This is a genomic window from Bradyrhizobium sp. UFLA05-89 (assembly GCF_059803475.1).
Window position 1 is genome coordinate 1 of the sequence record NZ_JBANBA010000050.1, and the last position, 57,671, is coordinate 57,671.

The following is a 57,671-nucleotide window of genomic DNA, read 5'->3' on the forward strand; positions in this document are numbered from 1 at the left end:
GAATTGCGGCGAGCGCGGCTGGATCACCGATCACACCGGCTATCGCTATGACCCGATCGATCCGCTGTCCGAAAAGCCGTGGCCGGCTATGCCGCCGATATTCCGAGACCTGGCGAAACGCGCGGCCGAGGAGAGAGGTTTTCCCGACTTCGCGCCCGATGCGTGCCTCGTCAATCTCTACGAGCCCGGCACGCGACTGTCGCTGCATCAGGACAAGGACGAGCTGGATCTCTCAGCACCGATCGTGTCGGTCTCGCTCGGCCTTCCCGCGATCTTCCTGTTCGGCGGCATGGCGCGCAGCGACAAGCCGCGCCGCTTTCGGCTGGTGCACGGCGACGTCGTGGTGTGGGGCGGGCCCTCGCGGCTCGCTTATCATGGCGTCGCGCCGCTCGCCGATGGCGAGCATGCGCTGCTCGGCCGCCAACGGATCAACCTGACCTTCCGCAAGACGCGATGAAGCCGCGGCTCAAGGCTTCGGCGGATGAATGAACGCCCAGGGGCTGACTTCCGAGTCGCGCGGCACTTCGATCGACAGGAGATACGGCCCGCCATGGGCGAGCGCCTTCTCCAGTGCGGCCTTGAAATGATCCGGTGAGGTCACGCGCGCAGCCGCGACACCAAAGGACTCCGCGAGCTTGACGAAATCCGGATTGACGAGATCGGAAGCCACCACACGGCCGTCAAATCGCTCGCGCTGGTCGCGGCGCACGTTGCCATAGGCGTTGTTGTTGAACACCAAAGTCACCACGGCGATGTTGAACTGTACGGCGGTGGCAAGCTCCTGGACACCGAACATGAAGCCGCCGTCGCCGGTGATCGCCACGACCGGTTTGTCGGGATTGGCGACCTTGGCCCCCAACGCAGTGGGGAAGCCGGAGCCGAGCGTGCCCTGATAGCCCGAGGTGATGAAAGTGCGCGGCTCGTAGATCGGAAAGCCGTACCAGGAGGCGAAGCCGACCTGCGATAATTCGTCGGTGACAACAGCGTTTGCCGGCAACACGTCGCGCAGGATGTTGAGATACGCCATCTGCGGCTGGATGCGCTGGATCTCCGCTTGGGCGGACGCGGTCGCCTCGCGGATCGCCGCGCGCCGGCCACTGGTCTTGCTGTAGCCCGCCTTGCGGACGGCGGCTGCAAGATCGGCGGTCGCGGCCTTGGCATCGGCAACAACCGGCGCGTCCGCGGAAAAGCGTCGCATCTCAACCGGGTCGATATCGATCCGGATGCACTTCAATCCGTCCGGACGATACGGCCAGCGCGACATGGTGGGCAGCTCGAGCCGCGTGCCGATGCCGATCATGAGATCAGTGTTCGGCCACAGCTTGTAGGCGGCCGCCATGGTGAGCCCAAGCTCGTGAGCATTGGAGACGATGCCGCGACCGCTGCGAAAGGCGACGACGGGGGCGTCGATCATCTCGGCGAGTTCGAGGATCTCTTCGCGCGCGTCGATCGCGCCGCTGCCGACGAAGATCATCGGTGCCTTCGCGGCCTTGATCAGGCTAGCGGCCTGTTTCACGGCGTCTGGATCGGGCTGCGGTGGAGGCAAGAGCGCCAACACCTGCGCAGCCGCCGTGTGGGCGCGCTGCGTGAAGACGTCCCAAGGCATCTCGACCGAGGCGGGGCCGCGACGTCCCGACAGCATCTCCTGAAATGCACGCGCGACCACCGTCGGCGCGTTGGCCGCCGCTTCGATCCTGTCAGCCCATTTCACATAGCTGCGCAGGGTCGCGAGCTGATCCGGCATTTCATGCAGGTGCCCGCGGCCCTTGCCGAGAAAGGCTGTCGGCACCTGGCCGGTGACGCAGAGCACCGGCTCGTTGCAGCCAAAGGCGGTCAGAAGCGCGGCGCTCGCATTGAGCACGCCGGGGCCGGGCACCACGCTGAACACGCCGGGCTTGCCGCTCGCGCGCGCGTAGCCGAACGCCATGTAACCGCAGGCCTGCTCGTGCCGCGCGCCGATCACCTTGAGCTGCGCCTGGTGGAAGGCGTCGAACAGTCCGTAGACCTGCGCGCCGGGCAGGCCGAACACGGTGTCGACGCCATGGGCGACGAGGCCGCTTACGATCGCTTCGCCGCCGGTGAGGGTAGCCATGGTTGTCTTCCAATCCAGATGTCAGGCTTCGTCGACGACGCCGTTGCGCAACAGGCCGATGCCGTCGGCTTCGACTTCGATGACATCACCGGGCTTGAGATAGCGCGGCGGATCGAAGCGTGCTCCGGCGCCGGTCGGCGTGCCCGTGACGATGATGTCGCCGGGAACGAGCGTTGCGAAGGTCGAGATGTAGTTGATGAGATAGCGGAACGGGAAGATCAGCCGGCTGGTAGAGTCGTCCTGCCGGAGCTCACCGTTGACGCGTGTGGTCAACCGTACATCCGCAAGCTGTGATTCCTGCTTGTAGGGCACCAGCCACGGGCCGAGGCTACCGCTGGAATCGAAATTCTTGCCCTGCGTGACGTTGAATTTTGCGTGCCGCAGCCAGTCGCGTACTGAGCCCTCGTTGCAGAGAGTGATGGCCGCAATGTGGTCGAGTGCGGTGCTTTCCGGAATGTGCCGGCCGGCCTTGCCGATCACGAGCACGATCTCGCCTTCATAGTCGAGCTGCGCGGACGCGCGCGGGCGCACCAACGGCGTCTCGTGGCCGACGAAGGAGCGCGGCGAGCGCATGAACATGCTCGGATATTTCGGCGCGTCCTGGCCATCCCTGTACTCGGCGTTGCGGTCGGGATAGTTGACGCCGATGCAGATGATCTTTTCCGGCGCAGGCACCGGCGGCAGCCATGTGATGTCGGCGAGCGCGTGATCCGGCGTAAGGGCGGCAGCGTCTTCTGCAAAGCTTACCAGCTTGCCGACTGCGATCACCTCGCGCAGTGTCGGATAGTCCTTGGCGTGGCGCGTGGAGAGATCAACGATGCCGCCGTCGACGACGACACCGTATTTGGTCGCACCCTTGACGGAGTAAGTGGCGAGGCGAGGGGCTGTCATCACTCAATCCGCCACCAGCACGTCGGCCACGAATTTCGGCTCGCGTACGGCCTGGCCCGTGAACGGCGAGCCCTGCTCGAACCATGAGCGCGGGGCGGGCGCGCCCCACAGCGTCTGCCGGCGCGGATCGCGCAGCGACCAGCGCAGCGGCTCGTGGTCGTGATCGCCGGTGAAATAATCGCTGGTGTAAAGCTCGAGACGATGACCGTCGGGATCGCGGACATAGAGGAAGAACGCGTTCGAGATACCGTGGCGTCCGGGACCGCGCTCGATGTTCTTCACAAAGCCCTGCGAGGCCATCACGTCGCAGAGATGGATGATGTTCATCGCCGTCGGCGTCCAGTAGGCGAAATGATGCAGGCGCGGGCCCTTGCCGTTGGTGATGGCGAAGTCGTGGACGTTGCCCTTGCGATGCATCCAGGCGGCGGCGATGCGGCCGTTCGGCCCATCCTCCTCGGCATATTCGGTGAGACGGAAGCCGAGCCGCGCGTAGAAGTCGACCGTGTCCTGCACTTCGGCGGCGAAGACGTTGAAGTGATCGAGCCGCTGCGGGTGGCATCCCCGGTAGAGATCGTAGCGGCGCAAGAGATGAGGCCGCTTCTCCATCGAGGCGTAGAGCTCGATCTGGAAGCCGAAAGGATCGGTGAATTGCAGCGTGCGAGCCTGGAAGGGCTGGTCGACGAATGCGTGCTTGAGACCGTTCTCGGTGAGGAACGCAGCCGCCTTGTCCAGATCCTTTTCGTTGCCGACCTTGAAGCCGAGGCGGTTGCAGGCCGGCACGGCGGCCTTGCGTAGCACCAGCGAATGGTGCTGATGCTCCTCGGCGCCGCGCAGGTACACGACGCTGTCGTCGGCATCCTCGACATGCAGCCCGACGGTGGTCTCGTAAAATTCGCGGCTAAGCTTCAGATCGGTCACGTCGAGCACGGCGTGGCTCGAACGGATGATGTTGAAGGGCGGCTCGAAGACGTGTTGCGGTGCCGGCATTGCGTTTCCCCTCTCTAGGCCCGTCATTCCGGGGCGGTCCGTCAGGACCGAACCCGGAATCTCGAGGTTCCCCGATGCGCAATTGCGCATCTGTGGTTCGACGCTTCGCGTCGTCCCGGGACGACTGCTTCCCTAAATTCCCAGTTTCTGAATCTTGTGCGTGCCCCGCGCGAGCGAGACGTGCTTGGTTTCCATGTAGAAGTCGAACGAATAGTCGCCGCCGTCGCGGCCGATCCCCGACGCCTTCATGCCGCCGAACGGCGTCGGCAGATGGCGGACATTCTCCGAGTTCAGCCAGATCATGCCGGCTTCGAGCGCATCGGCGACACGCAGCGCGCGGCCCATGTCGTTGGTCCAGACGTAGCCGGTGAGGCCATAGCGGATGTCGTTGGCGATCTCGATCGCGTCGGTCTCGTCGCTGAAGGGCAGCACGGTGAGGAACGGGCCAAACACTTCCTCCTGCGCGACACGCATCTTGCTGTGCGCGCCGGTCACCAGCGTCGGCTGCACGTAGTGCCCTCCGCCGGGGCCGTCATGGACCTTGCCGCCAGCGGCAATGACCGCGCCGTCCTCGCGGGCGACGTCGAAATAGGAGCAGACCTTTGCAAGATGCCGCTCGTGGATCAGCGGTCCGATCTCGGTCGCGGGATCGAGAGGGTGGCCAACCCTGATCGCCTTCACGCGCGCGGTGAGCTTCTCGACGAATTTTTCGGCAATGCTCGCCTGGATCAAAAGCCGGCTGGAGGAGGTGCAGCGCTCGCCGTTGAGCGAGTAGATCATGAACACGACCGCATCGAGCGCGCGGTCGAGGTCGGCGTCGTCGAACACGATCACCGGGTTCTTGCCGCCGAGCTCGAAATGCACGCGCTTCAGCGTTGGCGCGCCCTGCTTCATGATCGCCGAGCCGGTCGCGCTCTCACCGACGAAGCCGATCGCCTTGATCGCGGGATGCTCCGTCAGCGCCTTGCCGGCCTCTTCGCCAAATCCGTGCACGGTGTTGAGCACGCCATCGGGGATGCCGGCCTGCTTGGCGAGCTTGGCGAGGAGATCGGCGGTGACGGGCGACCATTCCGCCGGCTTGTGCACCACCGTGCAGCCGGCCGCGAGCGCTGGGGCGATCTTCCAGGTCGAGAGCATGAACGGCGTGTTCCACGGCGTGATCACGCCCACAGGGCCGATCGGCACACGCGTGGAGACGTTCCAGTGCTCCTCGCTCGGCGTATTCAGGCCGTCGCGCGCCTCAGCGCATTTGTCGGCGAAGAAACGAAAATTCTCGGCGGCGCGGATCGCGGCTTTCGCCATGAAGCGATAGGCCTGGCCGGTGTCGATGCATTCGAGCACGGCGATGTCGTCGGCGTTGTCCTCGATCGCGTCGGCCACCCGATGCAGCAGCTTGCGTCGCATCGCAGGTCCCATGTCGCGCCAGGACTTGAAGGCAGTCGCGGCGGCGGTCGCGGCACGGTCGATATCCTCGGCATTGCCGCGCGCGACGCTTGCGAGCGTCGCGCCGTCGACCGGAGACTTCGTCTCGAAGGTCTCGCCGGAGATCGAGGCGACGGTCTTGCCGTCGATCATGTGGCCGATGCCGTCGGCACGCAATCTCTTCAGCAGCGGCGCGACGCGCTCGCGGTTGGCCTGGAAGACGTCGGCTTTCGGCGTGGGCTTATCCATGGGTGGCCTCCGCTTTCAGGGCATCGTGGATGTTGTTGCGCTTCCAGCTCGTCTCCTTGTCGTTGATCTGCATGTCGAACGACAGGGCGAACTTCGAGCTTGCGAAGACGGGATCGAGATGCCTGGAGAGGGCCTGGAAGACGTGCTCGCCGGCTTTCTTGCGGGTGGCGAGATCGCGGCCTTCGCCGATGCGCAGCACCATGTCGAGAAAGGCAAGGTCCTTGCCTCCGTCAGCGATCGCGTAGTGCTCGCATTTGATCGCGCGGACGCGGATGCCGCCGAGCGGGAAGATGCCGGTCTCGACCGCCGCCTTGCGCACGACCTCGCACAGCGCGCTCACGTCGACGCGGTCATCGAGATTGGCCGAATATTCGATGGTGAAATGCGGCATGGCGGTTTCGCTCCCTGTGCTTCTTGTTTGTCAGGCGAAGTAGCAGCTCACCGAGCCGTAGGCACCATAGTCGGCTTGAATTGTGTCGCCCTTGCGGGTCTCGATCGGGCGGATGAAAGAGCCGGCGAGCACGACCTGTCCCGGCTCGAGCGCAAGACCGAGCGGCGCGATCTTGTTGGCGAGCCAGGCGACCGCGGTTGCGGGATGATTGAGCACGCCGGCGGCAAGGCCGGTCTCCTCGAGCTGGCCGTTCTTGAAGCACAGCGCGCCGATCCAGCGCAGGTCGGCCTCCAAGGGGCGGATCGGGCGGCCGCCGAGTACGATGCCGGCGTTGGCCGCATTGTCGGCGATAGTATCGAAGATTTTTCGTGTCGCCTTGGTCTTGGGATCGACGCGTTCGATCCGCGTGTCCAGAATCTCGAGCGCGGGCACCACGAAGTCGGTGGCGTTGAGCACGTCGAACATCGTGCAGTCTGGACCTGAAAGCCGCTTGCTCATGATGAAGGCGAGTTCGGCCTCGATGCGCGTCGCGATGAAGCGGTCGGTCGGCACCAGTCCGCCATCGGCGAAGAACATGTCGTCGAGAAGCACGCCGGAATCCGGCTCGTCGATGTTGAGCGCGCTCTGCATCGCCTTCGAGGTGAGGCCGATCTTGTGGCCTTTGACGAGGCGGCCCTCGCCGAGCTTGATGTCGACCCAGGCTTTCTGAATCGCGTAAGCATCGGTGATGGTGATGGCGGGATAGTCCTGCGAGAGCTGCCTGACCTGCGTGCGCGTCTTCTCCGCCTGGTGCAGACGCCTCGCGCAGCTCAGAATATCGTCGTTGGAAAGCGCCATTTGTGATCTTACAAATCGTGGTGCCGAGAGATACTTAACATGTTAAATGAATTCGTCAAACCGTATTCTGGTTTGCTGCAGTGCAAACGTTTTGAGATTGAGGGCGGAGCATCATCGTGAAGAAGAAACCGGCTGATCCAGCGAACGGAGGCGCGCCTGCCGCCCGGCATGTACCGATGCGCGAGTTTTCGCGTTCGCTGCCGATGTCGCTGCTGAGGGCGCGCGAGGCGGTGATGCGGCAGTTCCGCCCTTCGCTGCGCCAGCATGGTCTCACCGAGCAACAATGGCGCATCCTGCGCGCGCTTGCGGCCATCGACGCGGTCGAGGTCACGGAACTCGCGCGCACGGCGTTTCTTCTCGGGCCCAGCCTGTCGCGCATCCTGCGCGATCTCGAAGGCCGCCATCTGATCGAGCGAAAGACGGCGAAAGAGGATCAGCGCCGCAGCATGGTGTCGATCTCCGAGAAGGGTGTGAAGTTGATGGCGGTCGTGGCGCCGACGTCGGAAGCGATTTATGCCGAGATCACGCGACGCTTTGGCGCCCGCAAGCTCGCTGAGCTTCAGGAGATGCTGGGCGAACTCGAGCAGAGCCTTGCAGGACTTGGAAGTGCCGACGAGGCAATAGCCGAGGAGTGAAACCAGATATGCGCGCGGCAGCGGCAAGAACGATGGACATGGCCGGTTTTTTTCGCTCAAAGTGCCGCCCAAGCCGATCCGCCCAAAATCGGCGCCGGGACCGGATGATGCCGCATCTGCAACCAGCTCATCCGGCAGGGAACAAGAAGGTAGAGGCAAATAGACTCGTTATGGTCACCATTCAGGTTGAGAAGCTGATCGACTTCGTCACGGAGGTGTTTTCGCACGCGGAGTCCTCGCCGGAAGAAGCCAGACGCATCGCGACGTATCTGACCACCGCCAATCTCACCGGCCATGACAGCCACGGCGTGATCCGCGTGCCCGTCTATATCCGCTGGAAGAAGACGGGGAACGTAATCCCGAACCAGAATGCGGAAGTGGTGCTCGATACGCCCTCGCTTGCGGTGGTCGACGGCAAGTTCGGCTACGGCCAGACGGTTGCACCGCAGGCGGTGAGGATCGGCATCGAGAAGTGCAGGAAGGCGGGCCTCGCCGCGGTCGCCCTGCGCAATGCCGGCCATATCGGCCGCGTCGGCGATTGGGCCGAGATGGCTGCGGCCAAGGGACTGGTCTCGGTCTATTTCGTCAACGCCGCCGGCTCGCTGCTGGTCGCGCCGTTCGGCGGCGTTCAGAAGCGGCTGTCGACCGCGCCCTACTGCGTCGGCATTCCGCGCGAGGGCCAGGATCCGATCGTGCTGGACTTTGCAACGTCGATCGTTGCCGAAGGCAAGGTGCTGGTCGCAAGCCGTGGCGGCAAGAATCTGCCAAAGGGCGCGCTGGTGGATTCCGACGGCGCGCTGAGCGAGGACCCTGTTGTGCTCTATGGGCCATACACGCCCGACGGGCCGCGCGACCACACTCAGGGAACGGGCGCGATTCGCGCCTTTGGCGAGCACAAGGGCTCGGGCCTTGCGTTCATTTGCGAACTGCTCGGCGGCGCGCTGACCGGAACCGGCGCTACCTCGGGCGGCCGCCGCTTCGCCAATGGCATGCTGGCGTTCTTCGTCGATCCCAAAGTGGTCGACACGTCAGATGTTTTCGACGCCGAAGTGTCGCGCTACGTCGACTTCATCCGGGCCACCAAGCCGATGACCGGCGTCGAGCAGGTGCTGATCCCCGGCGACCCCGAAAGAAAAACCCGGGCCGAGCGCATCCGGAACGGCGTGCCCTTGCCGGATGACACCTGGGCAGCGATAGTGAATACCGCCCGCGATGTCGGTGTCAGCGAGACCAGTATTCAGAGGGCGACGAGCTAATTCACTTTCGACATTGCGAGGAGCCCGCGACAAGATTGCGTAGCTATTTTGCGCTGGAGCGACGAAGCAATCCAGAGTGTTGCCGCGGAGAGATTCTGGATTGCTTCGCTTCGCTCGCAATGACGGCGAGGAAGAGCCAACAGGGAAGGAAGGAAACGTGGCGAATAAAGTCAAGGAAATCTGGAAGTCGGGCAGGGCCGTCGTCAATGCGTGGCTTGCGATCCCCTCCGGCTTCTCGGCCGAAGTGATCGCGCAATGCGGCTTCGACAGCGTCACCGTCGACATGCAGCATGGGGTGCAGGACTATCTGTCGATGGTTCAGTGCTTCCAGGCGATGGACAAGCATCCCGTGACGCCGATGGTGCGTGTGCCCTGGAACGAGCCCGGCATCATCGGCAAGGTACTTGATGGCGGCGCCTATGGCGTCATCTGCCCGATGGTCAACACGCCGCAGGAGGCCAGGAACCTCGTTTCCTATGCAAAGTATCCGCCGAAGGGCGTACGCTCCAACGGGCCGATCCGTGCCGGCATGTACGGCACTGCTGGCACGTACCAGAAGACGGCGAACGACGAGACCGTATTGCTGCCGATGATGGAGACCAGGACCGCGGTCGAGAACATGGAGGCGATCCTCGATGTCGAGGGCATCGACGGCGTCTATATCGGCCCGTCCGACCTCGGCTTCTCCTACGGGCTCGAACCGAAGCTGGACCGCAGCGAGCCGGAGATTCTTGCGATCTACGAAAAGATCATCAAGGAATGCGGCAAGCGTGGCCTCAACGCAGGCATCCATTGCAGCGGCGCGGAAGGTGCCGCACGCGCGATCAACATGGGCTTCAAGCTGGTGACGTTGTCGAACGAGGTCGGTCTGATGTCGACCTATGCCAGGATGCAGGTGAACCAGACCCGGAAGGATTCCGGCGGCAAGGCTTAAATGCTTGGCGAATGGCGAATGGGGAGTAGCGAATAGCGCTGCTTCCTTTCGCTACTCGCCATTCCCTATTCGCTACACGCCTCCGAAGGAGAAACGATCATGACCCCAGCCCCCGTCATCCGCCTGCATCCTGATGATGGCGTGGTGATCGCGCGTGCGAGCCTGCCGCCTGGAACGGTGGTGGCTGACGGTGTGACGGCGGTCGACCGCATCCCGTCGGGGCACAAGGTCGCGATCAAGCCGATTGCTGTGGGCGAGCCGGTCAGGCGCTACGGCCAGATCATCGGCTTTGCCACCGCGCCGATCGCGCCCGGCCAGCACGTGCACACGCAGAATTGCGGCATGGGCGATTTTGCCAAGGACTATGCCTATTGCGCCGACGTCAAGCCGACGCCGAATTTCGATCTGCCGGCGACCTTCGAGGGCATCCGCCGCCCCGACGGCCGCGTCGCTACGCGCAACTATATCGGCATCCTGACCTCGGTGAATTGCAGCGCGCATGTCGCTGGCCTCGTCGCCGACGTCTTCAAGAAAAATCCTTTCACCGGCGAAAATCCGCTGGCCGAATTCCCCAACGTCGACGGCGTCGTCGCGCTGACGCACAAGACCGGCTGCGGCATGACGCAGAACGAGCCGCTGGCGCTGCTCCGCCGCACGCTCGGCGGCTACGCGCGGCACGTCAATTTCTCCCACGTGATCGTGCTCGGCCTTGGCTGTGAGGTGAACCAGATCGGCGGCCTGATGGAGGAGCAGAAGCTCGCCGGCCGCCTGCGCGCGATGGACATCCAGGAGGTCGGCGGCACCCGCAAGACGGTCGAGGCCGGCGTTGCCTTCGTGCGCGAGGCGCTCGCGGACGCCAACAACGTAAAACGCGAAGCGGTGCCGGCGAGCGAACTGACCGTGGCGCTGCAATGTGGCGGCTCGGACGGCTATTCCGGCGTGTCAGCCAATCCCGCGCTCGGCGCGGCCAGCGATCTCATCGTGCGTCACGGTGGCACCGTGATCCTGTCGGAGACGCCGGAGACCTACGGCGCCGAACATCTGCTCACGCGCCGCGCGGTCAGCCGCGAGGTCGGCGAAAAGCTCGTCGATCTCATGCGCTGGTGGGAAGAGTATACCGAGCGCGAAGGCGCCGAGATGAACGCCAATCCGAGCCCCGGCAACAAGGCCGGCGGCCTCACCACGATTCTCGAGAAGTCACTCGGCGCGATGGCCAAGGCCGGCACCACCAATCTCGTCGACGTGCTGCGCTATGCCGAGCCGGTGACGAAGAAGGGCTTTGTGTTCATGGATACGCCCGGCTACGACCCGGTTGCGGCAACGGGTCAGGTCGCAGGCGGCGCCAATCTCGTTTGCTTCACGACCGGCCGTGGCAGCGTGTTCGGCTGCAAGCCCGCGCCGTCGATCAAGCTTGCGACCAACACGCCCATGTACAAGCGCATGGAAGAGGACATGGACGTCAATTGCGGGACCGTCCTCGAAGGCTCCGAGACGGTCGAAGAGTGCGGCCAGCGCATCTTCGATCTCATCTTGAAGACGGCCTCGGGCCAGCCGACCAAGAGCGAGAGCTTTGATTTCGGCGGCGCCGAGTTCGCGCCGTGGGTGATTGGCGCCACGATGTAACGTCACCGGGTAGCCCGGATTTCGCTTCGGTCCATCCGGGCAACGGGGGGACTATGGCGGATACTTCCTAGGCACGCGCTGCCCGTTGTTAGTGCTTGATCGCGATGACATCAGGTGTTCTGCTCAAAAAAGCTGCTGGAGCACCGCATCCGTGTCGATCTACGTCGCATTACACCACGTCACGCACTACAAATACGACCGTCCGATCGATCTCGGCCCGCAGACCATCCGCTTGCGGCCGGCGCCACACACGCGAACGCCGATCCTGAGCTATTCGCTCAAGGTCACCCCGCCCAATCACTTCGTGAACTGGCAGCAGGACCCGCAAGGCAACTGGCTGGCGCGCTACGTCTTTCCGGAGAAGACGACGGAGCTCAAGATCGAGGTCGATTTCACGGCGCAGATGACCGTGGTCAACCCGTTCGACTTCTTCGTCGAACCCTATGCCGACAGCTTTCCGTTTCAGTACCCCCAGGATCTCAGGACCGAGCTTGCGCCTTATCTCGAGACCAACACGCCGGGTCCGCTGTTTGCCGAATATCTTGCGTCGATCCCGCGCGAGGCCAGCAACACCGTCAACTTCCTGGTCGAGCTCAATCGCAAGCTCCAGGAGCGGGTGCGCTACATCATCCGCATGGAGCCGGGGGTGCAGACGCCCGAGGAAACGCTCAGCTCCGGTGCCGGCTCGTGCCGTGACTCCGCCTGGCTCCTGATCCAGTCGCTGCGCCATCTTGGCCTCGCCGCGCGCTTCGTCTCCGGCTATCTGATCCAGATCCGTCCCGACATCGATCCGATCGAGGGGCCGCCCGAGGTGGAGAATGACTTTACGGACCTGCACGCCTGGGCGGAGGTTTATCTTCCGGGTGCGGGCTGGATCGGCTTTGACGCAACGTCCGGCATGCTGGCGGGCGAGGGGCACATTCCCGTAGCCGCAACGCCGCATTACCGTTCGGCCGCGCCGATCTCCGGCAGCGCCGGCTTCGCCGAGGTCGAGTTCGCCTTCGAGATGAGCGTGAGGCGAATCCGCGAAGCGCCTCGCATCACAAAGCCTTTTTCCGATGAAGCCTGGTCGCGGCTCAATGAGCTCGGCGAACAGGTCGACGGCGATCTCGCCGCGCAGGACGTGCGGCTCACCATGGGCGGCGAGCCGACCTTCGTGTCGGTCGACGATCTCGAAGCGCCGGAGTGGAACACCGAGGCCGTCGGCCCGACCAAGCGTGCCCTCGCTGACGATCTGATCCGTCGCCTGCGCACGCGCTTCGCGCCGGGCGGCCTTTTGCATTACGGCCAGGGCAAATGGTATCCGGGCGAAAGCCTGCCGCGCTGGGCCTTTGGCCTTTACTGGCGCAAGGACGGTGTGCCGATCTGGAAGAACGCAGACCTGATCGCCAGGATCGATAATCCCCGCCGCGCCGAGGTGAGGGACGCCGAAGCCTTCATGGAGGGTACGGCGGCGCGGCTCGGGCTCGATCCCGGCTACATCATGCCGGCCTATGAGGATCCCGCCTACTGGCTCCAGAAGGAGGCCGACCTTCCCGTCAATGTCGATCCTTCCGACTCCAAGCTGTCCGATCCCGAGGCGCGGGCGCGGATGGCGCGGGTGTTCGATCAGGGCCTCGGCACGCCGCGCGGCTTCGTGCTGCCGGTGCAGCGCTGGAATGCGCCGCCACGCTGGCGCAGCGAACGCTGGGGTCTGCGGCGGAGCCATCTGTTCCTGACTCCGGGGGACTCGCCCTTGGGCTTGCGGCTGCCGATGGGCTCGCTCGGCTACGTCCCGCCCAATCAATACCCGTACATCATCGAGCAGGACCCGATGGAGGTGCGCAAGCAGCTGCCGGTGTTCAGCCGTATGCCGCGGCCGCCATCGCCGCCGCGGGTCGCGCCCGACTATCTCAATACGACGGTCCCGGTGCGCACCGCTATGGCGCTCGAAATCCGAGATGGCGTGCTCTGCGCCTTCATGCCGCCGGTCGAGCGGATCGAGGATTACCTCGAGCTGATCGCGGCGCTCGAAGCCACCGCCGAGGAGATGCAGCTTCCAGTCCATGTCGAGGGCTATCCGCCGCCATTCGATTCGCGCATCGACGTCATCAAGGTGACGCCCGACCCTGGCGTGATCGAGATCAACATCCAGCCGGCGAAGAGCTGGCGCGAGGCGGTCGACATCACCTCCGGCCTTTATGAGGACGCCGCGAAGGTGCGGCTCGGTGCCAACCGCTTCCTTGTCGATGGTCGCCACACCGGCACCGGCGGCGGCAATCACGTTGTGGTCGGCGGCTCGAGCCCGCAGGACTCGCCGTTCCTGCGCCGTCCCGACCTGTTGAAGAGCCTGGTGCTTTACTGGCAGCGCCATCCGTCGCTGTCTTACTTCTTCTCCGGTCTGTTCATCGGCCCGACCAGCCAGGCGCCGCGCATCGACGAGGCGCGCCATGACAGTATCTACGAGCTCGAGATCGCGCTCTCGCACGTGCCGCCGCCGGGCTATCAGACGCCGCTGTGGCTAGTGGACCGGCTGTTCCGGCATCTGCTCGTCGACATCACCGGCAACACCCATCGCGCCGAGATCTGCATCGACAAGCTCTATTCACCGGAGGGGCCGACGGGGCGGCTTGGCCTGGTCGAATTCCGCGCGCTCGAAATGCCCCCCGATCCGCGGATGTCGCTGGCCCAGCAGCTCCTGGTGCGCGCGCTGATCGCAAAACTGTGGCGCGAGCCGCAGGCCGGCAGGTTCGTGCGTTGGGGCACGGCGCTGCATGACCGCTTCATGCTGCCTCACTTCATCTGGGAGGATTTCGTTGACGTGCTTTCTGAGTTGAAGCAATCGGGCTATCCCTTTGAGCCGGAATGGTATCTGGCCCAACTCGAATTCCGCTTCCCCGCCTTTGGCCGGGTCCATCATGGCGGCGTGACGCTGGAATTGCGGCAGGCGCTGGAGCCCTGGCATGTGCTCGGTGAAGAGGGCTCGGCTGGTGGCACCGTGCGCTATGTTGATAGTTCGGTTGAGCGGCTTCAGGTGAAGGCGGAAGGCTTCATCGAGGGCCGCCATGTCGTGACCTGCAACGGCCGCCGCCTGCCGATGACCCCAACCGGCCGCTCCGCGGAAGCCGTCGCCGGCGTCCGCTTCAAGGCATGGCAGCCGGCCTCCGGCCTGCACCCGACCATCCCGGTCCATGCGCCACTGACCTTCGACCTCATCGACACCTGGAACGGCCGCTCGCTCGGCGGCTGCGTCTATCACGTTGCCCATCCCGGAGGGCGCAGCTACGACACCAAGCCGGTCAACACCTACGAGGCCGAGGCGCGGCGGCTGGCGCGCTTCCAGGACCACGGTCATACGCCGGGTCCCAGCCAGCCGCCGCCGGAGGAACGCACAATTGAGTTTCCGCTGACCCTCGACTTGCGCACGCCGCTCCTGCATTGAGTATGGTGATGGGGCAGGGAGTGGTGCATGGGCGAAGGCGCGACCGACGGAGAAGGCCAGGCGGGCAGGCGCCTCAGCCGGCGCCGCGTCGCGCAATGGGTCCGCGACTATAGCCGGCTGCCCGGCATCCCCGACGAATTCCTCGGCCCCGACGGCGCCCCGCGCGCCGTCTGGAGCCGTTTCTTCGATGCCTTCGGTGCGCTGGCGCCCGACGAGATCGAGCGGCGCTTTGCCATGGCCGACCGCCATTTGCGCGAGGCCGGTGTCACCTATCGCGCGCCCGGCGACAGCGCCGACCGGCCGTGGTCGCTCAGCCATCTGCCGCTTCTGATCGACGAGGCCGATTGGCAGCAGCTCTCGGCCGGTATCAGGCAGCGCGCCCAGCTCCTCGAGCTCGTGCTGCGGGACATCTATGGCGAGGGACGGCTGGTCGCCGAGGGCGCGCTGCCTGCCGCTGCGATCGCAGGCAGCACCGAATATCTCCGGCCCGTCTGCGGCGTGGCGCCGCCCGGCGGGCGGTACCTGTCGATCTATGCCGCCGACGTCGGCCGTGGACCCGACGGGCGCTGGTGGGTGCTCGGCGACCGCACGCAGGCGCCGTCGGGGGCGGGCTATGCGCTGGAAAACCGCCTCGTGCTGTCGCGGGCCTTTGCCGATCTCTACAAGTCGATGAACGTGCCGCGCGTCGCGCCGTTCTTCGAGGCGTTTCGCGACTCGCTTCGCGCCAGCGCCGATCGCGACGAGCCGCGCATCGGTGTACTCACGCCCGGCAGCTTCAGCGAGACCTACTTCGAGCACGCGACGCTGGCGCGCTATCTCGGCTTCCTGTTGGTCGAGGGTGACGATCTCGCAGTCAGCGACAACCGCATCCACATCCGCACCGTCGCAGGCCTCAAGCGGCTCGACGTGCTCCTGCGGCGGGTCGATTCCAATTCGCTCGATCCGCTCGAGCTCGACGCATCCTCGCGGTTAGGCGTGCCCGGGCTGATCGACGTGTTGCGCAAGGATGGCGTCGTCGTCGCCAACATGCCTGGCTCCGGCGTGCTGGAGGCGAGGGCGCTGCTTGGCTTCCTGCCGGCATTGAGCCGTCGCCTGCTCGGCGAGGACTTGAAGATGCCGCATATCGCCACCTGGTGGTGCGGCCAGCGCTCGGCGCGTGAGGAGGTTTTGGCACGGCTCGACGAGGTCGCGATCGAGGGCGCCTATCGCCGCGGCGTTCCCGGCTTCCACGGCACGGGTCCGGTGCTTGCAAGTGAACTCGACGCCTCCGAGCGCCAGCGCCTGATCGACGCGATCGGCGGGCGCGGCATGGATTATGTCGGCCAGGAGGTGGTGCGGCTGTCGACGATGCCCGTGTGGGAGCAGGGCCAGCTCACCCCGCGCCCCTTCGTGCTGCGTGTTTTCGCCGCCGCCACGCCCGACGGCTGGACCATCATGCCCGGCGGCTTCTGCCGCATTGCCGAGCAGGCGGACGCCCGCGCCGTGTCGATGGGCGATGGGGCGCGCGCCGCCGACGTCTGGGTCGTCTCGGAGAAGCAGGTCTCCACCGCGACGCTGCTGCCCCCGACCGACAAGGTGCGGATCCGCCGCATCGCCGGCGTGCTGCCGAGCCGTGCCGCTGACAATTTGTTCTGGCTCGGCCGCTATCTCGAACGCGCCGAGGCCACGCTGCGGCTGGTGCGCGCACTCGGCTCGCCGATGCGCGGGCCCAACAACAAGGGCGCATCGACCGCGATGCAGTCGGCCGAGCGCATCCAGCGCATCCTCGTCGCCTGGGGCGCAATCTCGCAAGCTTCGCGCACGGCGCCCGGACGAATTGCGGCCGAAGCACTGCAAAGCCCCGACCGTTTCGGCTCGGCGCTGTCGCTGGTGCGCGCGGCGCAACTCACGGCAACCGGTCTGCGTGAGCGGTTGTCGCCCGACGCCTGGCAGGTCATCACCGAGATGACCGACCGGCTCGCCTACGAGGTCGAGGACGACGACAGCGTGCTCAGCGCCGCTGAGCTCACCCTGCAGGAACTCGCGAGCTTCGCCGGCCTTGCGCAGGAAAACATGAATCGCGCTGCCGGCTGGCGCTTCCTCGACATGGGCCGCCGCGCCGAGCGTGCCATCAATACCACGCGCTTTGCGCGGCAGTTCGCCTATGACGAGGCCGGCGACGAGGACCTCGACGTGCTGCTGACGCTGGTCGATTGTCAGATCACCTATCGCTCGCGCTATCTGCTGGCGCCGCTGCTCGCGCCGGTACGCGATCTCGCGGTGCTGGACGCCTACAATCCGCGCTCGGTTGCCTTCCAGGTCGCAAGCCTGAACGAGCACATCGCAGCGCTGCCGAGCCTGAAGGAATACGGCCTGATCGAGAAGCCGCAACGACTTGCAGTCGCCGTGCAGGCGATGCTCGCCACGGCCGAGGCCGAGAAGCTTGAGGTCAAGACGCTGTTCTCGCTTGAGCAGGACCTGCTCAACCTCGCGGAAGCGATCGGGTTGCATTACTTCCCGCATGGCCCCAACGCCAGCCGGCCGGAAAAGCTGACGGGGCTTGCGTGATCTACGACATACGTCACGTCACGACCTATTCCTACGAGAGTCCGGTCAGCTTCGCCCGCTGCACGCTGCGGCTGAAGCCGAAGAGCGGCGATGGGCAGGAGCTGATCTCGCACCACGTCGAGATCCGGCCGCGGCCTGCGGACCGCCATGCCCGGCGCGATTTCTTCGGCACGTTGACCGAGAGCGTTGTGATCGAAGTTTCGCATCGCAATCTGCGCATCGATTCACGCTCCCGCGTATCGGTATCGCGAACGCCACCGGCGCGTGATGCCTTGAGCCCGCCCTGGGAAGGCATCCGCGATCTTGCCTTCGAGGCGACGAGCCTCGGGCCGTCGTCGCCGGTCGGCTACGTCTTCGCGAGCCCCCTGGTGCCGGTGCTGCGTCCCGTCAGCGCCTATGCTGCGATGAGCTTTGCGCCTGGCGCCGGCATCCTCGCTGGCGCCGTCGATCTGATGCATCGCATCCGCAGCGAATTTCGCTACGATCCGAAGGCGACGGTCATCTCGACGCCGCTCAACGAGGTCTTCGACAAACGCCACGGCGTCTGCCAGGACTTTGCCCATGTGATGATCGCAGGCCTTCGCGGGCTCGGGCTGCCGGCGGCCTATGTCAGCGGTTATTTGCGCACCATCCCGCCGCCCGGTCAGCCACGCTTGCAAGGCGCCGATGCTACGCACGCCTGGGTGTCGCTGTGGTGCGGGCCTGAGCTCGGCTGGGTCGATTTCGATCCGACCAACGATCTCCTGGTCGCGAACGATCACATCGTGCTCGCAATGGGGCGCGACTTCTCCGACGTCTCGCCGGTCGACGGCATCATTGTCGGCTCGCCGAAGCAGAAGCTCGGCGTCGCCGTGGACGTGCTTTTGGTCGAGTAGGCGAGCTCTGTGGATAGGTATTCCCTTGTCATTCCCCGCGAAGCGGGGAATCCAGTAGCGGCTTCTCCGTATTCGTGACGGCCTCTGGGATACTGGATCGCCAGCTTTCGCGGGCGATGACACCGAGCAAATGGCGAGCGGCTTCCACGCCCAAAAGGTCCAATTCCGTTTCCAACAATTTTGTTTCTCGATGTTTCTCGGGCGTGTCCGGCCGCTCATCATTAATGCGCTGGTAACAGGCAGCTGCGACATTTTGGCTCACCACCATCGTTAACGAAGCGGTAACCGATGTTCGAGGCCGTTGTGTTGCTGACGGAAGCTGCCGAGGAGGTGGCTTTGTCGCGGATATTGAGGAGCCACCGGCAAGACCTGACGATTAGGCCGGTGACCGGGATCAACGAGCTCAGGAGTCTGGAGCCATCGCTTCTTCAGCAAGCCCGGCTGATCGCCTTTGCGTCCAACACCATCGTGCCCGCCGACCTGCTCGCAAGTCTCGGCTATGGCGCCTACAATTTCCATCCGGGGCCGCCGACCTATCCCGGCTGGGCGCCGACGCATTTCGCGCTCTATGACCGCGCGACCGAGTTCGGCGTGACCTTTCACGCCATGGCCGAGCGCGTCGATACCGGCATGATCCTCGACGTCACCTCGTTTCCCATTCCGGAAAACACTGGCGTCAGCGGTCTCTGCGAGCTGACTTACGTGCAGCTCTTGAAGCTGTTCGCGGAATGGGCCGATCGATTGGCCCGCCAGCCTTTGCTTCCGACGCCGCACCCGGCGATCCAATGGAGCGGTCGAAGAAACTCGCGGCGTAGTTACAAGGCCATCTGCGACATTCCGCTGGATATCAGCAGGGACGAGCTGTGGCGCCGGATGCGCATCTTCGGTGCCAATCACGACGGCATCGCGCCGACCGTCAATTTGCACGGCGTGACCTTCACGGCGACGTTTCCGGCTGAAAGCGTATGAGCGCAGCGACTTCTCTCTTGCCGCAGGTTCCGACCGGACCGAGCGCCGCAGACCTGCTGCGTGCGGGACGCGAGCATTACAAGCGCGGTGAGCTGAAGGACGCGATCGCGATCTTCAGGGGCGGTCTTGCGCTGGCGGCCATGATGTCGATCGGTACGGCCACCGACGTTGCGGCTGACCTTCACGCCGCGCTGGCCAACGCCTTCATGCTCTGCGACGATCTCGATTCCGCGGCCGAGAATTACAGGGCGGCCTTACGGCTTGCGCCGCATCTCGTCGCCTGCTGGTGCAACCTCGGCAACGTGTATCTGAGGATCGGCATGGCGCAGCAGGCCATTGCGCTCTATCTCGAAGCGCTGCGGCTGAGCCCGGCGCATCGTCCGTCGCGGACCAATTTGGTGCAGGCGCTCGTCGCGACCAGGCAATACTTGCTTGCGCAAGTCCTGCTAGGCGAACTCATCCAGGAAACGCCTGACGACGCGGACCTTCACGCCGAGCTTGGCAAGGTCTGCTTCGAGCTGAAGCAGGTCGAGGCCGCGATCGCGCATTTCGAGCAGGCCGCCGCGCTCGCATCGGAGCGGGCCGACAATCTCTACTGGATCGGCGCCATCCAGCAGGCGATCGGCGAGAGCGAGGCTGCGGAGATCGCCTATGAGCGAGCCGTCCGGCTTCACCCGGTGCTGCGCAGACCCGCGACGCGGTCGCCGGCCAGCTTCCGCGTGCTCGCTCTGTTCGCGCCCTTCGTCGGCAACACGCCGGTCGCGTATCTGTTTCGGGATTGCGCCTACCAGGCCGACATTCTCTCGCTGTCGCCCTCGACCCGGCCGGATCTCGCGACGCTCGCGCGTGAGGTCGACGTCGTCGTCAACCTCGTATGCGACGCTGATCAGGGCAAGGCCGTCCTTCCGCTCGCCGATGAGATTGCCGGGCGCCTCGGTAAGCCGGTCGTCAACGAACCCGAAAAGGTCTTGCGGACGACACGCGATACGACCTCGGTTGCGCTTGCCGGTATTCCCTGCTGTCGCGTGCCGCGCACGCTGCGCATCGCAGCCGGTCACGTGCATCCGCCCGCTGGAAATGAGCTGACGTTTCCGTTGCTGGCAAGGCCGGCGGGGACCCATGGCGGGGACTTCTTCGCAAGATTCGAGGATCCCGATACTCTGACGGCGTTCCTCGCCGAACGCGTGAGTGAGGATCGCTATCTGATCGAGCCTATCGACTACCGGTCCGCCGACGGCTTCTTCCGCAAATACCGGTTCATTTTCGTGGGCGAGGAGATCCTGCCCTATCATCTGGCGATCGGAGACGACTGGAAGCTTCATCGCGATAGCACGGATATGGCCAGCCAGGACTGGATGCAGCGCGAGGAGGAGCAATTCCTGCGCGACCCAAAATCGGTCTTTTCCGCCTGCCATTACGACGTGTTGCGAACGATCAGGGGCCGCATCGGTCTCGACTATTTTGGCATCGACTGCGCGCTCGACGACCAGGGCAATCTCGTCGTCTTCGAGGTCAACGCCTCTATGCTGGTGCACGACGAGAATTCGGATTTTCCGTACAAGGCTCCGTTCGTTCGCAGGATCAAGACTGCGTTCGACGCCATGCTGGCCCGGCTCGCGCGGAGCGATTGACCCGGGGACACATGCCGGCCGCGACGACCGACAGGTGCGGAACGAGTTGGCCTGACAGGTAGTCCTCGCCATCCTCGATAGGACGACAAAGCTGTTGCGGTGCATGGCGCAACACAAATCTTTTCGGTTGCGCTGCCATTGGAGATTTGGTCAGCGGGGCCGAGATAGGCTATGCTGCCCCCGGCGAGGAGAAACGAGGCGTCAGGAGTTGGCGTGGGGACACCACCGACGACGGGGCTGCATCCATGATCACGTTACCGAGACTGGCTGCCGAAGCTCTGGAAAAGCTGCTCGGCTCGTTCATGCGCCGCCGGTTCGACGAGTCCCATGCGAGAGTCATGGAGATCGCGACGCGTACGGCGATGGAGTGCATCGGCAATAGTGATGCGCTCTACCACAATATCGAGCATACGATGCTGGTGACGCTGGCCGGCCAAGCTATCCTCAGTGGCCGCAATCTCCATGCGCACCTGTCGGCGGAAGATTACATCCATGTTCTGATCGCCTGCCTTGCCCACGACATCGGCTATGTACGTGGCCTGTTCGAGGAGGATGACAACGACGGTTTTGTGATCGATGAGGTCGGCACGAAGGTGTCCCTGCCACGCGGCGCATCCGATGCGAGCCTGATGTCCTATCACGTCGACCGCTCGAAGCTTTATGTGATGCGGCGGCTGGCGCCGATCTCCGGTCTCGACCGCGAGCGCATCGCGCGCGCCATCGAGGGCACGCGGTTTCCGGCCCGGAACGGCCAGGAGTACGACGCCGACGCCTCGATCCTGCGCGCCGCCGATTTCATCGGCCAACTCGGTGATCCCAATTACCTGCGCAAGGCCAACGCGCTCTACTACGAATTCGAGGAGGTCGGCATCAACCGCCAACTCGGCTATGATTCGCCTGCTGACATCGTGCATCGCTATCCGCAATTCTATTGGGATAGCGTCGCGCCGCATATCCAGACCGAGATCGGCTATCTCAACCAGACCGACATCGGCCGACAGTGGATCGCCAACCTCTATGCCAACGTATTCCGCGCCGAGCGCGACATCTCGCTGTCGGGGCCGCAGAAGTAGGCCGCACCTTGTAGCCCGCATGGAGCGAAGCGGAATGCTGGGACGCCGGCGCTCGCGAGTCCCGGACTACGCTGCGCTTCATCCAGACTACGGCTAGATTGCAAGAGGATTGTCGCAAGAATGCAGCCAAAAACAGTAACCACCGGCGTCCTCGAGATCGCCTATCTCGAATTTGGCGCGCCGGATGGCTGGCCCTGCATCATGGGCCACGGCTTTCCCTACGACGTCCACGCGTATGCGGAGAGCGCGCCCCTGATCGCACGATCCGGCGCGCGGGTGCTGGTGCCGTGGCTGCGCGGCTACGGCGGGACGCGATTTCTGTCCGACCAGACGTTGCGCTCGGGCGAGCAGGCGGCGCTCGGCGCTGACCTCCTGGCCTTCATGGATGCCCTGAAGATCGAACGTGCGGTGGTCGGCGGTTATGACTGGGGCGGGCGCGCGGCCTGCGTGGTCTCGGCGCTCCATCCGGAGCGCGTGGTCGGGCTCGTCTCCGGCAATTCGTACAACATCCAGAACATCGCGCGGTCGATGGAGCCGGCGTCGCCGCCGGAAGAAGCCGCGCTCTGGTATCACTATCTCTTTCACAACGAGCGCGGGCGCCGCGCGCTCGAGCGCAACCGGCGCGGCTTTACCCGCCAGCTCTGGTCGATGTGGTCGCCGACCTGGGCGTTCGATGATGCGACGTTCGACAGAAGTGCAGCCGCCTTCGACAATCCGGACTTCGTCGACGTCGTGATCCACTCCTACCGGCATCGCTATGCGCTGGTGGAAGGCGATCCCGCCTATGCGGCAATCGAGGCACAGCTTGCCGCGCAGCCGCCGATCCGCGTGCCGACGATCGCGATCGACGGTGATCACGACGGCGTCATTCGTGGCACCGCGCATCACGCGCGCAAGTTCGAGGGCTTTTTCGAGCGGCGCGTGTTCAACGGGGCAGGTCACAATCTGCCGCAGGAGCGGCCCGCCGAATGGACGCAGGCCGTCCTCGACCTCCGCAGGGCCGCAGACGGTTAAGTCTGGTTCCGAGCCGTTCTGATTTTTCCTCGTCCCGGGAACCTTTTTCCGTTGGCGCCGTCCAAGCCTTGGTACCGCGACGCGATTGTTGCGGCTGGTCAGGGGGAGGAGTTCACATGGAACGACAGGCGCGACGGCTGGAACGCGTTGCACTCGCGCAGGCGCCGGCGGGCATGCCAAGCCAGGCGGAGGTCGAGGATGCGGTTCGCACCATGATCCGCTGGGCGGGCGATGATCCCGCACGCGACGGTTTGCGCGAGACGCCGGACCGGGTGGCGCGCGCGTTCCGGGAGTATTTTACTGGCTACACGCAGGACCCGACCGAAATCCTGCAAAAGACTTTTGAGGAGATCGAGGGCTATGACGAGATGATCGTGCTGCGCGGCGTTCGCTTCGAGAGCCATTGCGAGCACCACATGGCGCCGATCGTCGGACGTGCCTGGGTCGCCTATATCCCGCAGGGTCGTGTCGTCGGCATCTCCAAGCTCGCGCGGGTCGTCGACATCTACGCCAGGCGTCTCCAGATCCAGGAGAAGATGACGGCGCAGATCGCCAACTCGATCAATGACGTGCTCAGGCCGCAAGGCGTCGGTGTGATCATCAAGGCGACGCACCATTGCATGACCACGCGCGGTGCGCACAAGCCGGGCACCGATCTCGTCACCAGCCGCATGCTCGGCGTGTTTCGCGACAACGCGTTGACGCGGCAGGAACTGCTTGGCCTCGCCAACTCGGACGATTGAGACGCAAAGCCACGGGAGACGGCGCATGAACGACGAGAAGAAGCCGAGCGGACCCGATCTGAGCAAGGGCGTGAACCTCGCCGATTTCAACGACGGCAAGCTGCTCGGTCATGTCGGTGACGAAGATGTTCTCCTCGTCCAGCTCGGCGCCGAGGTCGTGGCGATCGAGCCCGCTTGCACGCACTATCACGGTCCGCTCGCCGAAGGGCTCGTGGTCGACGACACCATCCGCTGTCCCTGGCACCACGCCTGCTTCTCGCTGCGCACCGGCGAGGCGGTCGCGGCGCCGGCGCTGAATGCGCTGGCGGTCTGGGAGGTCGAACGCGAGAAGGACAGGATCGTCGTGCGCCGCAAGCGAGAGGCGCCACCACAAGCCGTGCCGCACCGCACCGCGCCGACGCCGGACCGGTTCGTCATCGTCGGTGGCGGCGCGGCAGGATTTGCCGCGGCCGAAATGCTCCGCCGTGAAGGATTTGCCGGCGGCATCACCATGCTGAGCAACGACAGTGCGTTGCCGGTCGACCGGCCGAACCTGTCCAAGGACTATCTGGCCGGCAATGCGCCGGAGGATTGGCTGCCGCTCCGGCCGGAGGATTACTATGCAGACGCAGGCATCGATCTCAGGCTCGACACGTCAGTCGCCGCGCTCGATACGAAGCAACGTCATGTGACATTGGGCAACGGCGACAAGATGCCGTTCGACCGGCTGCTGCTGGCGACCGGCGCCGAGCCCGTTAAGTTGAAAATTCCGGGCAGCGACCAGCCGCATGTCCACACCCTGCGATCGGTCGCCGACAGTCGTGCCATCATCACGGCAGCCGGCAGCACGAAACGCGCGCTGGTGATCGGGGCGAGCTTCATTGGCCTCGAAGTCGCGGCCTCCCTGCGGGCGCGCAAGCTCGAGGTTCATGTCGTCGCGCCGGAGGAGCTGCCGATGGAGCGCATCCTGGGGCGTGAGATGGGCGATTTCGTTCGCGCGCTTCATGAAGAGAACGGCGTCCATTTCCACCTCAAGGACAGCGTGGAGAAGCTCGACGGCCGCCGCGCCCACCTGAAAAGTGGCAGCGTGATCGAGGCGGACCTCGTGGTGGTCGGCATCGGCGTCAAGCCGCGCCTAGAACTGGCCGAGGGGGCCGGGCTTGCGATCGATCGTGGTGTGAAGGTCGATGCTTACCTCGAAACCAGTGCGCCGGGCATCTTTGCGGCCGGCGACATCGCGCGCTGGCCGGATCCGCATTCGCAAGCCAGCATCCGCGTCGAACATTGGGTGGTTGCCGAGCGGCAGGGCCAGACCGCGGCGCGCAACATGCTGGGCGCGCGCGAGCGCCACGACGCCGTGCCGTTCTTCTGGAGCCAGCACTATGACGTGCCGATCAACTATGTCGGCCACGCCGAAGGTTGGGATGACATCAAGATCGACGGTAGCATCACGGGCAGGGACTGCCTGCTCCGGTATCGGAAAGGGGGGCGCGTGCTGGCGGTCGCTTCAATTTATCGCGACCTCGATAGTCTGAAGGCCGAGCTTGAAATGGAGCGGCCGCGCGCGTGAAGCGTGCCCTGGCGGCCTTGACCTGCATCAACGGCGGCGCCGAGGACGGCTGCTCTTCTGGCTGTCGTCCCCGCCTGGCCCATGCTATCCTGACGTGTGCCGTGGGGGTTCGCTTGTAGGAGTAACCGTCATGACAACTGCTTCGGATATGTCTCACAGCCTAGGCTTGGGCTCCGGCATCGCGGCGCTGCGCCCGAAATGGGGCTGGATCGTCGCGCTCGGCGTCGTCTACCTCATTGCCGGCTTCATTGCGCTCGGCAGCGTGGTGATGGCGACGGTCGCAAGCGTCCTCGTGGTCGGCGTGATGATGATCGTGGCCGGCGTGACCGAGGTCATCGGCGCGTTCCAGATGAAGAGCTGGGGCAAGTTTCTGATCTGGGCGCTGCTCGGCGTGCTCTACGTCATCGCGGGCTTTTTGACCTTCGAGAATCCGCTGTTCGCCGCGGTCCTGCTGACCCTGTTCCTGGGCGCCTCGCTGATCGCTTCCGGCGTCGTCAGGCTGTTTCTCGCCTTCAGCATGAAGCGGGAGAGCCCCTGGATCTGGGTCGCGATCTCGGCCGTCATCACCCTGTTGCTCGGCCTGTTGATCCTGGCGCGCTGGCCGGTCAACAGCGTCTATATCCTCGGCCTGTTCCTCGGCATCGACCTGATCTTTGCCGGTGCGGGCTGGCTGAGCCTCGGCTTCAGCCTGCGGCGCAGCACATAAGGCGCGCGAGAACGGGTCGATTTTAGGTCGCGGTTGACCGCGCGATCCTCCGCGCGGTCAAAGGGGAGCGTTTCATGCGCTGGGTCTATCTCGCCATCATCATCCTGTTCGCGGTCGCGATCGTGGTGTTCGCCGCGCAGAATTTCGAGACCGTGACCGTCTCGTTCTTCAGGCTGAACCTCAGCCTGCCGCTCGCGCTGCTCTCCGTCGTCGTCTACCTGCTTGGAGCTGCGACCGGTGGCAGCCTGTTCGCGCTGCTGCGACGCTCCTACAAGGGCTCGTGGCGCAGCGTCGGCTGATGCGAAGAGCTAGCTCGCCTTGGCGATGCGGCGCTCAGCGGGTCCCGAGCGCAAATTCTGGAAGAACTTCTCCACCTCGCGCGACAACGTTTCAGCCGTTGCGGTCAGGCCGCTGGCCGCGGTCAGGACGGAGGTTGCTGCGGCGTCCGTCTCGCCGATGGCGTCGCGGAGCGAGGTGATGTTGACGACCAGCGTCTCGTTGCCTTGCGCAGCGGACTGCGCGTTGGCGGAGATTTCGCGGGTCGCGGCATCCTGCTGGCCGACCGCGCCGGCAATCGCCGAGGTCACGTCGTTGATCTCGCGTACCGCGCCGCCAATCTCACGCACGGCCTCGACCGCGTTGCGGGTCGAGGATTGGATCATACCGACGTTCTCGCTGATCTCGGCGGTCGCCTTCGCGGTCTGCCCGGCGAGCGCCTTGACTTCATGGGCGACAACGGCAAAGCCGCGGCCGGCGTCGCCGGCGCGCGCCGCTTCGATGGTAGCGTTGAGCGCGAGGAGGTTGGTCTGCTCGGCGATCGCCTGGATCAAATTGAGCACGCCGTCGATGCGCTGTGTGGCGGCAGCCAGACTCTCGATCTCGGAGATCGATTTCTCGGTGCGCTGGCCGGTCTGCTCGACGGCGCTCGCCGATTGCCGCACCTGACGGCCGATCTCCTCGACGGAGGCCGACAGCTCTTCCGCCGCACCCGCCACCGCCGTGACGTTGTGCGAGGCCTGCTCAGTGGCGCTCGCCGCCGTGCCGGCGCGTGTGCTCGCATCTGCCGTGACGCGGGTGATGGTCTGCGCGGTCTCGCGCATGGCGGACGCGTTGTCGGCGAGGCCCCGCATGACCGCGCCGATCGCTTCGCGGAAGGTCTCGACCGAAGTCTCGATATGGCGGGTGCGCTCGTCGCGCGCCGCGGAGTCCTGGGAGACCTGGGAGGCGAGGTTGCGATTGCGGTCCATTGCCCCCTGGAAGATCCGGATCGCGCGCGCCAGCGCGCCGATCTCGTCCGCACGCTCGGTATGCGGCACCACGACGTTCTCTTCGCCGTCGGCGACCTGCTTGATGGTCGCGGTGATCGTCGAGAGCGGTCGCGCGATCGAGCGCGCGATGATGACGATGCCGATCACGACGAGCGCCAGCGCGACGCCGCCAAGGCACGTCAGCACGAAGGAGAGCATGCGATTGGTCTCGGTCTCCTGCGCAATCTGCTTGGCGCGCAGGGCATAGACTTTGGACAGCGCCTCGAGATCCTTGTTCAACGCCGACCGCACGCTGCGATTTGCGTCGTTGTCACCCCATTCGCGGCCAGCAGCCGGACCGATCTCATAGGCGCGGCGAACCAGTTCTTTCCGGAAATCGATGAATTGCTCGATGCGCTTCTTGAACGTTGCGAACTGTTCGGCATCGTCGGTCCTGACGATGGCTTCCCAGCCCTTCACCACGCCGAGGATCTCATCGTTGAACTTGAGCAGGCCGTCCCCGAACTTCTTCACGGCCTTTGGATCCGTCGACATGTAGACGCCGCGGGATTCCATCACCACGGCGTAGACCAGTGAGTTGACGCGCTCGACGTTCAGCGCCGCCGCATTCGCGGTCTCAATCGCGGCGGTGAGCTCGGCGCCGCGGCGGCTGTTGTAATCCGACAGCAGAGCGATTGCGGCGGTGAGCAGCGCGAACAGCGCGAAGATCGAATAGAGCCTGGTGGCGAGCGTGAAACGGCCTGCCAGGCCGGCAGCATTCCCAGTTCGGTCGATTATCATGGCTTCCAGAGACCCGAATGGCCTACGTGCGATCAGTGAGCACGAACGGTAAAATTGATACAAAACTATGCAGAATGAAGGTGGACGCAGCGTTAACGCGCAAGGGTTGCACCTCAGACCTTGGTCGTAGAAAATATAAGGAATATCAGTCTCTTGCCGGAGTCGTCGATTTTCGGCAAGGCGCCTTCCGGGATTGGCATGCCATGCTGCAAAGATCGGCATGCACCAATGCCGCCGGGCTCGTACACCTTGGGGCAAGATGGATCCTGCGTCGGCCATTGGCCGACTGACGCCGGAGGAGCTTTTGGTCTACCGCCACACCATCGATGCGACGAGCTATGTCTTCGCTGATCTGCGTGACCTGCTGGCCAAGGCGACCCCGCCGCGCTCCGGTGACCGGCTGGCCGGGATCGCGGCTGCCAGCGCCGAAGAGATGATCGCGGCGCGGATGGCGCTTGCCGACGTTCCGCTGAGCCAATTCCTACGGGAGGCCGTGATCCCCTATGAGGCCGACGAGGTCACGCGCCTCGTCATCGACACCCACGATGCAAAGGCCTTCGCGCCGGTGGCCGCGCTCACCGTTGGCGGTTTCCGCGACTGGCTGCTGTCCGACGCCGCGACGACGGAAGGTTTGCGAAAGCTGGCCCACGGCATCACGCCGGAGATGGCGGCCGCGGTGTCGAAGCTCATGCGTAACCAGGACCTGATCCTGGCGGCGCGCAAATGCGAGGTGATCACATCGTTCCGCAACACCATCGGCCTGAAGGGGCGGATGAGCACACGCCTCCAGCCCAACCATCCCTTCGACGACGCCAAGGGCATCACGGCCTCGATCCTCGACGGCATCCTGCTCGGCGCGGGCGATGCCTGCATCGGCATCAACCCGGCGAGCGACGACCCTGCGACCATCGGCCAGTTGCTGCGGCTGCTGGACGAGATCATCGCGCGGCTGAACGTCCCGACCCAGGGTTGCGTGCTCACCCATGTGACGACGACGTTGTCGCTGATCGGGCAGGGCGTACCGGTCGACCTGGTGTTCCAGTCGGTCGCCGGGACTGAGGCTGCCAACCGCAGCTTCGGTATCGATCTCGCTTTGCTCCGGGAAGCGAACGAGGCAGGGCTGTCACTGAGGCGCGGCCCAGTCGGGCAGAACGTGATGTATTTCGAGACTGGCCAGGGCTCGGCGTTGTCGGCCAATGCCCATCACGGCGTCGACCAGCAGACCTGCGAGGCGCGCGCCTATGCGGTCGCCCGCGCGTATCGCCCCCTGCTGGTCAACAGCGTGGTCGGCTTCATTGGTCCGGAATATCTCTACGACGGCAAGGAGATCATCCGCGCTGGGCTGGAGGATCATTTCTGCGGCAAGCTGCTCGGCCTGCCGCTCGGGGTCGACATCTGCTACACCAACCATGCCGAGGCGGACCAGGACGACATGGACAATCTCCTGACGCTGCTCGCTGCCGCCGGCGTCACCTTCATCATGGGGGTGCCGGGCGCCGACGACGTCATGCTGAACTACCAGTCGACCTCCTTCCATGACGCGCTCTATGTCCGCGACGTCTTCGGCCTGCACCGCGCGCCGGAATTCGACGATTGGCTGGCGAAGAGCGGGATTGCGGGTGCCGATTTCCGGCTTGCTCGCGATGCGGGGCTGCTACCCGATTTTGCCTCGCGGTTGATCGCCTGAGCCGGCCCAAATTTCGCATGGTCACAGACAATCGGCATGAACCGAGGAAACCATTGGTGCGTCTCATGAATTAGGCCCATGCCACAATATTGAGGAATTTCGGGCCCAGCGTTACGTTATGTGTCTTGATGTCTATTCTGCACGGTTTGTAGGAAGTCGTTGGGGGAAGCTCGATGCGCGCTGAAAGCAACGGAACGATCCGGCATATTCTCTGTGTCTTCCCGCGTTACACCTCGTCCTTCGGTACATTCGAACACGCCTATCCCCTGACCGACGGCGTCAGGGCCTTCATGCCGCCGCAGGGGCTATTGCTCATATCGGCTTATCTGCCCAGGGAATGGCAGGTGAAGTTCGTCGACGAGAACCTGCGTCCGACGACGAAGGAAGAGTTCGAATGGGCGGAAGCGGTCTTCGTCAGCGGCATGCACATCCAGCGCCAGCAGATGAACGATATCTGCCGCCGCGCCCATGAGCACGATTTGCCCGTCGCGCTCGGCGGGCCCTCGGTCAGCGCCTGCCCGGATTACTATCCGTCTTTCGACTATCTCCATGTCGGCGAGCTCGGCGATGCCACCAATGAGCTGATCGCGATCTTGTCGCGCGAGACCGCGCGCCCGGCGCAGCAGGTGGTGCTGACGACCAACGATCGCGTCCCGATGACGGAATTTCCGATCCCCGCCTACGAGCTTGCGGAGGTGAAGAAGTATTTCCTCGGCAGCATCCAGTATTCCAGCGGCTGTCCCTATCAGTGTGAGTTCTGCGACATCCCGGGCCTCTACGGCCGCAACCCGCGCATCAAGACGCCGCAGCAGATCATCGCCGAGCTCGACCGCCTGCGCGAATGCGGCATGACCGACACGGTCTATTTCGTCGACGACAATTTCATCGGCAACCGCAAGGCGGCGATGGACCTGCTGCCGCACCTGATCGAGTGGCAGAAGAAGACCGGCTACGTGATGCGGCTCGCCTGCGAGGCGACGCTCAACATCGCCAAGCGCCCCGAGATCCTCGAGAAGATGCGCGAGGCCTATTTCATCACCATCTTCTGCGGCATCGAAACGCCCGATCCCGATGCGCTGCACGCGATGCAGAAGGACCACAACATGATGGTCCCGATCCTGGAGGGCGTGCGCACCATCAACTCCTACGGGATGGAAGTGGTGTCCGGCATCATCATGGGGCTCGACACCGACAAGCCGAATACGTCGGATGCGCTGCTTTCCTTTGTCGATGAATCCCGCATCCCGCTGCTCACCATCAATCTGCTTCAGGCGCTGCCCAAGACGCCGCTGTGGGACCGGCTCGAGCGCGAGGGCCGATTGATCAACGACGAGGGCCGCGATTCCAACGTCAACTTCCTGTTGCCTTATGATGATGTCGTGGCGTCCTGGAAGTTCTGCATGGAGCGGGCCTACGCGCCCGAGAAGGTCTATGCGCGCTATCAGCACCAGTGCGACTACACCTATGCCAACCGCCTCAGGGTGCCGGTGCCTGCGGAGATGAAGACCTGGCCCAATATCAGGCGCGGTCTCGTCATGCTGCGCAACATCTTCTGGAAGGTCGGCGTGCTCGGCGACTACAAACGCGTATTCTGGAAGTTTGCGCTGGGCCGGATCAGGCGCGGCGATCTCGAAGGCCTGATCGGCTGCACCATGATCGCGCATCATCTCATCACCTTCGCGCGCGCGGCATCGAGCGGCCAGCAGAACGCGTCGAACTACTCGCTGCGGCTGCGCGAGGCATCCGTTCCCGCCGAATGACGCGACATGTCTAGCCCATCCGTCCCGAACCGCCCGACCCTGGACCTTCGGACGCTAACACCCGCGCGTGTGGCGCTCGGGCGCAGCGGGGCGAGCCTGCCGACCAAGCCGCTGCTCGACTTCACGCTCGATCACGCGCGCGCCCGCGACGCCGTGCATGCCGTCTTCGACGCCGAGCGGATGATCGCGGAGCTAGCCGAGTTCGGCGTTCCCATCCTTGCGACGAGGAGCCGCGCCGCCGATCGCGGCGACTATCTGCGGCGTCCGGACCTCGGACGCCAGCTCGATCCGACCTGCGCCGAGCATCTCGCGGTGCGCGCCGCGGACCGCGGCCGGATTGCGATCGTGATCGGCGATGGATTGTCGCCAACGGCGGTGCATGCGCACGCGGTTGGGTTGTTGCGCGCGCTGCTGCCGGCCCTCGCCGATGCGCCGCCTGTCGCGGTCGGCCACATCATTGTCGCCTCAGGCACCCGTGTCGCGCTGGGCGACGAGATCGGCGCCATTCTCGGTGCATCCATGGTCGTGATGCTGATTGGCGAGCGACCGGGATTGTCGGCTCCTGACAGCCTCGGGGCTTACCTGACCTTTGCGCCGAAGCCTGGCCGTAGCGATGCCGAGCGCAATTGCGTCTCCAACATTCATCAGGCTGGGCTCAGTTATGGCGAGGCGGCCTTCAAGATCGCCTGGCTGGTCCGCGCAGGCCTGTCGCGGGGCGTGACCGGCGTGGCGCTGAAGGACGAGAGTGGCGATCCCCCGGCGCGAATCGGCGCAGCGCTGCCGGAATGAGCCATCAAGGGCCGAAATTGCCGCATCTTGATCGATTTTGTTGCCCAGCGTGTGCTTGCGAGGGGCCGTGCCGACCTGCTAAACCCCTCGCGGCGATTTCCCGCGCATTTTCAAAGGGCAAGCCTCCCATCTGTATGGCGTTTCAGGCCGATATGCGGGACGCATAAGCTCACCAACCGAGCCGATTTAGGAACTGGACAAGGCATGCTCGAAAAGCACAGCGAGAGTGAGGTTCATGTCGACAAGGTCGAGCAGGGACCTTCGTCCTCCATCGCTTTTGGACTCGAACGCATCGGACTGATCGCCGTCCGCGCGCCAGTCCTGTCCTGCCTGATCCTCATCGCACTGATCGTCGGGGCCGTCTTCGGCATCGAGCGGATCAAGATCGACGATTCGCTGTCGCAGCTGTTCCGGTCCAACAGCCGCGAATTCCACCAGTACGAGGAAGTGACCAAGAAGTTCCCGGCCGAGGAGTTCGACGTCCTCGTGGTCATCGAGGGCAAGAACCTGCTGGCGCGCGAGAATCTCATGAAGCTGCGCGACTTCATCACCGACATGCAGCTCGTCGAAGGCACGCGTGGCCTCGTTTCGCTGTTCTCCGCGCGCCAGGCGCCGGCGCCAGGCAAGCTGCCCGCCGCGCTGTTCCCGGCCGAGCTGCCCGAAGGCGCCGCCTACGACAAGTTCATCGAGACCGTCAAAAGCAACGAGATCATCCGCGGCAAGCTGTTGTCGGAGGACGGCACCCTCGCGCTGGTCGTGCTCTCCCTCGATCCGGAGGTGGTTGCCTCGAGCAAGCTCGGCAAGGTCGTCGGCGACATCCGCGCGCTGATGAAGGAGGATCTCGGCGACACCGGGCTCAGCGTGCAGCTCTCCGGCGTGCCGGTGATGCAGCTCGAGATCCGCAACGCGGTCGAGCGCGACGGCTTGACCTACAACATCCTCGGCATTCTCGCCGGCTGCATCATCGCCATCATCTTCTTCCGAAAAATCTCCTTCATGGTGGTGGCGGCGTTCCCGCCGATGATCGCGATCCTCCTGGCGCTGGGCGCGCTCGGCTGGGCCAACTTCAATCTCAACATGTTCCTGAACGTGATGACGCCGCTCATCATGGTCATCAGCTTCTCGGACTCGATGCAGCTCACCTTCGCCGCGCGCGACCGGTTGATCGCAGGGCAGGACAAGTTCACCGCGTTCAAGAATGCGGTGCTGGTGGTCGGACCTGCCTGCGTGCTGACGCACGGCACCGCCGGCATTTCCTTTATCGCGCTGCAATTCTCCGACTCCGACCTGATCCGCAAATTCGGCGAGGCGGGATTGGCTGCGACCATCATCGCGCTGGTTACGGTGCTGTCGCTGGTGCCGGTGTTCGGCGTTCTGTTCGTGCGCAACGAAAAGATCTTTGCCGTCAAATTCCAGAGCGCGGACGCCGGCGTGCAGGCGCTGCGCAACTTCTGCTACTGGATCGCGGTGCGCATGGTGGGTCGGCCCGGACTGTTCAGCCTGATCGCGGTGCTGTTCGTAGCGAGCCTCGGCGTCATCTACGCCAACCTCCAGCCACGCTACCGCCTTGCCGATCAGGTGCCGGACAAGCGCCAGGCCGTGGCCGCCAGCAACCGGCTCGACGCCAAGCTGACCGGCGCCAATCCCGTCAACGTCCTGATCACGTTCCCCAAGGGTGAAACGCTCTATTCGGCAGAGACGCTGGAAACCATTGCCGACGTGCACGCGACCGTGGAGAAGGCGGCCGGCGTCGGTAACGTCTGGTCGCTGGAGACGCTGCGCCGCTGGCTGTCGGAAAAGGCGGGCAGCTCGGACGTCGCGACGCTGAAGGAATATGTGAACGTCATTCCCGAGCATCTGGTGCGACGGTTCATCGATGCCGAGCAGGACGCAGTCGTGGTCGCAGGCCGCGTGCCGGACAAGGATTCCAGTCAGCTCCTGCCTATCGTCGACAAGCTCGACCAGGAGCTCGATGCCGTCCGCAAGAAGCATCCCGGCTACGAGGTCGCGGTGACCGGCCTTGCGGCTATCGCCGCGCGCAACTCGGCCAGCATGATCGAGAAGCTGAACCGCGGGCTCACCGTCGAGTTCGCGCTCGTCGCGATCTTCATTGGCCTCGCCTTCCGCTCCTGGGTGGTGATGTTCGCCTGCATCCTGCCGGGCATCTTCCCGGTGGTGATGTCGGGAACGGTGCTGTGGGCGATGGGCGAGGGGCTGCAATTCGCCAGCGTCGTGGCGCTGACCGTCTCGTTCGGCCTGGGCCTTTCCGCGACCATCCACTTCCTCAATCGCCTGCGGCTGGAGAGCAAGCCCGGGGTCTCCTCGGCGCTTGCGGTGGAGCGCGCCACCGTGCTGGTCGGCCCCGCGCTGATCTTGACCACCGTGGTGCTCGCCTGCGGTCTCGTCGTCACCGTATTCTCCGATCTGCCGTCGCTGCGGCTATTCGGTTGGCTCAGCGCGTTCTCGATGGTGGCAGCGCTGGTCGCCGACCTCTTCATCCTGCGCCCGACGGCGATGTGGCTGATCAACCTGCACGAGAAGATTCACGGGGCTGACAAACGCGCGATCTGAGCCGGAGCGGCTCGCGCCGCCTCTTGCTCACGCCTCGATACGGACGATCCCGTACGGATTGGAATTTGAAGTCGTCCTCACGGTACCGCGTCTCGTGCGAGACCGTGAGTTTGCGCGCTAGAAGCGTCGCCTCGATGCCGCGGTGGTAGCCGACCGTCTCGTCGTAGTGCTTGCCGCTAAGTGGGCGCTTGGTTGAGCAGGGGTTCTGCGAATGGGTCCATGTTGAAGAATTCATGTCATGAAAAACCCCCGGCTCGCGAGAACCAGGGGCCATATTGTCTGCTCGTCGGGTGAGGCGAAGCGCTTCAGCTCTTCACCATGGTGATGTTGACGCCGCGGATCTCGCCCTTGGAGCTGATCTGCACCGTCTGCTTGTTGCCGTTGGTGCGCAGCGTCAGGTTGGCGGCAAAACCGTTGGCCTCGACGAACACGTCGATCTGGCCGCCGCCGGCGGTGCCCTGCAGATTGCCGAAGATGTTGCGGCTGGCTTCGCTCCAATTGCCCGAAATGCGGTCGCCCTGGCTCGTCACGTCGCTGGTGAGGTCGAACTTGTAGCTGTCGCTGGCGCAGTGCAGCGCCTGCTTCAGGCCGAGACCGCTGGCCGCGACCTTGTAGTCCGCCTTGCAGCGGATGCGCTCGGTGGAGCCGTCGGACAGCGCCACCGTGCCGGTGCCCGACCACGCGCCGTCGAAGCCAGCAAAGGGGCCGGACGACTGAGCGTGGCTCGCCGAAACCGAGAACAGCAGCGCGGCGCCAATGCCTGCCGCCTTGATCGCGAGTCCAGACCGTCCAAAGAATTTCATGTTCGAATATCCCGTTTTCTGAATGACGTTCGCTCCTAATAGAACGTCTCGCCGCATCGAAGGTTTAGTGTCCCCATCCGCTGGCAGGTTCAAACCATAACCACCCGAGGTGTCAGAACGGCGAACCCTTGCGGCTGCTTTTTCGCTGTTCCGCGCGCGGTTTCACTTGTGTCTTTTCGACGCCGTTGCAAGGGTTTGCGATGCATGTCTGCAACAGGTCCATGGCAAAACACCGCCTGCCTAAATAATCTCATAGTATCAATCTGTTACATCTGCCAATGAAAGCCGTGCGAAGGCGCGATGTGGTGGATTCGGTGCCAATTTGGCCGCATTTGCCAGTGCTTGTGCTGTCTCCACTGCTGCGCGCTCCGCGGCAACGCCATCAGAACAATCCGTTCCGGTCGTCCGCCCTGTGCTGTCCGGGAACGGAGAGATTCTGCCGTCAGAATGAAGGACTACAATGCGTAAATATCTCCTCGCTCTCACCCTGCTGTCGGCATCCCTTTCGACCGCGGCGTTCGCCCAGCAGCCCCAGCAGGGGCGCGGCACGGCCGAAGAGCAGAAGGCCTGCACGCGCGACGTGCAGAAGTTCTGCCGTCCGGTCATCGATCAGGGCGATTTCACGATTCTGGCCTGCCTGAAGGAGAATCGGGCCAAGATCTCGCAGGCTTGCGATCAGGTCCTGAAGACCCACAACCAATAAGCTTTCGCGTGGCCCGTGGAGCGTTCACGGGCCCGCCTTTGCGGCGACCTCGATTCGCGAGGGCAGGGGACCCCGCGAGACAGGTTGGTTTTGCGGGCATATTCCCCTATATGGGGGCCGCGACGGCTTGGCCGGGCGCCTAAAAAAGCCTTCCTGTTCAGACGATTGTTAACCAGTCCTCGATGACCACTGCGAGCGAATTGCGATCCGGCAAGGGTGACCGCGACGAGAATTTTCCCGTCGCGTCGTGGATCATTCATCCGCGTCACCGCGCGCTGATCCTCGCCTTCTACAATTTCGTTCGCACCGCCGACGACATCGCCGACCATGCGACGTTGCCGGCTGAAGAGAAGCTCGCCTATCTCGACCTGCTCGAGGCCGAGCTCAACGGCAACGGCAACTCGCAGGCCGAGGCCGTCAATCTCCGCCGAGCGCTGGCCGAGCGCGGCATGCCGCCGCGCCATGCGCTCGACGTGCTGATCGCGTTCCGCATGGACGTGACGAAGCTGCGCTACGAGACCTGGGATGAGGTCATCCACTATTGCCGCTACTCGGCGATGCCGGTCGGCCGCTTCATGCTCGACGTGCACGGCGAGGCGACCTCGACCTGGGTTGCTTCGGATGCACTCTGCGCCGCCTTGCAGATCAATAATCACCTCCAGGATTGCGGCAAGGACTTTCGCGCGCTCAACCGCGTCTACCTGCCGCGCGATGCGCTGGCCGCAAGCGGCGCGTCGGTCGAGCAGCTCGGCGGCGATCATTCGCCGCCGCAGATGCTGGCCTGTCTCCAGGCGCTCGCCGCGCGCAACGAAGAGCTCCTGAACGAGAGCAAGTCTCTTTCCGCCGAGGTGCGGGACTTCCGCCTCGGCCTCGATATCTCGGTGATCCAGGCCTATGCCGACCGCATCGTGCGCCTGCTCAAGGTGCGCGATCCCCTGCGCGAACGCGTGCATCTGAACAAGGCCGAGCTCCTCACCTTCAGCCTCGCCGGCATCGCCGGTGAAATCGGTCGTCGCGCCTTCGGGCGCAAGCCAATCTCCAATCCGGGGCCGGCCCATGACGCTTGAGGCGACCTCGCCCGGCGCCAATTATGGCTCGACCGCATCCGGCAGCTCATTCTACGCTGCGATGCGGATCCTGCCGCGCCACCAGCGCGAGGCGATGTTCCAGATCTACAGCTTCTGCCGCCAGGTCGACGACATCGCCGATTCCAACGGTCCGCGCGATGAGCGCCTCGCCGCGCTCCAGGAATGGCGCAACGACATCGATGCGCTCTATCAGGGCCACCCGCCGCCACGGCTCGCCGACTACGTCGCCTCGGTGAAGACCTTCGGATTGAAGCGGGAGGATTTCCTCGCCATCGTCGATGGCATGGAGATGGACGTGCCGCAGGACATCCGCGCGCCTGACATGGCGATCCTCGATCTCTACTGCGATCGCGTCGCGAGTGCCGTGGGACGCCTGTCGGTGCGGGTGTTCGGCATGCCCGAAGAGGATGGCATCCTGCTCGCCCATCATCTGGGCCGCGCGCTCCAGCTCACCAACATCCTGCGTGACATCGACGAGGACGCTGGCCTCGGCCGGCTCTATCTGCCGCGCGAGGGCTTGCTGCATGCCGGCATCACCTCCAGCGATCCGCAGCGCGTGATCGCAGAACGCGCGCTGCCGAAGGTCTGCCTGCCGCTCGCCCAGCGCGCGCAGGCGCATTTCGAGAAGTCGGATGAGATCATGGCGCGCAACAAGCGCCGCGCGGTGCGTGCGCCACGGATCATGTCGAAATATTATCACGCCATTCTGGACCTCTTGCTGGAACGCGGCTTTGCCGCGCCCCGCGCGCCCGTGCGCGTGTCCAAGGCCGCACGTATCGCCATCCTTCTCCGCTACGCTTTTTTCTGATGCAAAAGACAGCTCACATCATCGGTGCCGGCATTTCCGGCCTCTCAGCCGCGGTGCGGCTCGCCAATGCCGGCTTCCAGGTCGCCGTGCACGAGGCGACGCAGCAGGCCGGCGGTCGCTGCCGCTCCTATTTCGACGGCGCGACCAATCTCGTCATCGACAACGGCAACCATCTCCTGTTGTCGGGCAACCGCCACGCGCTCGCCTATGCACGCTCGATCGGCACCGAGGCGGGGCTGGTGGGCCCGGCGCGCGCGCAGTTTCCCTTCGTTGATCTGAAGACGGGGCAGCGCTGGCAGCTCGATCTCGGCGACAGCCGTCTGCCGGGCTGGGTATTCGACGAGAGCCGTCGTGTCCCCGACACCGGACTGACCGACTATCTCAAGCTCGCGCCGCTGATCTGGGCGTCGGAGGAGACGCTGGTCGGCAAGTCGATCCCCTGCGAGGGCGTGCTGTATCAGCGTCTGGTGCAGCCGCTGTTGCTCGCGGCGCTCAACGTCGATCCGCCCGAGGGTTCGGCGGGCCTTGCTGGCGCGATCGTGCGGGAGACGCTGCTCGCCGGCGGCCAGGCCTGCCGGCCGCTGATTGCGCGCGACGGCTTAAGCGCGGTGCTGATCGAGCCCGCGGTGAAGTTCCTGGCCGAGCGCGGCCATTCCGTGCAGCTCGGCCATGAGCTGCGCTCATACGCGACCACGGACGGCAAGGTCAGCGCGCTCAATTTCGGCGGCGAGGATGTCGTCGCGATCGGGCCCGACGATATGATCGTGATGGCGGTGCCGCCGCGTGCCGCCGCCTCGTTGCTGCCCGGCTTGAAGACGCCGACGCAATTCCGCGCCATCGTGAATGCGCATTTCCGCTTTGAGCCGCCGCCGGGCTCGGCCCCCATCCTGGGCGTGATCGGCGGTGTCGTCGAATGGCTGTTCGCCTTCCCGAACCGGTTGTCAGTCACCATCAGCAATGGCGATCGGCTGGTCGAGATGCCGCGCGAAGAACTCGCGCAGACGATCTGGAACGAGGTCTGCGACGCGGGCGGCGTTGCCGGCGAATTGCCCCCTTGGCAGATCGTGCGCGAGCGCCGCGCCACTTTTGCCGCCACGCCCGAGCAGAATGCCTTGCGTCCCGGGCCGGTCACCGCGCTGAAAAACCTGTTTCTTGCGGGCGACTGGACTGCTACGGGATTGCCAGCAACCATTGAGGGATCGGTCCGGTCCGGCGATCGCGCCGCCGATTTGGTCCTGGCCGCACGGCGGACCTGACGGGCTTTGGTCCCGGTCAATTATCCCAGCAACTATCGGAGATATCGAGCGAGATGCATTCCGTGAACAAGAGCGCGACCGACCGCGAAGTCTTGGAAACGAGCATTGCGTCGGCCACGCAAGGATTGCTCGGCTTCCAGCAATCCGACGGCCATTGGGTGTTCGAGCTCGAGGCCGACTGCACGATTCCGGCGGAGTACATCCTGCTGCGGCACCATCTCGCCGAGCCGGTCGACGCCGGGCTCGAGGCCAAGATCGGCAACTATCTGCGCCGTGTGCAGGGCGCCCATGGTGGCTGGCCCCTGGTGCATGACGGCGAGTTCGACATGAGCGCGAGCGTGAAGGCTTACTTCGCGCTCAAGATGATCGGCGATTCCATCGATGCGCCGCACATGGTGCGGGCGCGCGAGGCGATCCGTTCGCGCGGCGGCGCGATTCATAGCAACGTCTTCACCCGCTTCACGCTTGCGATGTTCGGCGTCGTGACGTGGCGCGCGGTGCCGGTGCTGCCGGTCGAGATCGTGCTGTTGCCGTTCTGGTCGCCGTTCCATCTCAACAAGATCTCCTATTGGGCGCGCACCACCATGGTGCCGCTGATGGTGCTCGCGGCGCTCAAGCCGCGCGCGCGCAATCCAAAGGCCGTCGGCATCGACGAGCTATTCCTCCAGGATCCGCGGTCGATCGGCATGACCGCCAAGGCGCCGCACCAGAGCATGGCCTGGTTCGTGCTGTTCCGCTCGCTCGATGCCATCTTGCGTGTCATCGAGCCGCTGTTTCCCAAGAGCTTGCGCAAGCGCGCGATCGACGCTGCGCTCGCCTTCACGGAGGAACGGCTGAACGGCGAGGACGGCATGGGCGCGATCTATCCGCCGATGGCCAACATCGTCATGATGTACGACGCGCTCGGCAAGGACGAGAGCTATCCGCCCCGCGCGACCACGCGCCGGGGCATCGACAAGCTGCTCGTGATCAGGGACGACGAAGCCTATTGCCAGCCCTGCGTCTCGCCGATCTGGGACACGACGCTGACGGCCCATGCGCTGCTCGAGGCTGGCGGCACGCAAGCCGTACCGGCTGCGAAGCAGGGCCTCGACTGGCTGATTCCGAAGCAGGAGCTGGAGGTGAAGGGCGACTGGGCGGTGAAGCGGCCCGAGACGCGCCCCGGCGGCTGGGCCTTCCAGTACAACAACGCCCACTATCCCGATCTCGACGACACCGCCGTCGTGGTGATGTCGATGGACCGCATGCGGCGCGAGCACGGCACGGCCGGCTACGACGCCGCGATCGATCGTGGCCGGGAATGGATCGAGGGCATGCAGAGCGACGACGGCGGCTGGGCTGCCTTCGACGTGAACAACCTCGAATATTATTTGAACAACATACCGTTCTCCGACCATGGCGCGCTGCTCGATCCGCCGACCGAGGACGTCACCGCGCGCTGCATCTCGATGCTGGCCCAGCTGGGCGAGACCGAGAAGACCAGCAAGCACCTGGCCGATGGCGTCGCCTATCTCCGGCGGACCCAGCACCCGGAGGGCTCCTGGTATGGCCGCTGGGGCATGAATTTCATCTACGGAACCTGGTCGGTGCTGTGTGCGCTGAATGCGGCCGGCCTCGGTCACGCCGACCCGATGATTCGCAAGGCGGCCGACTGGCTGGTCTCGATCCAGAACAAGGACGGCGGCTGGGGCGAGGACGCCGTCAGCTACCGGCTCGACTACAAGGGTTGGGAGGCGGCGCCCTCGACCGCCTCGCAAACGGCATGGGCCTTGCTTGCCCTTATGGCGGCCGGTGAGGTCGATCATCCGGCCGTCGCCCGCGGGGTGGAGTACCTGATTGCAACACAGAACCAAAAAGGGCTGTGGGACGAGCAGCGCTACACGGCGACAGGCTTCCCCCGCGTATTCTATCTACGGTATCATGGTTACTCGAAGTTCTTCCCGCTGTGGGCGCTGGCGCGGTATCGGAACTTGCGGAACACCAACAGCAGGGTGGTAGGGGTCGGAATGTGACTTTGGGGACGGGGGACGGGGGCTCCGCGGGTAATGCAATAGACCTGCGGCCGATACTAATTGTGACCGGTCTGGTTCAGGAGGCCCGCATCGCGGCAGGGCCCGGGATGGCCGTTATTTGCTCTTCCAGCAGCCCGACGCAGCTGCGGGCGCTTCTGACGGTGGTGGATCCCGAGAGCATCCGGGGCGTGATCTCCTTCGGTGTGGCAGGCGGGCTCGATCCCACGCTCCGGTCGGGCGACGTCGTGGTCGCGACCGAGGTGCTCGCGGGCGACGCCCGCTGGGCCGCCGGCCTGTCGCTCAGCGACGACCTCATTGACAGGCTGACCTCCGGACGCCGCCGCGTCGTGCGTGGCAGTCTCGCCGGTGCCGAACAGGTGGTCACCGGCCGGTCGTGCAAGGCGGCGCTCCATTCCGAAACAGGCGCAGCCGCCGTCGACATGGAGAGCCATATCGCGGCTGCCTACGCCGCCGAGGCAGACCTGCCGTTCGCCGCGCTCCGGGTCATCAGCGACCCCGCCCACCGCGCCTTGCCGGCGCTGGCGCGCGAGGCGATCAAGCCGAATGGCCAGATCGACGTGGCGACGATCTTGCGCGGCGTCGTGCGCAATCCAGGGACGCTGCGCGCGCTGGTCTCCACCGGCATCGACTTCAACCGCGCACTGCGCTCCTTGCGCGTCAGCCGCGACTTCCTGATCGGCAGCGACGGGCCTGTTCCCGAGACGATTTGAGGGGTTTCGAACCGGATAAGCGAGACATACAAAAAGGCCCGATCGAAACGCGATCGGGCCTTTTGCTATCATCGATGTTCCGCCGCTTACGCCGCGGTCGAGGCCTTCTGCTCGGCAGCGAGCGCCTCGTCGCGGCGGATCTCGGAAAGCTTCTTCTGGACCTGCTCCGAGAAGATGTACTGCGCCGGGCGCTGCTTGGAGAGGTCGATCTCCGGCGCCATCGGACCCGAGGTCTTGACGCCGCGCATCGCGACCCAGGCCGCCTTGATCGGGTTCGTCAGCGCAGCGGTGGCCGCCGTCGGCTCGTAGCCGCAATGCGCCATACAGTCGGCGCACTTCTCATACTTGCCGGTGCCGTAGGTTTCCCAATCGGTGGTCTCCATCAGCTCCTTGAAGGTCTTGGCATAGCCTTCGCCGAGCAGATAGCAGGGCTTCTGCCAGCCGAAGATGTTGCGCGCGGGCATGCCCCAAGGCGTGCACTCGTATTCCTGGTTGCCGGCGAGGAAGTCCAGGAACAGGCCAGAATGCATGAAGTTCCACTTCTTGCCCTTGCCCATCGCGAAGACGTCGCGGAACAACTTCTTGGTCTTGGTGCGATTGAGGAAGTGCTCCTGGTCCGGCGCACGCTCATAGGCGTAGCCCGGCGACATCGAAACACCGACGCCGAGCTCGGTGGTGAAGTCCAGGAACTTTGCGATCTCTTCCGCCGGATGGCCATCGAAGATGGTGGCATTGACGTTGACCGTGAAGCCGCGCGCCTTCGCCGCCTTGATCGCGGACACGGCGCGGTCGAACACGCCCTTCTGCGACACTGCCTTGTCGTGGTGATCCTTCAAGCCGTCCAGATGCACCGAGAAGAACAGGTACGGGGAGGGCTCGAACAGGTCGAGCTTCTTCTCGAGCAGAAGCGCGTTGGTGCAGAGCGAGACGAATTTCTTGCGCGCCACGAGGCCGCGCACGATCTCGCCGATCTCCTTGTGGATGAGCGGCTCGCCGCCGGGAATCGCCACCATCGGCGCGCCGCACTCGTCGGCGGCGTCCCAACACTCCTGCGCCGTCATGCGGCGGTTGAGGATCGCGTCCGGGTAGTCGATCTTGCCGCAACCGACGCAGGCGAGGTTGCAGCGGAACAGCGGCTCCAGCATCAGCACGAGCGGATAGCGTTTGCGGCCAAGCAGTTTCTGCTTGAGCAAATAGCCGCCGATACGCATTTCCTTGAAGAAGGGTATTGCCATCACACGTTTCTTTCTGGGCTTGGAATTCAGGTAGGTCAGCTTGCGGCGAGTTCCGCCGGAAGCCGGAATTCGATGTTTTCCTCGCGACCCGGGAGCACCGAGACCGAGACCGGTCCGATCCGTCGCAGGGCTTCGATCACGTCATCCACGAGAACCTCAGGTGCCGAGGCGCCGGCTGTGATGCCGACGGTCTTGGCGTCTTTCAACCATTCCGGATTTAGCACGCTGCCATCGGCGACCAGATAACTCGCCACGCCGGCCTCAGTGCCGATTTCGCGGAGCCGGTTCGAGTTGGAACTGTTGGCAGCGCCCACCACCAAGATCACGTCGACCAGCTTACTCAAGTCCCTTACCGCAGATTGGCGGTTCTGTGTCGCATAGCAGATATCCCGGATGTCGGGGCCTTGAATATCTGTAAAACGGGCCTGGAGGGCCGCGATAATGTCCCTGGTGTCGTCCACCGAGAGCGTGGTCTGGGTGATGTAGGCCACCGGCCGATCCGCCGGCAGGGTCAGGGCCTTAACCTCCTCGACGCTCTGGACCAGCAAAACGGGGCCTGGAACCTGACCCATGGTTCCCTCGACCTCGGGATGGCCGGCATGGCCGATCAGTATCAGGGTACGGCCCTTGGAGATGTAGCGCTTCCCCTGATTGTGAACTTTCGTGACCAAGGGACAGGTCGCATTCAGCACAGGAAGGTCGCGCGCGGCAGCCTCTTCCTCGACGCTGCGGGCCACGCCATGGGCGCTGAAAACGGTCATCGATTTCGCCGGAACCTCGGACAGCTCCTCGACGAAGATTGCGCCCTTCTTCTTCAAGCTCTCGACGACGTATTTGTTGTGCACGATCTCGTGGCGCACATAGACGGGCGGGCCGTACTTCTCGAGCGCCCGCTCCACGATCTCGATGGCACGCACCACGCCGGCACAAAAGCCGCGCGGCTGCGCTAGATAAACTTCCATAGGACGCCCATTACGCAAGTTGCACCAAATCCGTTCAGTTGTCCCCGGCGGCCCCCGATACATGCCAATAGTGCAATATCCGCACCATTGGTTCCGCATCAGCGGTAGCAGCCCACCCGTCCGTTTGGCCCCAAGCGCATGGAGGCACATAGGCCTTGTGTCAAAAAAACGGGCGCGAGGAAAGGTGGATCGCGTGCTCAGTTCCATTAACGGTATTATGATGCTGCAAGGTTAAGGCAACGGTCTCACCCCTTCGTCACTTTACCGCCTCAACTGGCCGTCTATACCGCCCGCGCGACCATTGACTTCCGTCAATTCCTCGAACCTCCCGACGGGTCAAACCGCCCAAAACAGCGATAGGTTTCGCGGGGGAACTCCGATAAACAGCGGGCGTTTCCGGCAAGCTGTTTTAAAGCCAGAAAGAGAAGATGTGCTGCAAAGTATAGTCGTTGCGATCGTCCGAGCCTGCACCCGATTTGCCACCCTCGTCGTCGTCGCCGGGCTCCTGCTGGCGGTCGGCGCGGGCTACTACGCGGCGCGCCATTTCGCCATCAACACCGATATCAACTCGCTGATCGCGCAAAATCTCGACTGGCGGCAACGCGACCAGGCCTTCGACCGTGCCTTCGACCGTGACGCCACCATTCTGGCCGTCGTCGAGGCGGCAACGCCGGAGATGACGACGGCTGCGGCCGACTCGCTCTACGCCAAGCTGAGGGACGACAGGACCAATTTCGTGTCGATGCAGCAGCTCGGCACCGGCGAATTCTTCGAGAAGAACGGGCTGCTGTTCCTGCCGACCGAAGAGGTCGGCAAGATCACCGGCCAGTTCGAATCCGCGGCGCCCCTGATCGAGATCATGGCCGGCGATCCCTCGATCCGCGGTCTCACCGGCGCGCTGGAGACCGGGCTTGCCGGCGTCAAGCGGGGCCAGGTGAAGCTCGACAATACCGAACGTCCCTTCAACCTGATCGCGCAGACGGTCGAGACTGTCCTGGGCAAGGGCAACGCGATTTTCTCCTGGCGCGAGCTCGTCAGCGACAAGCCGCTTTCCGACTCGGACAAGCGCGCCTTCATCGAGTTCAAGCCGGTCCTCGACTACAACGCGCTCGAGCCTGGCAAGGGCGCAACGGATGCGATCCGCAAGGCCGCGGCCGATCTGGATTTCCCGACCAAATACCAGGCGCGGGTGCGCCTGACAGGTCCGGTCCCGATCGCAAACGAGGAATATGCCACGGTGCAGGAAGGCGCCGTCGTCAACGGCATCGGCACCGTCCTGGTGGTGTTGCTGATCCTGTGGCTCGCGCTGCATTCGGCGAAGATCATCTTCGCCGTGTTCGTCAACCTGTTCGTCGGGCTTGCGATCACGACGGCCGCGGGCCTGATGATGGTCGGCTCGCTCAACCTGCTGTCGATCGCCTTCGCCGTGCTGTTCGTCGGTCTCGGCGTCGATTTCGGCATTCAGTACAGCGTCCGTTATCGCTCGGAGCGCTACAAGGTCAATGATCTCACGTCTGCGCTTGTGCTGGGCGCCAAGCGCTCGGCGATCCCGCTGTCGCTGGCCGCGATGGCGACGGCAGCGGGCTTCCTCTGCTTCATGCCGACCGACTACAAGGGCATCTCCGAGCTCGGGCAGATCGCCGGCGTCGGCATGCTGGTGGCATTCCTCTCCTCGATCACCGTGCTGCCTGCGCTCTTGAAGCTGCTCAACCCGCCCGGCGAGAAGGAGCCGGTCGGCTACGCCTTCCTGGCGCCGCTCGATCACTTCCTGGAGAAGCACCGCGTGGTGATCGTGGGCGGCACGCTGCTGCTCGCCGTCGGCGGCCTGCCGCTGCTCTACTACATGAAGTTCGACTTCAACCCGATGAACCTGCGCAACCCCAGGGCGGAGTCGATCGCGACCTTCCTTGACCTGCGCAAGGATCCGAACACCGGCGCCAACGCCATCAACGTGCTGACCAATTCGGAAGAGCAGGCGAGGCAGATCGAGGCGAGGCTCGAGAAGCTGCCGGAGGTGCTGCGGGTGATGTCCCTCGACAGCTTCGTGCCATCGGATCAGGCACCGAAGCTGAAGCTGATTGCGCAGGGTGCCAAGGTGATCAACCCCGCGCTCAACCCGGACCAGGTCGACGCTGCGCCTTCCGACCAGGAAAACGTCGACGCGCTGAAATCGTCGGTCGAGGCCTTGCGCAGGACTGCAGGCAACGACAAGGGACCCGGCGCTACCGCCTCGCGGCGGCTTGCGGATGGGCTCGAGAAGCTCGCGAACGCGGACGAGGCGACCCGCAACAAGGCGCAGGAGGTCTTCATCACGCCGATGAAGATCGTGTTCGATCAGCTCAGGAACGCGATGCAGGCCGAGCCGGTCACGCTGAAGTCGCTGCCGCCTGATCTGGTCAATGCCTGGAAGAGCAAGGACGGCGTGATCCGCGTCGAGGCGCTGCCGCGCGGCGATCCCAACGACAACGACACCTTGCGCAAGTTCGCCGCGGCCGTGCTCGCGGCCGAGCCGGCCGCGATCGGCGGTCCGGTCTCGATCCTGAAATCGGGCGATACCGTCGTGCGCGCCTTCATCATGGCCGGCATCTATGCGCTGGTCGTGATCAGCCTGCTGTTGTGGGTCACGTTGCGGCGATTCACCGATGTGCTGATGACCTTGGTGCCGCTCCTGGTTGCGGGCGCAGTGACGCTCGAGATCTGCGTGTTGATCGGGTTGCCGCTCAACTTCGCCAATATCGTCGCCTTCCCGTTGCTGCTCGGCGTGGGCGTCGCCTTCAAGATCTACTATGTCGTTGCCTGGCGCTCCGGCAGGACAAATCTGCTGCAGACCAGCCTGACGCGGGCGATCTTTTTCAGCGCGCTGACGACGGCCACGGCGTTCGGCAGCCTGTGGCTGTCGAGCCATCCCGGCACGTCCAGCATGGGCAAGCTGCTCGCGCTGTCGCTGGTGACCACGCTCGCCGCCGTGCTGCTGTTTCAGCCGGCCCTAATGGGCAAACCCCGCAATCTCAGGGAGTAGGCAGATGTCGCCGACGGGATCGGCGGCACCCTTCTGGGCGGGTTTTGCGCTCGCGGCGGCGCTCTTTGGAGCGGCGGGCGCTGCGGTCGCGGCCGTCTTGGGCGCCGCGCCGGTGGTCTTCGGTGAGCCCTTGGCCATGCTGTTGGCGGGGCTCGACGGAATCGGCGGTCCGACTCGGGTCCAGGTCTCGCCGCCGCAGAGAAAGCCGAGCACGCAGCCCTTGATTTCGAGCTGGTCCGTTCCAGCGGGTGTAATGGTCGACGCGTAAAGCTGGCCGTCCTTGGCGTTGTAGACTTGGCCCTCCCACTGGTCGGCACCGGCCTTCTTCTTCATGTCGATCAGAATCGTCATGCCCAGGGTCGGCCTGTTCTTTTTCGAGACATCCGGGTTGTTCTCGTCGCGGCCGCCGGGGGTCTTTTCCCAGGACACCGCGCCCCACATGCTGCCATTGCATTGCGCCACGCGGATGTTGGCGACGCCGTCGGCGACCCGCCAATCGCCGGTGGGATCGGCGGCGAGCGCCGGCGTCAGGCAGGTGTAACCGCAAGCCAGTATTATTCCGGAGTAAAGGGCCAAACGCATGAAAGTTCCTTGGCAGTGCAACATGACCTAAAGCTGTGCTTGCGAAGATGGTCCGAAAAAGGGCAAAAGGCCGCAACGACCGTTTTCTGTTGACGACACAGCCATCAACCGAAGTATGTAGCGGATGCACACTCCAAATCCAAACATGGCTCAGCTCTTTGCTGACCGCGAGGCGCAACGCAGCTCCCTGCATACGCGTCACCTGAACGAGCAGTTCGTTCGGGTGCTCAAGACCATCGGTTACGATGTCGGCTTTCAGAAGGGGCAGGGACAGTACCTCTACGACCGCGATGGCGCGCGCTATCTCGACCTGCTGTCCGGCTTTGGTGTGTTCGCGATCGGCCGCAACCATCCGGTGATGCGCGAGGCGCTGAAGAGCGTTCTCGATGCCGATCTGCCCAATCTCGTTCAGTTCGACGTCTCGACGCTCGCCGGCGTGCTCGCCGAGCGGCTGCTCAAATACGTGCCCTATCTCGACAAGGCGTTCTTTGCCAATTCGGGCGCGGAGAGTGTCGAAGCCGCGATCAAGTTCGCGCGTGGTGCCACGGGGCGCCCGGGCATCGTCTATTGCGCTCACGCCTATCACGGCCTGACCTACGGCGCGCTGTCGCTGACGGGGGACTCGAATTTCCGCAGCGGCTTCGAGCCGCTCCTGCCCGGCTGCACTTCGGTTCCGTTCAACGATCTCGCTGCGTTGGAAAAGGCACTGTCCTCGCGCGAGGTCGCAGGCTTCATCGTCGAGCCGATCCAGGGCAAGGGCGTCAACATGCCCACCGACGAGTTCCTGCCGGGCGCGGCTGCGCTCTGCAAGAAATACGGCACGCTGTTCATCGCCGATGAGATCCAGACCGGCATGGGCCGCACCGGCCGCTTCCTTGCGGTGGAACACTGGAACGTCGAGCCCGACATGGTGCTGCTGTCGAAGTCGCTCTCGGGCGGCCACGTGCCGGTCGGCGCGGTGCTGACGCGGAAAAGCATCTTCGACAAGATCTTCAACCAGATGGACCGTGCGGTGGTGCACGGCTCGACCTTCTCCAAGAACGATCTCGCGATGGCCGCCGGCATCGCCACGCTGGACGTGATGGAATCCGAAAAGCTGATCGAGGCTGCCGCCAAGCGCGGTGCCGAGCTGCGCCTCGCGCTGACGCGCATGGTTCCCGGCTACGAGCTGATGAAGGAAGTGCGCGGCAAGGGTCTGATGATCGGCGTCGAGTTCGGCCCGCCGAAATCGCTGCGGCTCCGCGCCTCCTGGAACGTGCTGGAGACTGCCAACAAGGGCCTGTTCTGTCAGCTCATCACCGTGCCACTGTTCAAGGATCACAAGATCCTGACGCAAGTCGCCGGCCACGGCAGCCACACCATCAAGCTTCTGCCGCCGCTCACCATCACCGAAGAAGACTGCAACTGGATCGAGAAGGCGTTCGACGACGTCATCGCCGGCAGCCACAAGGTCCCCGGCGCGATCTGGTCGCTCGGCAAGACGCTGGTAGACAACGCGGTGAGAAGGTCGGCGTAGGCAGGCGGCTTCCAATCAAGTGACATAGCCATGTCCTTGCATTCGGCTCTTCGTTCAAAGCAGCGTCGGGCCCTGACGGCCTATCTCTGTCTGTGCGCCGTCGCGCTATTGGGTGGATCGCTCGCGCCAAGGGGCGCCGCAGCGCAGACAAGCCAAGCCGTCAACAAGGATGCTGATAATCTGATGGTTGTCATCAGGGAGACGCCCGGTGCCAACAAGCAGGACGAGGCGTTGGAGCCGTTCGGCAAACTGCGTGCCCGACTGGCCGATGGCAAGGAGGTCGAATTTGAATTGGCGGCGTTCAAATTGCTGGGTGACACGCATTTGCGGTTCGTCTTTGACGGATCGATTTCCATGCTGAATGCGACACCACAGGATCTCGCTCGACTGCACCTGAATCCAGCGCAAGCGCTTCGCCTTGCGGTAGGCAACGTCAAGCGGGTTTATGGTGATCCCGTCGCAACGCCCTGGACCGGTGGATTGATGCAGGTCCGTGGAAAATCTCCCGACCTCAACAGCAGCTATTTCCTCGACCAGGATTTCTGGCGAGGTCTTCTTCGCGACCATCCCGAAGGCATCTTGGTCGCCGTCCCAAAGCGCGGTGGACTGTTGTTCGCACCCGTGGGCGACAGCAAAGCGGTGGATGGATTGCGTAAGGGTGTTTCGTATCTCTATTCAAGCAGTGGACAGATGCGCGTGTCGTCAGCCTTGTATTTGTTCAAGGATGACCACTGGACGGTCTTTCAGCCGCCGCAGGCCCAATGAGATCGCGCTGGCGGCATGCAGGCTTGATCTGAATTTTCTTGGACGCGGTGGATGACGGCCGTCCACCGGTTATGCTGCCTTCGGCTTGTTCACCGTCTCGATGCGATCGAGAACCTTGCCTAGATCGCGCTTGGCGATCTGGATGTCGTAGTCGTTCTGAAGATTGAGCCAAAGCTGCGCCGTGGTGCCGAGCGCCTTGGCGAGCCGAAGGGCGGTGTCCGCGGTAACGCCTGTCTGCTCGCCTGCAATGCGCTCAATTCGCGTGCGAGGCAGGCCGCATGCCTTGGCAAGCGCGCCGGCGGACATGTTCAAGGGAACGAGGAATTCCTCCCGTAGCACTTCACCAGGATGCAGGGGTTTGAGCTTCTTGGCCATCGTCGTTCTCCTAGTGATAGTCCACAATCTCGACCTCGGCGGACCCTTCCAGCGTCCAGATGAAGCATATTCGAAACTGGTCGTTGATCCTGATGGAGTGTTGTCCTTTACGGTCGCCCATGAGCGCCTCGAGGCGGTTGCCCGGAGGCGACCTCAAGTCACCTAGATTGTCGGCGGCATGGAGATAGCGCAATTTCCGGCGCGCAACCTTGATCAAGTCGGCAGGAAAGCCCTTGGGATTCTCGCCGTTGAAGACGGCCTCGGTCGTCCTGTCCCGGAAATTTCTAATCACATGGTGAATGTATCATCAAATGATACATAGATCAAGATGACATATTGCGGACGGTTGGCTACCCCTCCACATTCGCCTTCATCGCCGTCTCGAACTTGTCGACGAATTCGGCGAGCTCGTCGGCGCCGATGTCGCTGACGGCCCAGAAGTTAAGGCCGCGATCGCCCCAGCGGCGGCAGTTGAAGCCCTGCATGGTCTGGGTTTTCGGCGGGCGGTGCTCGGCGCTTGCGGTCTGCGACACGAACAGGTTGATGATGTGCTGGCGGCGCCGGTAGACCACCGCGCCGATCGCGCGGGCGTCGATATAATCGAGCCGGCCGCCGACCAGCGTAAAGCCCTGCGCGGTGAGGTCGATCACGGGCGGGGCGACGTCGAGCTTGCCGTTGAACCACGGTTTTACCGTGTGCTGGTCGGTGGAGACGACGTCGGTCAGATGACCGGCCTGAAGCGAGCGCAGATGCGCGGAGACGACTTCGGACAGGATGCGCTGCTGGTCGTCCTGGCGCAGCACGATGGCAACGAGGCCGGTGGCGGCGAGCGCCGACACCGCCGAGCCCATCGCAAAGCCGCGCAGCACCGCGCGGCGGCTCTGCAGGCGCGGCTGCGGCAGCGAGGCCTCGATGCGGGCACGCAAGCTTGCCGGCGCGGTGTAACGCAAATCGGTATCGGCGAGCACGCGCTTCATCTCGCGCTGCGCGGCGAGCTCGGCTGCACAAGCCGGGCAGGTCGCGATGTGTGCCTCGACCTCGCTGGTATGACCGGCGTCGAGCTCGCCGTCGATCAGTGCGTGAAGCAGAAGCTTTGCCTCGTCGCAGGTCATTTCGGTTGCTCCTCTTCCGCCATCCAGGCTGCGCGCAGCATGGCGCGGGCCCGGGCAAGGCGGGACATCACTGTGCCGATCGGCGCGCCGACAGCGTCTGCGATTTCGCGATAGGACAGGTTGTTGATCTCCCGCAGCACAAAGGTCTCCCTGAATGGCTCGGCCAGAGCCTCGATGAGTTTTCTGATCGCCGTCGCATCGCGCGTTCGCAGCATGTCAGCTTCGGGATTTGCTTCGGTCTCGCGCCAGATCGGCGGCTGCTCGGCCGCTTCGGGAATATCCTCGATCGCCGCGGGCGAATGCGCCCGACGCGCATATTCGGCATTGCAGACGTTACGCAGGATCGCGAATAGCCACGGCTTCATCGCCGGGCCGCGATAGCTGTCGAAATGTTTTAGCGCGCGCAGGTAGCACTCCTGCACGGCATCCTCCGCATCCGAGGCGTCACGCAGCAGATAGCGCGCGAGCGTGTAGACGTCGTCCAGATGCGGCAGCGCCGCTTCACGGAAGCGACGCGCCTTGTCGGGATCATCGCTGGTGGAGGACATCGCCGCTCGCTTTGCCTTATCGCCGGTGCCGGCTTTCGACGTGCGTGCCCGGCCAGCGTCAACCCACTGGCCGGGCAGGATGGTGATGCCTTGGTTTGAGCCGTTACTCAACCTTGATCAACCCCGTCATGTGCGGATGCAGCGAACAAAAATATTTGTAATCGCCGGCCGCCGTGAAGGTGAACGAGAACTTGTCCTCGGTGTCGAGTGTCTTCGACCTGAACTTGCCGGCCGAGACGATGGTGTGAGGGATATCGTCCCGATTGGTCCAGGTGATCGTGGTGCCGGTCTTCACTGTGAGCTCGGCCGGCTGGAAGGTGAAATTGTCGATATGCACCTCCACGTCGTCGGCGCGGGCAGTGGTGATGGGCAGCAGCACGGCCGCGGCCACGGCGAGACCGAAGTCGCGGCGATTGAGAGTCTTCATGGTCAGCTTCCGTTCAACCCTGGAGCGGCGTGTCGATGATCGCAAGCGGCTGGTTGCCTTGCTTGAAGTTGACGCTGGCGACCCCGAGCATGGAGCGGAGCTTTGCGTCCTCGACTTTCATCGGGCCGGGTGAGGGGGCAGCTCCGGGCGCGGGCTGCGGGAAGGCGGTGGAGCGCGCGGTGTGGAAGGTGACGTTGCCCTCCACCTTCTGCATCACCTGGTGGATGTGGCCGTTGAGCACGGTGACCGAGCCGAAGCCTTTGACGTATTCAAGCGCGCGCGCGCCGTCCTCGGTGCCCCAGCCCCATTGCGGATAGACGGTCCAGAGCGGGATGTGGGCGAACAGCACCACCGGGGTGGATTTCGATTTGCCGCGCAGATCATCCTCCAGCCATGCGAGCTGCTCGGCGCCGAGATTGCCGAGTCCACCGGCCTTGAGATCGACGACGTTGACGAGGCCGACGAAATGCACACCGCCGGCATCGAACGAATACCAGCCCTGGCCCTTGGTGCCGCGGCCGTAGCGGTCGCGATAGAACTTCACCTCCTCGTCGAGGAAATCATGTTCGCCCGGCACGTAGTGCACGTCGAGCTTGGTCTGCGAGATGATGCGCTCGGCATTGTCGAACTCGGCGGCCTTCGACAGGTGGGTGATGTCGCCGGTGTGGATCATGAAGGACGGCTTGGCCGGCATCGCGTTGATCTTGTTGACCGCCTCCTCCAGCGTGCCGAGCGCGTTGGGATTGGCCGGCTTGTCGAAGCCGACATGGCTGTCGCTGATCTGGAGGAAAGTCATGCCGGGCGCTTCGGCCGCCTGCACGGAATCGACGATGCCGAGCGAGCGCGGCACGCCACCCGTGATGGTCCAGAGCACCCCGGTGCCGGCCCAGGTCATGCATTCGAGCACCTTGCGGCGGTTGACGCCGTCGTCCCCGTGGTCGTGTCCGCTCATCACGCCTCTCCTTGCGCCCGGAATTGGGCTTCGGAGGAGGTGATCGGGGGAGCGGCTGGTTTATTCCGGGAAGTGATGACGATTTCGTGAGGGAGTGGCGCAAGTCCAGCGGCCTCAGATCTGCCGCTTAAGGGCTAAGCCACGCAAATGCGCGGCGCAGAAATGCCGATGCATCCGTCTCGACCGGTGTTCCGTGGGCCATCAGTACCTTTTCTGCAGGCCACGCGAGAACGCGCGTGAGAGCTTCTCGCGCCACGCGTCGGTTGGCAAACGCAATCCGGAACTTGTGCGGCACCGACGGTTCGGGCCCAACCATGCGATCCAGCTTCGCAACGGTTGCCCGCCACCCCGACAGCAGATGAGACGGAATTTGCTGGAGGAGATCTGTGAAGAGCACCGTCCTGCTGCTGGCATGAAAGAACACCACTTCCGTCGTGATTAGGTTGCCACGCACCGCGACTTGGTCGATCACCTCGGCCCAATCGGGGGCCGGTGTATCTTCGACGTCGGCATCGAAGCTGATATCGATGCGCTTCTTGCGCAGGCCGGGAGGCGCGTGGAGCTTGGCTCCCGGGTAGGCCCGCTTCCACTCAGGCAGGAAGAGGTGATGAAGTGAGTTGGGCGCGACGATGTGGCGGACTTCGCCGACGGTATCGACTGCTTCTCGCAGAGCCTCGGTGATTTTCGTGGGCGACCAGACAAACAGATTTCCGTCCGGTAACCTGATGACAGCCATTCGGGTAGGATAGTGAAATCCAGCGACCGCGACGTTGGGCCCATCTGCGATCCAGATGTCGCGGCCGAACTCCTGCAGCATCGTCAAAGCTACCTCGCATCTTCCAAAATCATCATTGCCCCTTTCTCGGCGATCATCGCGGTCGGCGTATTGGTGTTGCCCGACGTGATCGTCGGCATGATCGAGGCGTCGATGATGCGGAGGCCACTGAGGCCGTAGAAGCGCAGGCGCTCGTCGACGACCGCCATCGGATCGTTGGCCGCGCCCATCTTCGCCGTGCCGACGGGATGGAAGATGGTGGTGCCGATATCGCCGGCGGCTTTGGCGAGCGAGGCGTCGTCGTCGCCGACGGAGGGGCCGGGCAGGTATTCGCTGGGGCGATACTTTGCCAGCGCCTTCTGCTGCATCAGGCGGCGCGTGGTGCGGATGGCGTCGGCGGCGACCTGGCGGTCGTCGGCGGTCGAGAGGTAATTCGGCGCGATGATCGGCTTCTCGTCCGGCGTCGCGGCGCGTAAGCGCACGTTGCCGCGCGAGGTCGGCTGGAGATTGCAGGCGCTCACCGTGATCGCGGGGAAGCGATGCAGAGGATCGCCGAACTTGTCGAGCGAGAGCGGCTGCACGTGGAACTGGATGTTGGCGCGCGCGCGCGTCGCGTCGGAGCGGGTGAAGATGCCAAGCTGAGACGGCGCCATGGTGAGGGGACCTCGGCGGCGGAAGGCATAATCGAGCCCCATGAGGCCGCGGCGGAACAGATTGTAGTAGGTCTCGTTCAGTGTGCGTACGCCCTCGACCTTGTAGATCGCGCGTTGTTGCAGATGGTCCTGCAAATTGCGTCCCACGCCGGGCCGGTCCATCACGATGTCGATGCCGAGCGGCGTGAGCCAGTCGGCAGGTCCGATGCCGGTGCGATGCAGGACCTGGATCGAGCCGATCGCGCCCGCCGAGAGGATCACCTCGCGCTTGGCGCGCGCCTCGATGGTCTCGCCGTTCTGGATGAAGCGCACGCCGACGGCGCGGCCATGCTCGATGATGAGGCGGTCCACCAGCACGTGCTTCTCGAGCCGCAGATTGGGACGCTTCAGCGCGGGCTTGAGGAAGCCGCGCGCCGAGGACCAGCGGCGGCCGCGCTTCTGGTTGACGTGGAAATAGCTCGTGCCCTCGTTGTCACCGGTGTTGAAATCCGGGATGCGCTTGATGCCCATCTCCTCTGCGGCATCGCCCACGGCGTCAAGAATAGTCCAGGAGAGCCGCGGCGCCTCGATGCGCCAGCCGCCACCGACGCCGTGATGCTCGCTTTCGCCCAGGAAATGATCCTCCAGCCGCCTGAACAGCGGCCGCACATCATCATAGCCCCAGCCGGCGAGCCCGAGCTGGCGCCAATGGTCGTAGTCGGCGGCTTGTCCCCGCATCGAGATCATGGCGTTGATCGCCGAGCAGCCGCCGATCACCTTGCCGCGGGGGTAAGCGAGCGCGCGGCCGTTCAGTCGCGGCTCGGCCTCGGTCTTGAACATCCAGTCCGAGCGCGGGTTGCCGATGGCAAAGAGATAACCGACGGGGATGTGAAACCAGATCCAGTTGTCGTCGCCGCCGGCCTCGAGAATGAGGACGCGGTTGTTCGGATCAGCCGAGAGCCGGTTGGCGACGATGCAGCCCGCCGTGCCGGCCCCGACGACGATGTAATCGAACTCACCCTCAAGCCGTCTCGGCATTCTGCTTCCGCCCGCTCGTCCTATTTAGTCGGACGTGGATGGCCAAGACAAGCCAGCGGCCAGCCATGACGGCGAGGCAGGGCTACCTCGACTAGGTAGACGGCAGCTTGCATGGTAGACAATGCTGTATTCCCAACTGAAGGCTTGAGATCCTCCATGCCCATCGTGAACCGTGTCGCCGATCTTCAACCTGACATCCAGGCCTGGCGGCGGGACATCCATCAGCACCCGGAGCTGCTCTATGACGTTCACCGCACCGCAGCATTCGTCGCGGACCGTCTGCGCGAGTTCGGTTGCGATGAGGTCGTGACCGGCATGGGCCAGACCGGCGTGGTCGGGCTGATCAAGGGCAAGAAGCCGGCCGGCGAGGGCATCAAGACCATCGGCCTGCGCGCTGACATGGACGCGCTGCCGATCGAGGAACAGACCAACCTGCCTTACGCTTCGAAGAATCCGGGCAAGATGCACGCCTGCGGCCATGACGGTCACACCGCGATGCTGTTAGGGGCGGCCCGCTATCTCGCCGAGACCCGCAATTTCGCCGGCGATGCCGTCGTGATTTTCCAGCCGGCCGAGGAGGGTGGCGCCGGCGGCGCGGCCATGGTCAAGGACGGGCTGATGGAGCGTTTTTCCATCGACCAGGTCTACGGCATGCATAACGGCCCCGGCATTCCGATCGGCTCGTTCGCGATCCGGCAGGGGCCGATCATGGCGGCGACCGACGAGGTCGACATCAAAATCGAGGGTGTCGGCGGCCACGCCGCGCGTCCGCACAAATGCGTCGATTCCGTTCTGGTCGGCGCGCAGCTGATCACGGCGCTGCAGTCGATCGTCGCGCGTAGCATCGATCCCCTGGATTCGGCCGTGATCTCGATCTGCGAATTCCACGCCGGCAACGCCCGCAACGTCATTCCGCAGACCGCGGAGCTGAAGGGGACGATTCGCACGCTGACGCCGGAGGTGCGGGCCCTTGTCGAGAAGCGCGTGCGCGAGGTGGTGGCGGGCGTGGCGCAGATCACCGGCGCGAAAATCGATCTGCACTACAAGAGGAATTATCCTGTGGTGAACAATCATGCCGCGCAGACCGAGATCGCGCGGACAGTGGCCAAACAGGTCGCGGGCGATGCCAATGTGCACGAGATGCCGCCGCTTATGGGCGGCGAGGATTTTGCCTATATGTTGGAAGCGCGCCCCGGCGCCTTCATCTTCTGCGGCAATGGCGACAGCGCGGGTCTGCATCACCCCGCATATAATTTCAACGACGAGGCGATCGTCTACGGTACGTCCTATTGGATCAAGCTGGTGGAGAACTCTCTGGCGGCTTCGTAAGCACGCAAACCTGAGCCAAAATGAAAAGGGCCGCGCGATGCACGGGCCCTTTGTCGTTGAGTGGCGTAGAGCTCAGAACACGCGCGAGAACACGTAATAGAGCACGCCGGAGATGATCATCGCGGCCGGCAGCGTCAGCACCCAGGCCATCGCGATGTTGCGGATCGTCGCCCATTGCAGACCGGAGCCGTTCGCCGCCATGGTTCCGGCGATGCCTGACGACAGCACATGCGTGGTCGAGACCGGCAGGCCGTAGACGTCGGCGGCGGCAATGGTGGCGGCTGCGGTGATCTCGGCGCAGGC

At 64.2% G+C, this 57,671-nt stretch carries 50 protein-coding genes (1 of these 50 running past the window's edge); 30 read left to right on the forward strand and 20 right to left on the reverse strand.

Going from position 1 to position 57,671, the window contains the following annotated elements; translation table 11 throughout:
• Positions 1-457 (forward strand): DNA oxidative demethylase AlkB (alkB, locus tag SO139_RS24340; protein ID WP_498540693.1); only part of this gene is annotated, 457 nt, incomplete at its 5' end.
• 9 nt (positions 458-466) lie between these two features.
• On the opposite strand, the gene SO139_RS24345 is transcribed toward alkB, so the two are convergent.
• The 6 genes from SO139_RS24345 to hpaH all read right to left on the reverse strand — a co-directional run bounded on the left by SO139_RS24345 (position 467) and on the right by hpaH (position 6,869).
• Positions 467-2,092, reverse strand: coding sequence for a thiamine pyrophosphate-dependent enzyme (locus SO139_RS24345; RefSeq protein ID WP_449379601.1), 1,626 nt, complete (start codon positions 2,090-2,092; stop codon positions 467-469).
• 21 nt (positions 2,093-2,113) lie between these two features.
• On the reverse strand, positions 2,114-2,983 hold the full coding sequence (locus SO139_RS24350) for a fumarylacetoacetate hydrolase family protein (RefSeq protein ID WP_449379600.1): 870 nt from the start codon (positions 2,981-2,983) through the stop codon (positions 2,114-2,116).
• A gap of 3 nt (positions 2,984-2,986) precedes the next feature.
• Entirely contained in the window at positions 2,987-3,970 is a 984-nt protein-coding gene (gene hpaD, locus SO139_RS24355; RefSeq protein ID WP_449379599.1) for a 3,4-dihydroxyphenylacetate 2,3-dioxygenase, read from the reverse strand.
• Positions 3,971-4,102: 132 nt separating this feature from the next.
• Positions 4,103-5,641 (reverse strand): 5-carboxymethyl-2-hydroxymuconate semialdehyde dehydrogenase, encoded by a 1,539-nt coding sequence (gene hpaE, locus SO139_RS24360; RefSeq protein WP_449379633.1) that lies wholly within the window; start codon positions 5,639-5,641, stop codon positions 4,103-4,105.
• Entirely contained in the window at positions 5,634-6,032 is a 399-nt protein-coding gene (locus tag SO139_RS24365; RefSeq protein WP_474801872.1) for a 5-carboxymethyl-2-hydroxymuconate Delta-isomerase, read from the reverse strand. Before SO139_RS24365 ends, hpaE begins: the two co-directional genes overlap by 8 nt.
• Positions 6,033-6,062: 30 nt before the next feature.
• Entirely contained in the window at positions 6,063-6,869 is an 807-nt protein-coding gene (hpaH, locus tag SO139_RS24370) for a 2-oxo-hept-4-ene-1,7-dioate hydratase (RefSeq protein ID WP_498540694.1), read from the reverse strand.
• 116 nt (positions 6,870-6,985) lie between these two features.
• On the opposite strand from hpaH, the gene hpaR reads away from it, so the two are divergent.
• The 15 genes from hpaR (at position 6,986) to SO139_RS24445 (ending at position 26,144) form a co-directional block, all read left to right on the forward strand.
• Positions 6,986-7,504, forward strand: coding sequence for a homoprotocatechuate degradation operon regulator HpaR (gene hpaR / locus SO139_RS24375; RefSeq protein ID WP_449379596.1), 519 nt, complete (start codon positions 6,986-6,988; stop codon positions 7,502-7,504).
• A gap of 170 nt (positions 7,505-7,674) precedes the next feature.
• On the forward strand, positions 7,675-8,760 hold the full coding sequence (locus SO139_RS24380; RefSeq protein ID WP_498540695.1) for a malate/lactate/ureidoglycolate dehydrogenase: 1,086 nt from the start codon (positions 7,675-7,677) through the stop codon (positions 8,758-8,760).
• A 157-nt stretch (positions 8,761-8,917) separates the two neighbouring features.
• Positions 8,918-9,694, forward strand: a complete 777-nt coding sequence (locus tag SO139_RS24385) for an HpcH/HpaI aldolase family protein (RefSeq protein WP_449379594.1) — start codon at positions 8,918-8,920, stop codon at positions 9,692-9,694.
• 99 nt (positions 9,695-9,793) lie between these two features.
• Positions 9,794-11,317 (forward strand): UxaA family hydrolase, encoded by a 1,524-nt coding sequence (locus SO139_RS24390; RefSeq protein ID WP_449379593.1) that lies wholly within the window; start codon positions 9,794-9,796, stop codon positions 11,315-11,317.
• A gap of 151 nt (positions 11,318-11,468) precedes the next feature.
• Positions 11,469-14,738, forward strand: a complete 3,270-nt coding sequence (locus tag SO139_RS24395; RefSeq protein ID WP_449379592.1) for a transglutaminase family protein — start codon at positions 11,469-11,471, stop codon at positions 14,736-14,738.
• Positions 14,739-14,765: 27 nt separating this feature from the next.
• A complete protein-coding gene (locus SO139_RS24400; RefSeq protein WP_449379591.1) occupies positions 14,766-17,285 on the forward strand; it encodes a circularly permuted type 2 ATP-grasp protein in 2,520 nt (839 codons plus the stop codon).
• Complete coding sequence (locus SO139_RS24405; RefSeq protein ID WP_498540696.1) at positions 17,282-18,160, forward strand: transglutaminase family protein; 879 nt, start codon at positions 17,282-17,284, stop codon at positions 18,158-18,160. Before SO139_RS24400 ends, SO139_RS24405 begins: the two co-directional genes overlap by 4 nt.
• A 288-nt stretch (positions 18,161-18,448) precedes the next feature.
• On the forward strand, positions 18,449-19,129 hold the full coding sequence (locus SO139_RS24410; protein WP_449379589.1) for a formyltransferase family protein: 681 nt from the start codon (positions 18,449-18,451) through the stop codon (positions 19,127-19,129).
• The gene (locus SO139_RS24415; protein WP_449379588.1) at positions 19,126-20,760 is read left to right on the forward strand and encodes a tetratricopeptide repeat protein; all 1,635 of its coding nucleotides are present in this window, start codon (positions 19,126-19,128) and stop codon (positions 20,758-20,760) included. Before SO139_RS24410 ends, SO139_RS24415 begins: the two co-directional genes overlap by 4 nt.
• Before the next feature lie 245 nt (positions 20,761-21,005).
• Positions 21,006-21,833, forward strand: coding sequence for a metal-dependent phosphohydrolase (locus SO139_RS24420; protein WP_498540697.1), 828 nt, complete (start codon positions 21,006-21,008; stop codon positions 21,831-21,833).
• Between the two features lie 120 nt (positions 21,834-21,953).
• On the forward strand, positions 21,954-22,847 hold the full coding sequence (locus SO139_RS24425) for an alpha/beta fold hydrolase (RefSeq protein WP_498540698.1): 894 nt from the start codon (positions 21,954-21,956) through the stop codon (positions 22,845-22,847).
• A 116-nt stretch (positions 22,848-22,963) separates the two neighbouring features.
• On the forward strand, positions 22,964-23,590 hold the full coding sequence (gene folE, locus SO139_RS24430) for a GTP cyclohydrolase I FolE (protein ID WP_449379585.1): 627 nt from the start codon (positions 22,964-22,966) through the stop codon (positions 23,588-23,590).
• A 25-nt stretch (positions 23,591-23,615) separates the two neighbouring features.
• Positions 23,616-25,139 (forward strand): FAD-dependent oxidoreductase, encoded by a 1,524-nt coding sequence (locus SO139_RS24435; RefSeq protein WP_498540699.1) that lies wholly within the window; start codon positions 23,616-23,618, stop codon positions 25,137-25,139.
• 130 nt (positions 25,140-25,269) lie between these two features.
• Positions 25,270-25,845 (forward strand): HdeD family acid-resistance protein, encoded by a 576-nt coding sequence (locus SO139_RS24440; RefSeq protein ID WP_449379583.1) that lies wholly within the window; start codon positions 25,270-25,272, stop codon positions 25,843-25,845.
• A 74-nt stretch (positions 25,846-25,919) separates the two neighbouring features.
• Positions 25,920-26,144, forward strand: coding sequence for a LapA family protein (locus SO139_RS24445; protein ID WP_449379582.1), 225 nt, complete (start codon positions 25,920-25,922; stop codon positions 26,142-26,144).
• Between the two features lie 9 nt (positions 26,145-26,153).
• Here SO139_RS24445 and SO139_RS24450 read toward each other — a convergent pair whose 3' ends face one another.
• On the reverse strand, positions 26,154-27,893 hold the full coding sequence (locus tag SO139_RS24450) for a methyl-accepting chemotaxis protein (protein ID WP_498540700.1): 1,740 nt from the start codon (positions 27,891-27,893) through the stop codon (positions 26,154-26,156).
• Between the two features lie 304 nt (positions 27,894-28,197).
• Between SO139_RS24450 and SO139_RS24455 the strand changes: the two genes are divergently transcribed.
• The 4 genes from SO139_RS24455 (at position 28,198) to SO139_RS24470 (ending at position 34,700) form a co-directional block, all read left to right on the forward strand.
• Positions 28,198-29,580, forward strand: coding sequence for an ethanolamine ammonia-lyase subunit EutB (locus tag SO139_RS24455; RefSeq protein ID WP_498540706.1), 1,383 nt, complete (start codon positions 28,198-28,200; stop codon positions 29,578-29,580).
• 173 nt (positions 29,581-29,753) lie between these two features.
• On the forward strand, positions 29,754-31,340 hold the full coding sequence (locus SO139_RS24460; protein ID WP_498540701.1) for a B12-binding domain-containing radical SAM protein: 1,587 nt from the start codon (positions 29,754-29,756) through the stop codon (positions 31,338-31,340).
• Positions 31,341-31,346: 6 nt separating this feature from the next.
• Complete coding sequence (gene eutC, locus SO139_RS24465) at positions 31,347-32,129, forward strand: ethanolamine ammonia-lyase subunit EutC (RefSeq protein WP_498540702.1); 783 nt, start codon at positions 31,347-31,349, stop codon at positions 32,127-32,129.
• 204 nt (positions 32,130-32,333) lie between these two features.
• Complete coding sequence (locus tag SO139_RS24470) at positions 32,334-34,700, forward strand: efflux RND transporter permease subunit (protein ID WP_449379578.1); 2,367 nt, start codon at positions 32,334-32,336, stop codon at positions 34,698-34,700.
• A gap of 305 nt (positions 34,701-35,005) precedes the next feature.
• Here SO139_RS24470 and SO139_RS24475 read toward each other — a convergent pair whose 3' ends face one another.
• On the reverse strand, positions 35,006-35,503 hold the full coding sequence (locus SO139_RS24475) for a hypothetical protein (protein WP_027528199.1): 498 nt from the start codon (positions 35,501-35,503) through the stop codon (positions 35,006-35,008).
• Between the two features lie 460 nt (positions 35,504-35,963).
• On the opposite strand from SO139_RS24475, the gene SO139_RS24480 reads away from it, so the two are divergent.
• From SO139_RS24480 to SO139_RS24505, 6 genes are all read left to right on the forward strand, one after another.
• The gene (locus SO139_RS24480; protein ID WP_027528198.1) at positions 35,964-36,206 is read left to right on the forward strand and encodes a hypothetical protein; all 243 of its coding nucleotides are present in this window, start codon (positions 35,964-35,966) and stop codon (positions 36,204-36,206) included.
• Between the two features lie 182 nt (positions 36,207-36,388).
• Positions 36,389-37,273 carry a squalene synthase HpnC gene (hpnC, locus tag SO139_RS24485; RefSeq protein WP_449379577.1) on the forward strand — a complete coding sequence of 295 codons (885 nt, stop codon included), beginning with the start codon at positions 36,389-36,391 and terminating at the stop codon, positions 37,271-37,273.
• Complete coding sequence (gene hpnD, locus SO139_RS24490; protein ID WP_449379576.1) at positions 37,263-38,102, forward strand: presqualene diphosphate synthase HpnD; 840 nt, start codon at positions 37,263-37,265, stop codon at positions 38,100-38,102. Before hpnC ends, hpnD begins: the two co-directional genes overlap by 11 nt.
• Positions 38,102-39,358: a hydroxysqualene dehydroxylase HpnE gene (hpnE, locus tag SO139_RS24495; RefSeq protein WP_449379575.1), complete on the forward strand. Its 1,257-nt coding sequence runs from the start codon at positions 38,102-38,104 to the stop codon at positions 39,356-39,358. Before hpnD ends, hpnE begins: the two co-directional genes overlap by 1 nt.
• Positions 39,359-39,411: 53 nt before the next feature.
• Positions 39,412-41,370: a squalene--hopene cyclase gene (gene shc, locus SO139_RS24500; protein ID WP_449379574.1), complete on the forward strand. Its 1,959-nt coding sequence runs from the start codon at positions 39,412-39,414 to the stop codon at positions 41,368-41,370.
• Entirely contained in the window at positions 41,367-42,101 is a 735-nt protein-coding gene (locus SO139_RS24505) for a phosphorylase (protein ID WP_449379573.1), read from the forward strand. Before shc ends, SO139_RS24505 begins: the two co-directional genes overlap by 4 nt.
• Before the next feature lie 86 nt (positions 42,102-42,187).
• Here SO139_RS24505 and hpnH read toward each other — a convergent pair whose 3' ends face one another.
• Both hpnH and ispH read right to left on the reverse strand, forming a co-directional pair.
• Positions 42,188-43,336 (reverse strand): adenosyl-hopene transferase HpnH, encoded by a 1,149-nt coding sequence (gene hpnH / locus SO139_RS24510; RefSeq protein ID WP_449379572.1) that lies wholly within the window; start codon positions 43,334-43,336, stop codon positions 42,188-42,190.
• A gap of 35 nt (positions 43,337-43,371) precedes the next feature.
• Entirely contained in the window at positions 43,372-44,298 is a 927-nt protein-coding gene (gene ispH, locus SO139_RS24515) for a 4-hydroxy-3-methylbut-2-enyl diphosphate reductase (RefSeq protein ID WP_449379631.1), read from the reverse strand.
• A 430-nt stretch (positions 44,299-44,728) separates the two neighbouring features.
• On the opposite strand from ispH, the gene hpnN reads away from it, so the two are divergent.
• Complete coding sequence (hpnN, locus tag SO139_RS24520) at positions 44,729-47,317, forward strand: hopanoid transporter HpnN (RefSeq protein ID WP_449379571.1); 2,589 nt, start codon at positions 44,729-44,731, stop codon at positions 47,315-47,317.
• Here hpnN and SO139_RS24525 read toward each other — a convergent pair.
• A complete protein-coding gene (locus tag SO139_RS24525) occupies positions 47,285-47,899 on the reverse strand; it encodes a DUF2147 domain-containing protein (protein WP_498540703.1) in 615 nt (204 codons plus the stop codon). The two genes, hpnN and SO139_RS24525, sit on opposite strands and share 33 nt — an antisense overlap.
• A gap of 124 nt (positions 47,900-48,023) precedes the next feature.
• On the opposite strand from SO139_RS24525, the gene hpnO reads away from it, so the two are divergent.
• Together hpnO and SO139_RS24535 are read left to right on the forward strand one after the other, a co-directional pair.
• Positions 48,024-49,415, forward strand: coding sequence for an aminobacteriohopanetriol synthase HpnO (hpnO, locus tag SO139_RS24530; RefSeq protein ID WP_449379569.1), 1,392 nt, complete (start codon positions 48,024-48,026; stop codon positions 49,413-49,415).
• Positions 49,416-49,445: 30 nt separating this feature from the next.
• Positions 49,446-50,180 carry a DUF1444 domain-containing protein gene (locus SO139_RS24535; RefSeq protein ID WP_498540704.1) on the forward strand — a complete coding sequence of 245 codons (735 nt, stop codon included), beginning with the start codon at positions 49,446-49,448 and terminating at the stop codon, positions 50,178-50,180.
• Between the two features lie 69 nt (positions 50,181-50,249).
• Here SO139_RS24535 and SO139_RS24540 read toward each other — a convergent pair whose 3' ends face one another.
• From SO139_RS24540 to SO139_RS24575, 8 genes are all read right to left on the reverse strand, one after another.
• The gene (locus SO139_RS24540) at positions 50,250-50,555 is read right to left on the reverse strand and encodes a HigA family addiction module antitoxin (RefSeq protein WP_449379567.1); all 306 of its coding nucleotides are present in this window, start codon (positions 50,553-50,555) and stop codon (positions 50,250-50,252) included.
• Between the two features lie 10 nt (positions 50,556-50,565).
• Complete coding sequence (locus SO139_RS24545) at positions 50,566-50,847, reverse strand: type II toxin-antitoxin system RelE/ParE family toxin (protein ID WP_449379566.1); 282 nt, start codon at positions 50,845-50,847, stop codon at positions 50,566-50,568.
• Between the two features lie 58 nt (positions 50,848-50,905).
• The gene (locus tag SO139_RS24550) at positions 50,906-51,667 is read right to left on the reverse strand and encodes an anti-sigma factor family protein (protein WP_449379565.1); all 762 of its coding nucleotides are present in this window, start codon (positions 51,665-51,667) and stop codon (positions 50,906-50,908) included.
• Positions 51,664-52,215 (reverse strand): sigma-70 family RNA polymerase sigma factor, encoded by a 552-nt coding sequence (locus SO139_RS24555; protein ID WP_449379630.1) that lies wholly within the window; start codon positions 52,213-52,215, stop codon positions 51,664-51,666. Before SO139_RS24555 ends, SO139_RS24550 begins: the two co-directional genes overlap by 4 nt.
• 103 nt (positions 52,216-52,318) lie before the next feature.
• Positions 52,319-52,642, reverse strand: coding sequence for a cupredoxin domain-containing protein (locus SO139_RS24560; RefSeq protein ID WP_449379564.1), 324 nt, complete (start codon positions 52,640-52,642; stop codon positions 52,319-52,321).
• Between the two features lie 13 nt (positions 52,643-52,655).
• Positions 52,656-53,594: a metallophosphoesterase family protein gene (locus SO139_RS24565; RefSeq protein ID WP_449379563.1), complete on the reverse strand. Its 939-nt coding sequence runs from the start codon at positions 53,592-53,594 to the stop codon at positions 52,656-52,658.
• 127 nt (positions 53,595-53,721) lie between these two features.
• Positions 53,722-54,411: a DUF4336 domain-containing protein gene (locus SO139_RS24570; protein ID WP_498540707.1), complete on the reverse strand. Its 690-nt coding sequence runs from the start codon at positions 54,409-54,411 to the stop codon at positions 53,722-53,724.
• Positions 54,412-54,419: 8 nt separating this feature from the next.
• The gene (locus SO139_RS24575) at positions 54,420-56,039 is read right to left on the reverse strand and encodes a GMC family oxidoreductase (protein WP_449379562.1); all 1,620 of its coding nucleotides are present in this window, start codon (positions 56,037-56,039) and stop codon (positions 54,420-54,422) included.
• Between the two features lie 156 nt (positions 56,040-56,195).
• On the opposite strand from SO139_RS24575, the gene SO139_RS24580 reads away from it, so the two are divergent.
• Complete coding sequence (locus SO139_RS24580) at positions 56,196-57,368, forward strand: M20 aminoacylase family protein (RefSeq protein WP_449379561.1); 1,173 nt, start codon at positions 56,196-56,198, stop codon at positions 57,366-57,368.
• A 72-nt stretch (positions 57,369-57,440) separates the two neighbouring features.
• Here the strand turns inward: SO139_RS24580 and SO139_RS24585 are convergent, their stop codons facing one another.
• On the reverse strand, positions 57,441-57,671 hold the 3' portion of the coding sequence (locus tag SO139_RS24585) for an inorganic phosphate transporter (RefSeq protein ID WP_449379560.1). Its footprint extends 1,392 nt past the window's final position; the window shows 231 of its 1,623 coding nt (coding positions 1,393-1,623); the start codon falls outside the window, past its right edge — the gene reads right to left on this strand; its stop codon occupies positions 57,441-57,443.

What these genes read in the sequence shown, in the direction of transcription:
- SO139_RS24440 (WP_449379583.1), top strand. Translation starts at nt 25,270, where the DNA reads ATGACAACTGCTTCGGATATGTCTCACAGCCTAGGCTTGGGCTCCGGC.
- SO139_RS24450 (WP_498540700.1), bottom strand. Translation starts at nt 27,893, where the DNA reads ATGATAATCGACCGAACTGGGAATGCTGCCGGCCTGGCAGGCCGTTTC.
- eutC (WP_498540702.1), top strand. Translation starts at nt 31,347, where the DNA reads ATGTCTAGCCCATCCGTCCCGAACCGCCCGACCCTGGACCTTCGGACG.
- SO139_RS24380 (WP_498540695.1), top strand. Translation starts at nt 7,675, where the DNA reads ATGGTCACCATTCAGGTTGAGAAGCTGATCGACTTCGTCACGGAGGTG.
- SO139_RS24540 (WP_449379567.1), bottom strand. Translation starts at nt 50,555, where the DNA reads ATGGCCAAGAAGCTCAAACCCCTGCATCCTGGTGAAGTGCTACGGGAG.
- SO139_RS24565 (WP_449379563.1), bottom strand. Translation starts at nt 53,594, where the DNA reads ATGAGCGGACACGACCACGGGGACGACGGCGTCAACCGCCGCAAGGTG.
- shc (WP_449379574.1), top strand. Translation starts at nt 39,412, where the DNA reads ATGCATTCCGTGAACAAGAGCGCGACCGACCGCGAAGTCTTGGAAACG.
- hpnE (WP_449379575.1), top strand. Translation starts at nt 38,102, where the DNA reads ATGCAAAAGACAGCTCACATCATCGGTGCCGGCATTTCCGGCCTCTCA.
- hpnD (WP_449379576.1), top strand. Translation starts at nt 37,263, where the DNA reads ATGACGCTTGAGGCGACCTCGCCCGGCGCCAATTATGGCTCGACCGCA.
- SO139_RS24475 (WP_027528199.1), bottom strand. Translation starts at nt 35,503, where the DNA reads ATGAAATTCTTTGGACGGTCTGGACTCGCGATCAAGGCGGCAGGCATT.
- hpaH (WP_498540694.1), bottom strand. Translation starts at nt 6,869, where the DNA reads ATGGCGCTTTCCAACGACGATATTCTGAGCTGCGCGAGGCGTCTGCAC.
- SO139_RS24400 (WP_449379591.1), top strand. Translation starts at nt 14,766, where the DNA reads ATGGGCGAAGGCGCGACCGACGGAGAAGGCCAGGCGGGCAGGCGCCTC.
- folE (WP_449379585.1), top strand. Translation starts at nt 22,964, where the DNA reads ATGGAACGACAGGCGCGACGGCTGGAACGCGTTGCACTCGCGCAGGCG.
- SO139_RS24445 (WP_449379582.1), top strand. Translation starts at nt 25,920, where the DNA reads ATGCGCTGGGTCTATCTCGCCATCATCATCCTGTTCGCGGTCGCGATC.
- SO139_RS24570 (WP_498540707.1), bottom strand. Translation starts at nt 54,411, where the DNA reads ATGCTGCAGGAGTTCGGCCGCGACATCTGGATCGCAGATGGGCCCAAC.
- SO139_RS24365 (WP_474801872.1), bottom strand. Translation starts at nt 6,032, where the DNA reads ATGCCGCATTTCACCATCGAATATTCGGCCAATCTCGATGACCGCGTC.
- ispH (WP_449379631.1), bottom strand. Translation starts at nt 44,298, where the DNA reads ATGGAAGTTTATCTAGCGCAGCCGCGCGGCTTTTGTGCCGGCGTGGTG.
- SO139_RS24350 (WP_449379600.1), bottom strand. Translation starts at nt 2,983, where the DNA reads ATGACAGCCCCTCGCCTCGCCACTTACTCCGTCAAGGGTGCGACCAAA.
- hpnO (WP_449379569.1), top strand. Translation starts at nt 48,024, where the DNA reads ATGCACACTCCAAATCCAAACATGGCTCAGCTCTTTGCTGACCGCGAG.
- SO139_RS24575 (WP_449379562.1), bottom strand. Translation starts at nt 56,039, where the DNA reads ATGCCGAGACGGCTTGAGGGTGAGTTCGATTACATCGTCGTCGGGGCC.
- SO139_RS24580 (WP_449379561.1), top strand. Translation starts at nt 56,196, where the DNA reads ATGCCCATCGTGAACCGTGTCGCCGATCTTCAACCTGACATCCAGGCC.
- SO139_RS24470 (WP_449379578.1), top strand. Translation starts at nt 32,334, where the DNA reads ATGCTCGAAAAGCACAGCGAGAGTGAGGTTCATGTCGACAAGGTCGAG.
- SO139_RS24415 (WP_449379588.1), top strand. Translation starts at nt 19,126, where the DNA reads ATGAGCGCAGCGACTTCTCTCTTGCCGCAGGTTCCGACCGGACCGAGC.
- hpnH (WP_449379572.1), bottom strand. Translation starts at nt 43,336, where the DNA reads ATGGCAATACCCTTCTTCAAGGAAATGCGTATCGGCGGCTATTTGCTC.
- SO139_RS24390 (WP_449379593.1), top strand. Translation starts at nt 9,794, where the DNA reads ATGACCCCAGCCCCCGTCATCCGCCTGCATCCTGATGATGGCGTGGTG.
- SO139_RS24460 (WP_498540701.1), top strand. Translation starts at nt 29,754, where the DNA reads ATGCGCGCTGAAAGCAACGGAACGATCCGGCATATTCTCTGTGTCTTC.
- SO139_RS24410 (WP_449379589.1), top strand. Translation starts at nt 18,449, where the DNA reads ATGTTCGAGGCCGTTGTGTTGCTGACGGAAGCTGCCGAGGAGGTGGCT.
- SO139_RS24560 (WP_449379564.1), bottom strand. Translation starts at nt 52,642, where the DNA reads ATGAAGACTCTCAATCGCCGCGACTTCGGTCTCGCCGTGGCCGCGGCC.
- hpaE (WP_449379633.1), bottom strand. Translation starts at nt 5,641, where the DNA reads ATGGATAAGCCCACGCCGAAAGCCGACGTCTTCCAGGCCAACCGCGAG.
- hpnC (WP_449379577.1), top strand. Translation starts at nt 36,389, where the DNA reads ATGACCACTGCGAGCGAATTGCGATCCGGCAAGGGTGACCGCGACGAG.
- SO139_RS24535 (WP_498540704.1), top strand. Translation starts at nt 49,446, where the DNA reads ATGTCCTTGCATTCGGCTCTTCGTTCAAAGCAGCGTCGGGCCCTGACG.
- SO139_RS24525 (WP_498540703.1), bottom strand. Translation starts at nt 47,899, where the DNA reads ATGCGTTTGGCCCTTTACTCCGGAATAATACTGGCTTGCGGTTACACC.
- SO139_RS24555 (WP_449379630.1), bottom strand. Translation starts at nt 52,215, where the DNA reads ATGTCCTCCACCAGCGATGATCCCGACAAGGCGCGTCGCTTCCGTGAA.
- SO139_RS24480 (WP_027528198.1), top strand. Translation starts at nt 35,964, where the DNA reads ATGCGTAAATATCTCCTCGCTCTCACCCTGCTGTCGGCATCCCTTTCG.
- hpaD (WP_449379599.1), bottom strand. Translation starts at nt 3,970, where the DNA reads ATGCCGGCACCGCAACACGTCTTCGAGCCGCCCTTCAACATCATCCGT.
- SO139_RS24425 (WP_498540698.1), top strand. Translation starts at nt 21,954, where the DNA reads ATGCAGCCAAAAACAGTAACCACCGGCGTCCTCGAGATCGCCTATCTC.
- SO139_RS24550 (WP_449379565.1), bottom strand. Translation starts at nt 51,667, where the DNA reads ATGACCTGCGACGAGGCAAAGCTTCTGCTTCACGCACTGATCGACGGC.
- SO139_RS24435 (WP_498540699.1), top strand. Translation starts at nt 23,616, where the DNA reads ATGAACGACGAGAAGAAGCCGAGCGGACCCGATCTGAGCAAGGGCGTG.
- SO139_RS24345 (WP_449379601.1), bottom strand. Translation starts at nt 2,092, where the DNA reads ATGGCTACCCTCACCGGCGGCGAAGCGATCGTAAGCGGCCTCGTCGCC.
- SO139_RS24420 (WP_498540697.1), top strand. Translation starts at nt 21,006, where the DNA reads ATGATCACGTTACCGAGACTGGCTGCCGAAGCTCTGGAAAAGCTGCTC.